41 protein-coding genes, 1 tRNA gene and 2 pseudogenes (1 of these 44 only partly in view) are annotated in these 57,671 nt (G+C 36.2%); 14 read left to right on the top strand and 30 right to left on the bottom strand.

The features are described from left to right. Window positions 1–419 precede the first annotated feature (419 nt). From FACI_RS08425 to FACI_RS08405, 6 genes are all read right to left on the bottom strand, one after another. Complete coding sequence (locus tag FACI_RS08425) at window positions 420–1,022, bottom strand: recombinase family protein (RefSeq protein ID WP_009887732.1); 603 nt, start codon at window positions 1,020–1,022, stop codon at window positions 420–422. A 4-nt stretch (window positions 1,023–1,026) separates the two neighbouring features. After that, a complete protein-coding gene (locus FACI_RS08420; RefSeq protein WP_009887731.1) occupies window positions 1,027–2,094 on the bottom strand; it encodes a helix-turn-helix domain-containing protein in 1,068 nt (355 codons plus the stop codon). 229 nt (window positions 2,095–2,323) lie between these two features. Then, window positions 2,324–2,488: a hypothetical protein gene (locus FACI_RS10330; protein ID WP_009887729.1), complete on the bottom strand. Its 165-nt coding sequence runs from the start codon at window positions 2,486–2,488 to the stop codon at window positions 2,324–2,326. A gap of 2 nt (window positions 2,489–2,490) precedes the next feature. Then, window positions 2,491–2,994, bottom strand: coding sequence for a tyrosine-type recombinase/integrase (locus FACI_RS08415; protein WP_256378733.1), 504 nt, complete (start codon window positions 2,992–2,994; stop codon window positions 2,491–2,493). A 53-nt stretch (window positions 2,995–3,047) separates the two neighbouring features. After that, window positions 3,048–4,442, bottom strand: coding sequence for an IS1634-like element ISFac6 family transposase (locus FACI_RS08410; protein WP_076611274.1), 1,395 nt, complete (start codon window positions 4,440–4,442; stop codon window positions 3,048–3,050). A gap of 171 nt (window positions 4,443–4,613) precedes the next feature. Beyond that, window positions 4,614–8,711, bottom strand: a complete 4,098-nt coding sequence (locus tag FACI_RS08405) for an ABC transporter substrate-binding protein (RefSeq protein WP_009887726.1) — start codon at window positions 8,709–8,711, stop codon at window positions 4,614–4,616. A 118-nt stretch (window positions 8,712–8,829) separates the two neighbouring features. On the opposite strand from FACI_RS08405, the gene FACI_RS08400 reads away from it, so the two are divergent. Together FACI_RS08400 and FACI_RS08395 are read left to right on the top strand one after the other, a co-directional pair. After that, window positions 8,830–9,693: an IS481 family transposase gene (locus tag FACI_RS08400; protein ID WP_009887724.1), complete on the top strand. Its 864-nt coding sequence runs from the start codon at window positions 8,830–8,832 to the stop codon at window positions 9,691–9,693. Window positions 9,694–11,083: 1,390 nt separating this feature from the next. Further along, window positions 11,084–14,158 (top strand): S41 family peptidase, encoded by a 3,075-nt coding sequence (locus FACI_RS08395; RefSeq protein WP_019841748.1) that lies wholly within the window; start codon window positions 11,084–11,086, stop codon window positions 14,156–14,158. Between the two features lie 23 nt (window positions 14,159–14,181). Here the strand turns inward: FACI_RS08395 and FACI_RS10405 are convergent, their stop codons facing one another. The 5 genes and pseudogenes from FACI_RS10405 to FACI_RS10515 form a co-directional block, all read right to left on the bottom strand. Then, window positions 14,182–14,403 carry a hypothetical protein gene (locus FACI_RS10405; protein ID WP_238553351.1) on the bottom strand — a complete coding sequence of 74 codons (222 nt, stop codon included), beginning with the start codon at window positions 14,401–14,403 and terminating at the stop codon, window positions 14,182–14,184. A 103-nt stretch (window positions 14,404–14,506) separates the two neighbouring features. Beyond that, on the bottom strand, window positions 14,507–16,627 hold the full coding sequence (locus FACI_RS08385; RefSeq protein ID WP_009887720.1) for an ABC transporter ATP-binding protein: 2,121 nt from the start codon (window positions 16,625–16,627) through the stop codon (window positions 14,507–14,509). After that, window positions 16,624–18,747: an ABC transporter permease gene (locus FACI_RS08380; protein ID WP_009887718.1), complete on the bottom strand. Its 2,124-nt coding sequence runs from the start codon at window positions 18,745–18,747 to the stop codon at window positions 16,624–16,626. Before FACI_RS08380 ends, FACI_RS08385 begins: the two co-directional genes overlap by 4 nt. 3 nt (window positions 18,748–18,750) lie before the next feature. After that, entirely contained in the window at window positions 18,751–19,638 is an 888-nt protein-coding gene (locus FACI_RS08375) for an ABC transporter permease (protein ID WP_009887717.1), read from the bottom strand. Between the two features lie 179 nt (window positions 19,639–19,817). After that, window positions 19,818–20,057, bottom strand: a pseudogene (locus tag FACI_RS10515) (IS481 family transposase); the annotation flags it as partial. Window positions 20,058–20,128: 71 nt separating this feature from the next. Here FACI_RS10515 and FACI_RS08370 point away from each other — a divergent pair. Continuing rightward, the gene (locus tag FACI_RS08370; protein WP_009887716.1) at window positions 20,129–21,040 is read left to right on the top strand and encodes a transposase; all 912 of its coding nucleotides are present in this window, start codon (window positions 20,129–20,131) and stop codon (window positions 21,038–21,040) included. 16 nt (window positions 21,041–21,056) lie between these two features. On the opposite strand, the pseudogene FACI_RS08365 reads toward FACI_RS08370, so the two are convergent. Next, a pseudogene (locus FACI_RS08365) lies at window positions 21,057–21,713 on the bottom strand (IS481 family transposase); the annotation flags it as partial. A 139-nt stretch (window positions 21,714–21,852) separates the two neighbouring features. Next, complete coding sequence (locus tag FACI_RS08360; RefSeq protein ID WP_009886504.1) at window positions 21,853–23,013, bottom strand: IS110 family RNA-guided transposase; 1,161 nt, start codon at window positions 23,011–23,013, stop codon at window positions 21,853–21,855. A gap of 1,140 nt (window positions 23,014–24,153) precedes the next feature. Between FACI_RS08360 and FACI_RS08355 the strand changes: the two genes are divergently transcribed. Then, complete coding sequence (locus FACI_RS08355; protein ID WP_009887714.1) at window positions 24,154–24,432, top strand: hypothetical protein; 279 nt, start codon at window positions 24,154–24,156, stop codon at window positions 24,430–24,432. A gap of 529 nt (window positions 24,433–24,961) precedes the next feature. Here FACI_RS08355 and FACI_RS08350 read toward each other — a convergent pair. The 9 genes from FACI_RS08350 to FACI_RS08310 form a co-directional block, all read right to left on the bottom strand. Further along, window positions 24,962–30,058 (bottom strand): ATP-dependent helicase, encoded by a 5,097-nt coding sequence (locus FACI_RS08350; RefSeq protein WP_009887713.1) that lies wholly within the window; start codon window positions 30,056–30,058, stop codon window positions 24,962–24,964. A 131-nt stretch (window positions 30,059–30,189) separates the two neighbouring features. Next, window positions 30,190–32,196 (bottom strand): xanthine dehydrogenase family protein molybdopterin-binding subunit, encoded by a 2,007-nt coding sequence (locus FACI_RS08345; RefSeq protein ID WP_009887712.1) that lies wholly within the window; start codon window positions 32,194–32,196, stop codon window positions 30,190–30,192. After that, window positions 32,193–32,672 carry a (2Fe-2S)-binding protein gene (locus FACI_RS08340; RefSeq protein WP_009887711.1) on the bottom strand — a complete coding sequence of 160 codons (480 nt, stop codon included), beginning with the start codon at window positions 32,670–32,672 and terminating at the stop codon, window positions 32,193–32,195. Before FACI_RS08340 ends, FACI_RS08345 begins: the two co-directional genes overlap by 4 nt. Continuing rightward, complete coding sequence (locus tag FACI_RS08335; RefSeq protein WP_009887710.1) at window positions 32,669–33,523, bottom strand: FAD binding domain-containing protein; 855 nt, start codon at window positions 33,521–33,523, stop codon at window positions 32,669–32,671. The genes FACI_RS08340 and FACI_RS08335 overlap by 4 nt, the downstream gene beginning before the upstream one ends. A 202-nt stretch (window positions 33,524–33,725) precedes the next feature. Continuing rightward, entirely contained in the window at window positions 33,726–34,061 is a 336-nt protein-coding gene (locus FACI_RS08330; protein WP_009887709.1) for a Rieske (2Fe-2S) protein, read from the bottom strand. A 173-nt stretch (window positions 34,062–34,234) separates the two neighbouring features. Beyond that, window positions 34,235–34,307 (bottom strand) — tRNA-Gly (locus tag FACI_RS08325). Window positions 34,308–34,360: 53 nt separating this feature from the next. Beyond that, the gene (locus tag FACI_RS08320) at window positions 34,361–35,305 is read right to left on the bottom strand and encodes a diacylglycerol/polyprenol kinase family protein (protein ID WP_009887708.1); all 945 of its coding nucleotides are present in this window, start codon (window positions 35,303–35,305) and stop codon (window positions 34,361–34,363) included. A gap of 68 nt (window positions 35,306–35,373) precedes the next feature. After that, entirely contained in the window at window positions 35,374–36,291 is a 918-nt protein-coding gene (locus FACI_RS08315) for a GNAT family N-acetyltransferase (RefSeq protein ID WP_009887707.1), read from the bottom strand. Beyond that, entirely contained in the window at window positions 36,281–37,327 is a 1,047-nt protein-coding gene (locus FACI_RS08310; RefSeq protein ID WP_009887706.1) for an L-threonylcarbamoyladenylate synthase, read from the bottom strand. Before FACI_RS08310 ends, FACI_RS08315 begins: the two co-directional genes overlap by 11 nt. Window positions 37,328–37,542: 215 nt before the next feature. On the opposite strand from FACI_RS08310, the gene FACI_RS08305 reads away from it, so the two are divergent. Continuing rightward, a complete protein-coding gene (locus FACI_RS08305) occupies window positions 37,543–39,930 on the top strand; it encodes a M1 family metallopeptidase (RefSeq protein ID WP_009887705.1) in 2,388 nt (795 codons plus the stop codon). Window positions 39,931–40,047: 117 nt separating this feature from the next. On the opposite strand, the gene FACI_RS08300 is transcribed toward FACI_RS08305, so the two are convergent. Both FACI_RS08300 and FACI_RS08295 read right to left on the bottom strand, forming a co-directional pair. Then, window positions 40,048–41,127 carry a CBS domain-containing protein gene (locus FACI_RS08300; RefSeq protein ID WP_009887704.1) on the bottom strand — a complete coding sequence of 360 codons (1,080 nt, stop codon included), beginning with the start codon at window positions 41,125–41,127 and terminating at the stop codon, window positions 40,048–40,050. 4 nt (window positions 41,128–41,131) lie between these two features. Continuing rightward, window positions 41,132–42,289, bottom strand: a complete 1,158-nt coding sequence (locus tag FACI_RS08295; protein WP_048074225.1) for a DegT/DnrJ/EryC1/StrS family aminotransferase — start codon at window positions 42,287–42,289, stop codon at window positions 41,132–41,134. A 253-nt stretch (window positions 42,290–42,542) separates the two neighbouring features. On the opposite strand from FACI_RS08295, the gene FACI_RS08290 reads away from it, so the two are divergent. Further along, window positions 42,543–43,499, top strand: coding sequence for a phospholipase D-like domain-containing protein (locus tag FACI_RS08290; RefSeq protein WP_009887702.1), 957 nt, complete (start codon window positions 42,543–42,545; stop codon window positions 43,497–43,499). Window positions 43,500–43,502: 3 nt separating this feature from the next. On the opposite strand, the gene FACI_RS08285 is transcribed toward FACI_RS08290, so the two are convergent. Continuing rightward, a complete protein-coding gene (locus tag FACI_RS08285; protein WP_009887701.1) occupies window positions 43,503–43,883 on the bottom strand; it encodes a hypothetical protein in 381 nt (126 codons plus the stop codon). Between the two features lie 107 nt (window positions 43,884–43,990). On the opposite strand from FACI_RS08285, the gene FACI_RS08280 reads away from it, so the two are divergent. Next, the gene (locus FACI_RS08280; RefSeq protein ID WP_009887700.1) at window positions 43,991–44,191 is read left to right on the top strand and encodes a DUF167 domain-containing protein; all 201 of its coding nucleotides are present in this window, start codon (window positions 43,991–43,993) and stop codon (window positions 44,189–44,191) included. A gap of 100 nt (window positions 44,192–44,291) precedes the next feature. Here the strand turns inward: FACI_RS08280 and FACI_RS10325 are convergent, their stop codons facing one another. Further along, the gene (locus FACI_RS10325) at window positions 44,292–44,465 is read right to left on the bottom strand and encodes a hypothetical protein (protein ID WP_009887699.1); all 174 of its coding nucleotides are present in this window, start codon (window positions 44,463–44,465) and stop codon (window positions 44,292–44,294) included. A gap of 93 nt (window positions 44,466–44,558) precedes the next feature. Between FACI_RS10325 and FACI_RS08275 the strand changes: the two genes are divergently transcribed. From FACI_RS08275 to FACI_RS08260, 4 genes are all read left to right on the top strand, one after another. After that, the gene (locus FACI_RS08275; RefSeq protein WP_009886499.1) at window positions 44,559–45,737 is read left to right on the top strand and encodes a transposase; all 1,179 of its coding nucleotides are present in this window, start codon (window positions 44,559–44,561) and stop codon (window positions 45,735–45,737) included. 325 nt (window positions 45,738–46,062) lie between these two features. Beyond that, complete coding sequence (lysA, locus tag FACI_RS08270) at window positions 46,063–47,328, top strand: diaminopimelate decarboxylase (RefSeq protein ID WP_009887698.1); 1,266 nt, start codon at window positions 46,063–46,065, stop codon at window positions 47,326–47,328. 149 nt (window positions 47,329–47,477) lie between these two features. Further along, window positions 47,478–49,214 (top strand): APC family permease, encoded by a 1,737-nt coding sequence (locus tag FACI_RS08265; protein WP_009887697.1) that lies wholly within the window; start codon window positions 47,478–47,480, stop codon window positions 49,212–49,214. A 62-nt stretch (window positions 49,215–49,276) separates the two neighbouring features. Next, window positions 49,277–50,956 (top strand): acyl-CoA synthetase, encoded by a 1,680-nt coding sequence (locus FACI_RS08260; protein WP_009887696.1) that lies wholly within the window; start codon window positions 49,277–49,279, stop codon window positions 50,954–50,956. 147 nt (window positions 50,957–51,103) lie between these two features. Here the strand turns inward: FACI_RS08260 and FACI_RS08255 are convergent, their stop codons facing one another. Beyond that, entirely contained in the window at window positions 51,104–52,597 is a 1,494-nt protein-coding gene (locus FACI_RS08255) for an IS1634 family transposase (RefSeq protein WP_009887695.1), read from the bottom strand. A 226-nt stretch (window positions 52,598–52,823) separates the two neighbouring features. Between FACI_RS08255 and FACI_RS08250 the strand changes: the two genes are divergently transcribed. Continuing rightward, window positions 52,824–53,756 carry a hypothetical protein gene (locus FACI_RS08250; RefSeq protein WP_009887694.1) on the top strand — a complete coding sequence of 311 codons (933 nt, stop codon included), beginning with the start codon at window positions 52,824–52,826 and terminating at the stop codon, window positions 53,754–53,756. Between the two features lie 130 nt (window positions 53,757–53,886). Here FACI_RS08250 and FACI_RS08245 read toward each other — a convergent pair whose 3' ends face one another. Continuing rightward, window positions 53,887–55,005, bottom strand: a complete 1,119-nt coding sequence (locus FACI_RS08245; protein ID WP_009887693.1) for an aminotransferase class V-fold PLP-dependent enzyme — start codon at window positions 55,003–55,005, stop codon at window positions 53,887–53,889. After that, window positions 54,998–56,416: an APC family permease gene (locus FACI_RS08240; RefSeq protein ID WP_009887692.1), complete on the bottom strand. Its 1,419-nt coding sequence runs from the start codon at window positions 56,414–56,416 to the stop codon at window positions 54,998–55,000. Before FACI_RS08240 ends, FACI_RS08245 begins: the two co-directional genes overlap by 8 nt. A gap of 142 nt (window positions 56,417–56,558) precedes the next feature. On the opposite strand from FACI_RS08240, the gene FACI_RS08235 reads away from it, so the two are divergent. Together FACI_RS08235 and FACI_RS08230 are read left to right on the top strand one after the other, a co-directional pair. Continuing rightward, window positions 56,559–57,014, top strand: coding sequence for an Lrp/AsnC family transcriptional regulator (locus tag FACI_RS08235; protein ID WP_187288945.1), 456 nt, complete (start codon window positions 56,559–56,561; stop codon window positions 57,012–57,014). Window positions 57,015–57,289: 275 nt separating this feature from the next. Continuing rightward, entirely contained in the window at window positions 57,290–57,625 is a 336-nt protein-coding gene (locus tag FACI_RS08230; protein WP_019841741.1) for a TA0956 family protein, read from the top strand. Here the strand turns inward: FACI_RS08230 and FACI_RS08225 are convergent. Continuing rightward, on the bottom strand, window positions 57,622–57,671 hold the 3' portion of the coding sequence (locus FACI_RS08225; protein ID WP_009887689.1) for a hypothetical protein. It continues 196 nt past the right edge of the window; the window shows 50 of its 246 coding nt (coding positions 197–246); its start codon lies beyond the right edge, outside the window — the gene reads right to left on this strand; it ends in the stop codon at window positions 57,622–57,624. The two genes, FACI_RS08230 and FACI_RS08225, sit on opposite strands and share 4 nt — an antisense overlap.

The following is a 57,671-nucleotide window of genomic DNA, read 5'->3' as shown; positions in this document are numbered from 1 at the left end:
GTATATATTAATTTCTCGGAGTATGAGATGCACATGCATACAAGGATATCTGGAATCGAATGCAGTATTCATGCTGCCAAGATTGCCAACGAACCTTGAAGCAGAAATCCGGATTTAAAAAAAATTAATAGAAAACAAGGGGAGGATATAAAGCTTCAGCTAAAAGGCGAAAAAAATAGGTACGTAACTATTGTACGTGTTTCCCAAAATGAAGTTACTCTGAGCGAGCCTGAAGGAAATAATATATCGGTCCCTCTATCTAATGTTGCCGGCTTTACCACAGACACTAACTGGTATAGATATAGAAAATGTAAAGTTGTATGAATTAGAGTAGAAAACATTCTTAGATGTGTCCGTTAAAGATTTCTTTTCCGGACAGTAAAAAAAGTACCAGGGTATATATAAAGAAATCATTGATTTTAACGTATAGGTTTTTCGGACGATTTTATTATGTCATATACCGTTGACCTCTTTATCCCTACAATTTGGGATATTTCCCTTATTGATTTTCCGCTTTCCCTTAATTTAATAATCTTTGAAGCACTTATATTCTTTTTGTCTAAAATGCGTGGCCGTCCAATCTTTTTGTTTTCCTTCATGGCCCTTGCCATGCCATCTTTTACCCTTTCAGATATTAATTCCCTTTCAAATTCCGCAGCTGCACCTAAAATGGCAAGCATAAAATCATTCATTGGATCCTTTTTCTCCGAGATTTTCAATCCCTGGTCGATGGCTTCAAAGAACTTTCCTTGAGATCTAATAATATTGAAGCATTCAAGCAGGTTTTGCAAGGACCTTCCGAATCGATCCAATCTTAAAACCAGTATCCCATCAAGCTTGTCCAGATCATCCAGTATTTGCTTTAATCCTGGCCTGTCTTTCTTTGAACCGGATGCAAAATCGATATATTCTTTATAATTCCATTTCCTTGCATTGCAGTATTCCCTTAACCTGATCAGCTGGTTTTCAGGATTCTGCTCCTTATCCTTCGTGCTTACCCTTGCATATAAACCCACAATCATATTTTCACCTCATCATATAATTTTTTAATTCGTCCAGTGCATGGAAAAATTGGGTTGCTAAATTGTTCATTAAATTCAAGTGCTCATTTATCCTTTCGTCAAACTGGCTAAAAGCGTTCTTCTGGATTTCTTCCTGCTTTTCCTGGATCTGCATCGTTTTCTCCTGCACCTCTACTATCTCATTGATTCTGTCATAGAATTTTCCGGAATTCAAATCATCTAAAAATTGCTTATATATTTCCAGATTTTCAATTAATTTCTTTGGATGTACTGATTCAAACTCTGCCGGTCCTTTGCTGAAGTCAACTATTTCGGAAATTTTGCCATCATCCGGATCATAAATTCTTAGCTTTTCCCCTGTATCTTTCTGGATTTTGCCCACATTAATGGCCAGTTCATCGTTTTCAATTGCGATTTCGCCCCTGATTACTATGGCATCAAGAACATTGTTTGTCAGCCTTCTTAATTTTAATCCAGGAATATGTTTTGACAGAAGCGACTCTATATGCTCAACTTCTGGCTCAATTAGGGCCATAGCTTTTGTAAGCAGGATTTGAGGATCATCAACCTCTTTATAGGGCATCCTTACTTCAAGGTTTGTAAACTTTATTGCCCTTGTAGAAACAGTTACGTTAAAGTCCTTAAATTCTACTATTAAATCAGAATAGTTCCTTAGATTCCTTAAATGTGTTGGATGGTCCTTGAATGAAACTATATGTATATTCTCTGCCGGCAATGGTGTTTTTAGCCAGTATTTGATTTGAAGTGCGTGGAGCCTGTAGAATTTATCAGATTTTTCTGTAAGTGCTTCCACTTTGCCTGACTGTGTGGGGGAGTTATCTACACTTTTATTGCCCAGTATAGAATAGCCTTTCAATGTTATTGAATAAAACCGGTTATCAGGGCTTATATGGTTTATTAAATATCCATGGTTGATAAGCCTTTTAATTTTCTTGGATACTGTTCCTCCTGACTTATATCCCATAATTCTTCCAATTTCCCTTGCTGATTTGCCTGTTAATAGATAAGAAATGATTTGGGAATACTCTGGCCCTGGATTAAACGTTCTCATATATGCAACCTCACATGTGCTTCCACTTTGCTGCTTCCACATTTGTATGAGAAACTATCTATAAATTGCTGAAAATCCTTTATAAATAGGAACTTCTCTGTACTGCTTCCACTTTGGGCTAAAAAATTATGAACTAAAATTAACTTCGGAAAAATAATGTATTTACTTCCATTCTCATATGATGGTGCCCGAATGAATGAATTTTTATTTTTCACATCGATTCTAAAAATCATTTAACATCCCTTTTAAGAATAAAATATTCTAATGCTATATCCTGGTCTTCCGGGGGGTCTACATTGTAATAATACCAGTAATTCATAATAGTTCTGGCAATTCCATGGCCAAATCTTTTTCTTAAATTATAATAACACCTCGAATTTATATAAGATGCCATGTTTAAACCCCCGGAAAAGTGTATAACTCCATTTCAATCCCCTTGAGTCCATTAGCAATGTCACAGGGTTTGGAAGATTTGAACATGGAAGACTCATTGTAAAATTTTATAGATTTGCTTTTAATCCTTTCTAATGCTTCCTCTGTGTTCATCCTCGAATATATTCCAGTGGTAGCCAAATCCTCGTGGCCCAGCATTTGCCGGAGGCTTTCTAAATCTATGTCATTTTTAATCATATTATGTGCATATGTATGCCTGCATTTATGCCAGCTAAACTCTATTACTCCTGTTTTTTTCTTAATATCCTGGGCTATATTCCCCATATATTCTGAAGTTACCTTTCCTTTCTTGGTGGTGAATAAGTATGGAATATCATTATTATTTCTAACAAATGAATAATCCATAATTACTGTCCTTGTATTATCATCCAAAAACACATCCCTGCTCTTTTCACCTTTTCCGTAATTTACAGTTAAAAAATTATTGTGTATATCTCCTCCGGAAATTAGTATATTTAATACCTTTACATGGAAAATACAGCTAAATAATATTATAAACCTTAACTCCCCAATTTTTTAGGGAATATATTTGTACCTAATTGTTCATCTATCCTTTCGGATGATGCAGGAACCTCTGAAATAATTTCTTTACTGTTGTGTATAATCCTGTAAACCCTTGAATATTTTAATAATGCATCCTTTACAGATAATTTATCAGTCAATCCTGCGGCCCTTATGAGAACAAATATTGAGTAATATATGTATAATGATACAAATGAAATAAAGAAATAACCCCTTATGGAATCATCATTGCTTAAGTATGATTTGTCATTTTCCAATTCATTCTTCATAGCATCAAATGACTGTTCTATCTCTTCCCTCTGCTTATACATTAGGTATATATTTTCAGGTTTGTCATCAATATTTGAGAGTATTGCAATCTTGCCGAATACTTTAGATGCACTATTATAATCATCCTGGCTCTTCTTATTGTCTGCTATCAGTGATATGAATGTATTTGCCTCCTCTGACATTAACAGCTGGTCCTGGAATATGTATATAGTATATTTTCCATATTTATATGATGTACACAGTATTCCCCTGTCCCTGTACATGAAGCTTGATTTGAATTCAATGCTATAATCAATAATATTATTATTTCTCCTCAATGGCATTATGAATTTATTATTTATTTCATCCGCTAAGGAATATGATGCAAACCCTCTGTCCATTACTAATACTCCATTAAAATTAATCTCTTCCAGTACCTTCCTTAAAGATTTTATATCCCTTACAGAACCGTCCAATGATTTAAGAAAAACAGGCTTATAGTAATCTAAGTCAAATACCATTGCAATATTGATCTGCGGTATATACTCGTGCTCATGGTTATGCCCCTTCTCTGCCATATTTATATTCTCTGACCTTGAGAATATTGATGATAGGTCAAATGCAAGCTTCATGGAATCGTGCATTAGATCATTGAATAGATCATACTGGCTGCTGATATCTGAACCTGTTTCAATAAGAAGGTCTGTCAATGTATTGGGCGATACATGCGCATTGATATATCTGGACATGTACAGTTTATCCCATCTTTCCTTAATGCTTTTCATCGGTGTATAGCTTATTAGCCTTACCACAGACATTGCGTATATGGATTCCCATGTATCAGGGAAGTGTTTCTTCAATAATTTAATTATATCCTTTGATACAGAGTATATTAATTCTGAATTTCCATATTCATACACAGACCGGGATTTGTCATTGCTTACTATGCCATTTTCTGTAATTCTTCCAATGTAATCAGATACTTTCCTTGCACCATGCTTTTCCTTATCATATCTTGTTGTTGAATGGTATAAATAATAATTTCCGTTCAGCCTCTTCACCTCAAGTGGAATCTTCCTTTTCCTTTTTTCTTCTTGCAGTACATCCTTTACCCATTCTTCCATATACCCTATATAGGGAATATATAATATTAATGTTTGCATTGCTATTATAACTGTAAAGACATGGGAATTAAAAATAATAATGGATGTATTCCCTATAAATTTGTGGAGTTAAGGTTATAAAATAAAAAAATTCTTAATATTGTAATAATAAAACATTATAAAATAAAAAAGTTATTTTTTAGCAGCCTTTAGCTTCCTCATGCTGATTGCATACATTGCAATGAATATTGCTGCTATGACAGCAACCACTCCGATTATTGCATAGTACAGTGTATAGGACGGTGCTTTGTGTGGAAGCACATAGAATGTATATGCCTCTTTTTGTCCTGACCCAGCTAGTGTCAGAGTTACTGTAATCTTTGTGATTGTGGTTACGGGCTTGGATGTGTATGTCAGTTTATATGATCCTGATGAACCTGTTGAGCCCTTACTGACAGATATGTGCCCGTAGTTTGTTGATGCTGTGAATGATAGATCCTTGTATGAGGGGCCTGCTGCTGTGTTATAGGTAGAGTTGATGTACATTGTGTATTTGTGGTCGCTCAGTATGAAGTACGACCCATTGCTGTATGATGCGCCCAGGAGGTACACTGTTGCTGTCGGGAATATGTATGGATTTGTTGTGTTGTTGAATTCAAATGGTGTTGATACTATGCTTGTTGCAGCAGAGTATTCGGCACCGGTTGCATTCATTCCCATTATCCCTAACTGGAATTCATCGTATGGTACAAGGTGCGTTGATGAGAATGGAACCAGCTTGTAGGCATATGTTGAGTTGTATGTGTACTCGCTCGCGGTGAAATTAACATATGCTACACCTGCGCTGTTTGTTGTCACCGTATATTCAGGCATGCTTGTTGACCCGAAGGCTGAATTTGGATCAGTAGCAGATGTTGTCCCTAATGTAGATGTGCCATATACTAATCCTCTATTGGCTCCCAGAGCATTCTGTGCTGTCACCGTTATGTTGTAGTTGCTTAATGGTTTCCCATCCTGCGTTGCTGTTAAGGTCATCATTTCCGTGCCATTGTTGGTTATGGTACCCTTGTATGATACTGATATATGCACTCCGTGCATTGATGATTCATTTACCATTACAGGTATTTCAAATGGCTGTATGACACCAAATCCGGATGGGTTCATGGAGGATGTGACCTGGCCTAAATCCATGTATGGAGCTAATCCTGCCATTGGAGCTGATCCCGAATAATCACCCATGAATATATACGTATGTGCAAACCCGTCTGCTACATTGCTTGTATTCCAGTCAAATGATGAATTGTATTCCATCATTATGTTTATGTCTCCAGTTGAGTTTGTTGTCCCTGTTATTTTGGTCATATTGTAATCCGCAATAGGCACCGTTTTTGTTCCATTTAGCCCTGTTGTATCCACAAACATGTATGTGTTTGTTGTGTTTGTCAACACCTGGTTAGTAGTATTCACAAGCTGTACCAATCCGGATAGGGATTCTACTGTGTACTGATACCCTGATATGGGGGTTCCTGTAAGAGGATTATATACCTTAAGCTCCATCATTGTAGTTTTCGAGGTCGTATTATTTGCTGTGGATATATAGTCAGGATATTTCACGATTTTATATGCAACTGCATATGGCTCAACATCCACATTGAACGATCCTTTTCCACTTACGTAGCTGGAGTTTGGAGCTATAGCTGTTACTGTAAACTGTACATCTCCTGCGTAGTCACTTGTATAGATAGCCTCATTTTTAGGAGTTACCAGGAATTCAAAGTGGTATATGCCATTTGAATTGGTTTTCCCGGATACAGATGTAATGTTTACTATTCCACCATCGGAAGCTATGTATCCAATAGAGACTGGTATATTTGGCATTGCCTGGCCATACTGATTCCTTACCTGTATAGTAAGATTCCCGTATTGTCCACTGTAGTATATCTTGGAATTGCTTATTACACCAACCTCCAGCTGGTATGGTAATGTAACTGGTTTGGTTACAATTACAGGCTTTTTAAGGTGTATGTCCATAAAGTTCCAGTACCAGAACCCTGTTAATGCTAAACTGTCATGGTCAATTCCCGTAAATGTTGAGTTGACTATTGCCATCGGATCCACAGTATATCCAAGGTTTTGCAATGTTGCCTGGTCAGCCAGAACATACTGTAATACATCAAGTATCACATGCTCTGCAGATGCGTTTGTCTCCACGTATGATTCATTCACAAGCTTGTTCAGGAAGTTTGTAACGTATGCGCCACTGTAAGTTTTATCATGCACTAATGACATATTTGGGCTGAATGCTGCTGGATTCTCACTTATGACTGTGCTAGATGTACTTATGTTCCCAGTTGTCAGGTTTACTGCAAAGCTTGGGCCTGATGTGTAATTAAACGTTGTGAACGGACCGAGGTAGAAGCCTGTGCCTGCACCAAGATATGAGTTTTCAAATGCTGATAAATCATCTGCAGGATTGAGCACTATATCTGATAACGCTAGATCAATTTCTTGGAATGCTGTAGGGTTTGTCGGTGATTGGGCCCCTAAATTAGCCACTAATGTCGAGAAAGACTCTTCTTTAACTGTTGTAGAGATTCCAAGGTCTGTCCAGTAAGTGGCTATCTTGTTTGCACCCTCGACTCCCAGTGGATCTTCAGAGGCAGAGGTTATCTGTATTGTCTGTGTAACCGGTTTTCCTCCATAGTACAATGTTGTTCCTGAAAGTACTCCAGGAGTTGTTCTTGAATAGCTCAATACATTAGCCGACGGCATCCCTTTAGTTGCATTTATTGCATCGTCTATATACGATTTTGCCTTTGCAAGGTCAAAGTGGTAATATGGAACACCGGATGCCTGCCACAGTATATCTGAATCCGGTACAGGAGTGTCTGGCCCGGGTATTGAGTAGCCTTCAGCAACGACTGATGCAAGATACGTCTTCGGTATTGCGTATTCCAATGCCACCCTCAAATCTGTAATATTGAAAGGCGCATTTGCTGCATATGAGCTTACCTGCTGGTACCCGTATCCCGTTCCGGCCTTATCATATATGTACGAACTGGGTATACCCTTTACTGTCGGTATAAACGTAGCTGGAAGGGCATTCAACATTGCGTATGTCTGCCCATCAGATAATGAGGCTACTGCTGCAGAATCTGAAGTATATATTGCAGCGTATATGCTGTATACTTTCGGTGTAAATTGTGAAAGGCTTGGAACATACTGCACAAAGTAATCCGGGTTTACATATAATTGCCAGTAATCGCTGGATATCCATGCACCCTTTGGCATTCCGAACCCTGCATACATCATGTATGGTCCAGATCCTACTAATCCAGGTGCGTATCCTGTTGAAGGGTTATATCCCAGATTCCAGGTGTTGTATGCCCCGGATGATGGTAGTGTTGCTGAATAGTTCCACAGACCGCTAATTGAGGAATATGCATGGGAATCCCATACGTTGTAAGGCATTATCGGCGTGTCCAGTGCCGTTTCCTTGAATAAGGATATAGGCACAGGTGTACTTAAGTAGTACTCTACAGTTAAATTGTTTACAGGCACGATATTAACAATGCTGGGGTACTCGCCTTCGAAATCTTCAGATTCGAATAATATTTCCCATGAAAGTATGAAATCGGCAGACTGTACGTCATACGTTTGCATTGTAAGGTTTTTCGTTGCTACAGTTATATTATGTCCCACTGCTGTATCATATATTATAGTATTGTTTACATCCGCTGGCTTGCCATTTGTGCCCAAAAATGTCTGGGTTAGAGGATATGAATATGTATCGCCAGCATTTGCAGATGTCCAGTCCTGCCATTTGACACCGGATCTTATATGTAATGTGTATATGTAATTAACATTCATTTTTGTTCCATTTAATGGGTCAACTGTGGTTATGTTATGTCCGGCAACAGAATAGCCTGTTACCCCTGTAGCTAGCCATGGGCCTACTGTCTCGTTCGGGAAGAAGTTATAGGGCGTATCATATATTTCGTCTAGAAGTTCAAAATCACAGACACTGGTAGCAGAGAACAAGCTTAGATGGTTAATATTCCCAACTTCGGCTACCTTATATGTGCCGTTCGTATATGTCGGTGTTGAAAAAACGTTGCCCTGCGCATCCGGCTGGGTATTTGATTGTGTGCTGGGGGTTGTTCCAAGTGTGTTTATAGCACCCTGGAAAGCTTCGCCAACAAACATAGCAGAAACAAAAATCACTGCTATCACAACCAATACCTTTATTAACTTTTTATTTTTTTCGGTATTATTAAACTTTTTCTTCATTAAATAAGAAATATACAGTAGTATATAAATATTTTTATTATCTACTTTATTTATATTGCCCCGTAAATATTTCCTATATATACCCTCTAAAAATATAATAAAAGAATATAAGCCCAGAATGAAGTTAAATGAGAAAAAAATAAAATACATAATAAGGGAGAAAAATAAAAGGAGATCATCTACAGAAATAGCTAAGGAAATGAAAATTACAGCAAGGTATGTAAATTATATTTACAAAAAATACAGGGATAATGGGGAATATACAATAGGTAAAAGAAAACATAGGGAATTAAACAGCAAAGATGTAGAAATAGTTAAAGAAATAAGATATGAATACCCTATGTCAGGGCCTGAAAGAATAAGGAAATACCTTAAAAGAAAAGGAATAACAATAGCTAAAAACAATATATACAGAATACTGTTATTATTAAATATGGTGGATAACAGCACTAACAAGAAGAAACAGAGGAAATATATAAAATACGAGAGGGAACATTCCAATTCACTATGGCATATGGACTGGACTAAATATAGTGACAGTGAGAAGTTAATAATAATAGAAGATGATGCTTCAAGGTTCATAGTAGGAATGGGAATATACAATGAGGAAACAATAGATAATACAATAGAAGCTTTAGAAATAGCAATAAACACTTACGGTAAGCCTGAGGAGATATTAACAGACCATGGAACACAGTTCTTTTCAAATGGAAAGAATGGAATACCTGGAGACCACAATAAGTTCCAGGAATACTTGGATAACAACAATATAAAACATATATTAGGAAGGGTAAGGCACCCGGAAACAAATGGAAAGCTGGAGAGGTTAAACTATACCATAAAACGTTTAAGTCCATATTTCAGTACCTGGGAAGAAGTAGTGTACCATTACAACTATGAAAGGATGCACGATTCCCTATCTGATGGTGATAATATAGTTACACCTGCAATGGCATATAAAAATAAAATGGTGGTAAAATGAAAAAATATAAATTCATACGGTATATAAAGGAAATAATAATGGGACAGTACAATTATCTACTTTATTTTTGACATGGTTAATTGGTAAAATATAAGAACCCTTTGGTGATCGATAGAATAATCAGATAAAATTGAATATTAACCATACAAAAATAAAATACATTATTAAACATAACGAAAGGATAATACTATAAAATAAATCTGCACATATATTTTATGGGTAGATTCACCACATGTGCCTTAATCAAGCACGGAATTCTCTTATATTCTAAAATTCTCGGCGCTTACCGTATATCATTATAACAAAAATTCATCATTCGTTCATTTTTGGCGATTTAATTCTACTCGTTTTGCTCTTATTAATCCTATACCAGTAATTCTCTATAACGGGCTGTGCCCGTAATTTATGTAAATGATAAGTCTTTCTTTGCAATAAATTTAATCATCAAATATAAGTGAACGCTCCCGTTATATTCGTACCTAATAAAATTTAAAAATACAAGCATAAAACATACCATACTAAATCTCAGAGTTACAGAAACGTTAAGTATGCCAATAGTAGTGTCTCACATACTCCCACAGCTAAAGTGGGGTTCCTACTTTTCCTTATGATTCGTATTTATCCCCCATAGCCCGGATGGTTTTGCAGGAACCTGTTACTGAGTTTTAAGGTCAATGCCGGTTATAACATTGCCTCTTTAGGAGTATCAGTGTTCCCAACCTGTTACACAAGTCCTAACGGATCAATGATATACTCAGGATTTGCTGGCATAACTTGCTTAAAAGTAGTATAATGCCTGAAGATTGACATCTTATAAGTATATAGAATTTACGCATTCATCCCGCAGCTAAAACACATGGGCTTTCTGCTTATGGATCGTAAAACAACAATACTACCACTGGTATTCTCAAATTTTTGATGTAATGAAGTTATACTGAAATAATTACACCTAAAGTCTAACCAATCAACGAATATGGCAAGCACAAATTATTATTGCATTCTATGTGGCACCGTTCTCTTCCAAGGATCAGAATGCAATGTATAATAATCACAACAAATTTCTGATATCCATTAATCTCAATAATATAAAGCATATGCGGCGATGGATAATACACCCCGGAATTAAAGGAGGAAACCGAAAGATTAAACCATACTATAAAGCCTTGAAGGCCTTATGTTTAGACGAGAAATGAATCGCTTTTGTATTATAACGATGAAAGGGCACCCAGCTTATTGCTAATGGTGAGAATATAGTTGGAGCAGCAATTACGTATAAAAATAGAATAGTGGAAGAAATGAAGCCATACAAAGTTATAAAATATATAAAGGCGATGATATTCAGGCGGCACAGTAGACAAAATGTATAAATAAAGATTGACTATTAATGAATATGGAAAAATATTTAATATATCCGGACGTGAGGGATAATTTAATTGCATTTGTTAGTGACAATGATTTATGGACATATAATATTGATGATAAAAATGTTGAACGATTAACAAACAATTTAGGAATAATAACTAATCCAAGGATAAGCCCTGATAAAAAATATGTATATTTCAGGCTAATGACTGGTAAATCAGGCGACTCCTCGGATATATATTCAATAGACATTGAAAATGGTAATCTGAATAGGATCACCTACCTATGTGGCAAAAGCACAAGCAGAAGAATGTATACATCTATCGCAGGTTTTGATAAAAACAACAATCTAATAATTTCCACAGATGCATATTATCCATTTGGAACTCCTATGCTTTTTAGGATAATAAATAAAAATCTGGAACCTTTGAATTTAGGTCCTGCATTAACTATTATATACTATAAAAATAACATAATACTTGGGAGGAATACAATAGACATGCCCCATTGGAAAAAATATAAAGGTGGAACCAGGGGCAAAATATTATCCGCAAAAAATAATGACTTTAAAATAGTCGTTGACCTCGAATCAAATGTTAATTCTCCAATGATTTGCAATGATAATTTATATTTTATTTCAGACCACGAGGGCACTGCAAATATTTATTCCACAGACTTGAATGGAAATAATATTACCAAACATACAGACTTTACTGATTATTACGTAAGAAATGCAAATTCAGATAATAATAGGATAATTTTCCAGAAGGGAGGATCCTTGTTTATACTTGAAAATGATAAAGTTACAAAATTAGAGATAGATATAAACGTACCATCGGTAAATACAGAAAACAGAATATTAAAAGCAACCGATTACTTAACAGATTATAAAATAAATTATTCTGGAAATTTAATCGGATTAATAACAAGGGGGCAAGCTATATTCACAGGAATAAAAAATGGACCGGCAATGAATATAAATAAATTAAAAAACCAGATAATTGAATTTATGAATAACAATAATGTGGTGGTTTATAATTATAATGAAGACAACAATAATATACTAATATATAACATAGATAAAACATTGAGAAACAGCTTTGAATTTAGAAATGGAATTATTTTTTCACTGAAGGTATCACCGGATAATAATTATATTGCAATAGGAAACAACAGGTATGAATTATTTATTTTAAATATAAAAGATGGGGGCATAAATAAAATAGATGAAAGCAAATCAGGAGTAATTAATGATTTTTCATGGTCAAATGATTCTATGTTGCTTGCATATTCATATCCTGAAACAGAGTATTATGGTTACAATGGTAGCAGTTCAATAAAGCTATATGATCTGAAAAGTAACAAAAAATATGATGCAACAACATCCGGTTCTGTTGATTTTAATCCTGTTTTTAGCATAGATGGCAACTACTTATTTTATCTATCTAAAAGGTCTTTAGACCCGGTTTCTGACCAGCTGGCATTTAATTTTGCCTATCCAAAAATAACAAAACCCTATGCTATACCTTTAAAGGAAAATGTATTGCCTTTATTTTCAGATGTACCTGAAGAATTTAACGTAAACACTCTAGGAAACTATAATCTAAAAAATATTTTAAAGTTAAGCGAGGTATTTCCTGTAAGTGCGGAGGATTATGTTAATATTACTCCGGTGAATAATGGTGTTTTATTATTTTATTTTCCTGTAGAGGGGTCTATGAAATATTACTTATTTAACAATGGTGAGAAGGCCGGTAATGTAAATCTATTTGATTTTAAGAATAAAAAAAGCGAACTGTACGAAAATGATGTTGTTAATTATGCAGTATCAGGAAATAAACAGTTTTTATTAATCAGGAAATCAGGTAATAAATTTATCAAAAAAGAAATAGAAAGTAAAAAAGATGATACCGTAGATATAGATAGGTTAAGTATCACAGTAGAACCTTTAAATGAATGGAAAAACATGTTATACGATACTTTTAACTTAATAAAGGAAAACTTTTGGAGTAAAGAAAAACTGGAAAAACTCGGCGATGAGCCATACTTTAAATATAAAAGGCTATTGGATAAAATAAGCAGCAGGTTTGAGTTGTCTGATTTAATGAGAGAAATGCAGGGAGAGTATAGCACATCGCATTCTTATGAGATCGGAGGCGACCTGACAAATATCGATTCCGTAGGCATAGGCAAACTGGGAATCGATTATACTTTTGAAAACGGCAAATATGTAATTACTAAAATTTATAATGGTGATTTATCAGATGAAAATGAAAAATCCCCCTTATTATATACAGACATAAAGGAGAATGATGTTATAAAATCAATAAACGGTGTGACTCTTGATGAAGATAATAATCCCGATAGGGTATTGTTAAACCATGCAAAAGAAATAATAACATTGGAAGTTGAAAAAGGAAACGAATTGAAAAAATACTATGTCAAGACGATGATAGACGAAAAATATTTAAGGTATAGAAACTTCGTTGAAACAAATAGAAAATATGTACATGACAAAACAAATGATAAGATTGGGTACATACATATCCCTGATATGGGAATGAATGGCCTTAATGAGTTTTTCAGAATTTTTGACCGTGAAGCAAACCGTGATGGCTTAATAGTTGATTTAAGATTCAACGGTGGAGGTTTCGTTTCACAGTTGTTACTGGAAAAATTATCTAGGAAGAGATTGGGATATGACGTCCCGAGACGCGGTATAATACTGCCTTATCCTATTGACTCTGTTAACGGCCCTATGATAGCATTAACAAACGAATATGCCGGTTCTGATGGAGATATAGGCACACACGTTTTTAAATTAATGAAACTTGGAAAAGTTATAGGTACAAGGACGTGGGGCGGGGTAATAGGCATAAATCCTAAAATCAAACTCATAGATGATACAACAGTGACTCAACCACAGTTCGCAACATGGTTCAAAGACGTTAAATATGGGTTGGAAAACTATGGATCTGAACCTGATATATATGTTGAAAATATGCCACAGAATTTTCTGAAATCCCAGGATCTGCAATTAGACACAGCAATTGAAATGATTTTAAACGATGCAAAAAACTATAAAAAACTGGAGTTAAGTTAAATATACTTATATCCAGAATTTGGTTATATTACAAAAATGACATACCCAACAATCATGTACAATATTCCAATGCCAATAAATATCAGTGTCATAATTAATTGTTGCTTATATATATCGTTAAAATCAGAATCTTCAATGTGCTGCCTTGATTGAAACAAAGATGTAACATACTTTTTTGCGCCAAAATCGTACCACGCACCTACAAAAATCACAAAAAATCCTGCAATAAAAAATAGGACTGGCATATAATAAATGTAATTAAATCTAAAAAAGAAGTGAAAAGGCAACGGTATAAATATCATAGCAATTAGTATTATAATTGGTATTAAAGAAAATTTTAGTTTAGGCTTATCGCTTAAACTCATTTTTGTTCCTCAATAATTCTTCTTCGGTGAAATGACATACATAGGAATGCCCATTTACTTCTTTCAATGGAGGCGGAGTATCCTTGCATATTTTCTGATGGTATATACAACGGCCATAGAATCTGCAACCTTTTTCTACATTTATAGCATTTCCTATTTCTCCGATTATTTCTATATCTCCTGGATCCCAATCAGGAGTTGGTAGAGGTATTGCCCTGATTAAAGCTTTTGTATATGGATGTAAAGGATTATTGATTATATCATCTGCATTGCCATATTCAACCAGAACACCCAGGTACATAACTGCAATTCTATCGGATAAATAATATACAGAGGCTATATCATGTGAGATGTATATTACCGATAGCTCATCAGTTTTCCTTATATTATTCAACATGTTCATAAATCCGGCCCTTAAAGAAACGTCGAGCATTGACGTGGGCTCATCGGCAATAATAAACTTTGTTTTTAAAATAAGTGCCCTGGCGGTTGCAACACGCTGTTTTTCGCCACCTGATAGCTCATAGGGAAACCTGTAAAGATAATTGCTGGGTGGATTTAAATTAACCTGCTTTAAAGCTGCTGCTACCATATTTTGCATTTCTTCTGGATTATTGGTATATCTATGGGCAATTACAGGCTCTGATACTATATCGAAAACGGTCATCTTCGGGTCCAACGAATCATAGGGATCCTGAAAAATCATCTGTATATTTCTTTTAAATTCCTTATATTCTTCCTCTGATCTATTCTTCTTAGTTAATTTTGTAATATCTATAGTTTTGTTGTTTAAATGGTAATATATATTACCGCCGGTAGCTTCGTATAATTTTATGAGAGTTCTCCCAAGTGTTGTTTTGCCTGATCCAGATTCACCAACAATTCCAAGTATTTCACCTCTCCTTAAGTAGATATTTACATCATCCACAGCCCGTACAAAACTGTGTGATCTTGCAAAAAGTGAACCTGCACCTCCTTTTAAATCAAAATATTTTTTTAAATTCTTTGTTTCAATTATATTGTCATTACTTACCACATAATTTTCATTGTATTCCTCAGAATTTAATTTATTTGGTTTAAGTGTGTCTGCGAAGAAACATGCACTATAGTGCTCATCTCCCACTTTCTTTAGTTCAGGGTCACTCTCTTTACATACATCGTTTGCAAAATAACATCTTTCATAAAAACGGCATCCTCTTATAAGTTTAATTGGATCTGGTAATGTACCGGGAATACCATTAACATGTTTCTTTCCATTACTAATACTCGGATAACTCTTTAGAAGTTCTATAGAATATGGATTTTTTGAATTAATATAAATATCCCTCGACGTGCCATATTCCATCATTTTTCCTGCATACAGGACAACTATGTGATCTGCTAGCTGGGATATAACGCCTATATCGTGGGAAATAATTATTAACGATTTTATTTTATTCTCCTGTTTTAACTTTTTTAGTTGAGAAATTATTTCAGCCTGTGTTATCACATCGAGACCTGTTGTTGGTTCATCGGCTATAACTATATCCGGACCCAAGGCTAGTGCCATTGCTATTACCGCCCTCTGTTTCATACCTCCAGACAATTCATGGGGATATGCATCAAGGACCGAGGGATTTAATCCAGCTAATTTCACGGTCTCCAGGAGCTTTTTATCTATTTCTTCATCAGTATAATCAGTATGTATTTTGAATGCCTCTGCAATCTGTTTCCTTATAGTATAAACAGGATTAAATGAGTTCATAGCACCCTGGAAAACCATTGATATATTCTTCCACCTCATATTTCGGAGATTTTCATATAATGTTTTTTTACTCTTCCTGCTTATTTTTGTGGCACTGCCTGAAACATATGTGTTATCCTTGAATGTTATGCTTCCATCAACTATTGCATTTGGCGCAAGCAGGGACATTATAGACATAGCTATTGTACTCTTTCCTGAACCGGACTCGCCTAAAATGCCCAAAGTTTCTCCCTCATGCAAAGTCAAGTTTATGTTAGTCAGAGCATGAACCATGCCACCGAAGGTTTTAAATGTAACAGACAGGTTCTCTATTTTTAAGGGTATTTTGTTTATTTCATTTGATTCTTCTTCATTAATCATCTACGACCACCTATTCTTGGATTTACAACGTTATCCATTCCTCTGGATAGGAATATGAAAGCTAATATGAATAGTGTAATTGCAATTATTGGGGGCATAAACCACCATGGTGCCAGAGCCAATGCAAAAGCATCAGAGTAGAACCCATCAAGCATTCCTCCCCATGTCGGCACTGTTAGTGGAGCTATCCCAAGAACCTGTAATGTTGATACTGCTGCCACTGCCCCTCCAATATTAATTGCCGTTAAATAAACTAATATAGGTGTGACATTTTTTAACATATGATTCTTTAATATCTGGAAAGTGCCTGCTCCTGATACTTTTGCTGAATCAACAAATGCCCTATTTTTGAGGCTTCTGACTATACCTATGAGGGTAAACGCTGCAAATGGCCAACTTAGAAGTGTTAATACCAGTATTATCCCGGTAAGTGATGGCCCGACTATTGCCGCTACAACAATAAGTAAAGGAAGGCTGGGTATCAGGTATATTGCAAGAGACAGTGTTTCAAAACCCGCACTTACTATACCAGCAAAATAACCTATTAGCATGCCTATGGCTAAAGATATTAAGAGTATACCTATACCAACTGTAATTCCTATTTCTATGTCTGTTAAGAAACTACCTATAAATTGCGACCATGCATCATTGCCATGTGCAGTTGTTCCCAGCGGGAGTATACTATTTCCACCTACCGGAGTCAATGTTGGAGGTAGTGGATTCAGATCCTTGCCTGCAGTTGAGTATATAGAAATATTATCGCCGTGTGAAATAGCAAATGATTCTCTTCCACCGCTTAACGGGTTCGCAAAGAATAAGGGGGACGAACCATTTTTAAAGCTCAGGCTCCACACATAAGACCCGGTTGCCATATGATCCGCCGGTAAAAATATATAAGCTCCAGTATCATTGTCTAAAAGGAAATTATCTGAAAAGACATCAATTCTATTAATATTAATAGGCAATGACATCGTTCTTAAGACACTGTTTGGCTTATCCAATATATACATTGTTTTATTTGATACTCCTACAAGCACATACGATGGGTAACCTGTAGAACCTCCAGTGCTGGATACTGTAGTTATTCTATTTGCTGTATTGAATATCATAGATTCAGAATCATTAAAAGTGTTAATACTGTAAATGGACGTATTGCCTTGAACAAATACTCTATTATATGAATTGTTAGACGTTTTATATGCACTTGGTATGTATATCATATTTATATTTTGTTTTAAAGTGATATTCGTTTCAAGCTTGCCTGTAGTTGTATATCCAAGAAGGTGATTCCCCTGGGAAACAAAAACTTCTGCACTGCTACTAAAGCCTGCTGCATCAAACTCATAATTCGTAGGTTTTACGTTATATGGCAATTTAATAGAATGTTCTGCACCATTTGTGCCGTGTAACAGATTATACATATAATACTGGTTTAAATAATAACCTGTAGTATTATGTGAAATTATATAAATATACACAGGATAATCGGGATAGGCATAGTATGCTGAATCGTATTCAATGGTGTACGATGCCATCAGTGAATGATCTGTAAAACCACTTGTAAATAGTCCTGTTACATTATTCATAGGTATTTTTGTAACCTGCATGGTAGGTGTTCCATGCCCTTCAATCCCTGAAGACCATGTTGTCTCTCCTATCAGGATGTTGCCTGAAGTATTTGCTATAACGTATGTATGCACACCACTTATTAGACTTTCTGCAGTAATTGCAGTTATATTATTTACGGGTGTGCGACTCTGATCTAAATGATAAAAAGTCCCATTACAAACATCTACACCATATATTCCTGAAGCGGATGCTGTATATACCAGATATACTCCATCTGCAGAGCTGGATGATGCACTTATTCCACTAACTATTACAGGCAATTTTGAAGATAGCTGTCTGTCTGCCACTGTAAACTCCCCTTCAGGAGCCGTATATATTAAAGAATCACTGTGCTGGATTATCAATGGCGAAATTAAAGCTAATACAACAAAAATGAGAACTATATAAAATCCTACTTTACCATATTTTGAATTATAAAATAATCTCCAATTTTTCTTGAAATTGTATAACCGAAATTGTAATTTTTCTTTTCTATAACTTTTATTACTCATAATTCACACCTTTATCCTCGGGTCTATCCATGCGTGTATAAAATCTACTATAGAATACGTAAGTATTACTATCAGAGAAATTATAAACAATGCACCTTCTGCGAATGGGTAATCTTCCTTGAGTGTCGATTCATATAGTGCTGTTCCCATACCGGGAATGCCAAAAATAACCTCCACTATTACAGCGCCACTCATTAAAAATGCAAATTCAAGTGCCATTCTTGTGGACATTGGAACCATTGCATTTCTAGCTGCATGATGCAACATTATATTTTTCCTTTTTACTCCCTTAGCCTCCGCAGTCGTTATAAAATCTTCTCCCAACACAGATACCATTGCCGCTCTCATAGTTAAAAGATGGCCCATCGATTCTATAGCTGTGAGAGTTAATATGGGCATTGCATAATCATAAGCCACTACTTTGAGCGTTCCAAGCGAAGGATGTGTAATATATCTAAGAGGGAAGACTGCAGTTATTGGAAATATTTTAAGATAGGCAGCCAAGTAAACCCAAACTACAATGGCCAGTACAAAAAATGGTATTGAATTTAGGATGGTAGCTGTAGATATCACACCACCTTCTGATTTTTTGCCCTTTAAAAAAGATGTGTATATACCCAGCGGTAAACCTATTACAAATGACAATACCGCTGCAACTCCGAACAATAATAATGTATAGGGTAAAGCCTGGCTTATCATAAATATAACACTCTCACCGGTATAATAATCATCTCCGAAATGAAACGTAATCATGTCCTTTAAATATATAATGAATCCGCTAAGGGAGAATTTACCACCAGCCAAACCTAGTTCTTTCTCAATTCTAAGTTTGTCCGCTGCTGTTGGATGCTTCAAACCATGCAAAAATAGGTCGACCGGGCTACCGGGCATTAGTCTAAATACTATATACAGTATTATGAGAATGAATATAACTAATACCACGTCCTGTATAACTTTTCTAACAACTAGATATGGGTTCAATGAGATCAAATGACTAATAATATTGCTATATTTAATATTTTTGGATAATACGTACGGTGTGATATCTGGTAATTAGTTCCTTTATATATTTATTGTTCTTTAACATTTAACTTACCTCCTTTTTCTTCATATGCCATAGATGGTGTTACAACAGGCCTGTCATCTATGGATAATGACATATGCCTTCTCTTATAATTATAGTAATATAAAACTTCATCCCAGGTACTGAAATAAGGCCTTAAACGTTTTATTGTATAGTTCAGCCTTTCCAGTTTACCATTTGTCTGTGGATGATCTATCCTCCCCAGTATATGTTTTATATTATTGTTTAGGGTGTCTCACATTTCATAAAATATCAGACAAATGTCGAACATTATTAACAAAAAAACAATAATGGGATATGCCCTCACAGCAAATCCCATTGATTATGGAAATCATAGATAATATTGTTTCGCCTGATGACAGGAAAAGAAAGTACACAGATAGACAGATATTGAAGGTACTGATAGTTTTACAGATTTTCAATATATCTTATAGATCAGCCAGAATATTCCTCACAAACCATGAGGAATATATCAGAATGGCTGGTATCACAGAAATACCAAGCTTCCAGACCCTTTCAAGGAGGGCAAGGATGATAGACCTCCATGCAGTAAACAACGAAATTACCTATCTTTATTCAGTTGAATCAATAGCTGCAATAGATTCATTTATAATCCATACATGCAAGCATTCAACTGCAATGAGGAGAAAAGTATGGAGTAATTATAAAGACCCTGTATCTGGATGGTCAAAGACCACAAAGGGATGGTCTTATGGTAGAAAATGCCATATGTCAATAGATATAGATTCTCTCATTATAATGGAATGGCTTATTACAAAGGGAAATATGCATGATTCCCATGTGTCGCATAATATGGTGGATTCTGTGAGAGGCTTCTCATATATTCTTGCAGATTCAGCTTACGATGCATCAGATATTTATGATTATATATTTGAAAATACACATGCTCTACCTGTAATTGATACCAATAAAAGAAGGGGAATTATTCCTAATAAGTTACCCGTAAACAGGAAAATAGGCATTGACCTGAGAAAAGAATATGCTTCAATGTATCCTCTTAGATGGGAAATAGAACGTACTTTCAGCATACTTGAAGAGATACTGAAGTGCGAGAATATCTGGTACACTGTGAACAGGGATTATGATACTGCAATTGGATTAAAGGCCATTGCGTACAATCTCATGGTAATATCAAACAGGGAACTGGGAGAAAAACCGAGGAAGATAATGAAAATCGTCAATTGTTAAAATGTGAGACACCCTAATTATTGTTGTCTAAATATTCCTGGAACTTATTGTGGTCTCCAGGTATTCCATTCTTTCCATTTGAGAAGAACTGTGTTCCATGGTCTGTTAATATCTCCTCAGGCTTTCCACATAACTGTATAGCTATCTCCAGTGCTTCTATTGTATTATCTATTGTTTCCTCATTGTATATTCCCATTCCTACTATGAACCTTGAAGCATCATCCTCTATTATTATCAATTTCTCACTATCACTGTACTTGGTCCAGTCCATATGCCATAGTGAATTAGAATGTTCCCTCTCATACTTCAGGTATTTTCTCTGGTTCTTCTTATTAATATCCTCATTTACCATATTGTATTTTAACAGTATTCTGTATATAATATTATGCGATATTTGTATACCCTTATCCTTAAGGTATTTCTCTATCGGCAATGGCCCTGATAAAGGATAATTATCCCTTATGTTAATTATTAATTCCTCTGTATTGCTGTCTATATTCTTTTTCTTTCTTCCTGTTTTATATAATTCTTCTTTTCCATATTCTAAATAATTGAAATAGATCTTATTTATGTACCTTACAGTTACTCCATAAATAATTGCTAATTTCTTAGATGATTCTCCTTTTTCTTTCTGTTTGATTATGTATTTTATTTTTTTATTGTTTAACTTCACCTTTTCTTTAACTCTTTTTTCTATATTATAATGTTTATATAGTATACTATATTAATTTTACTTTTTACATATAAATATTCATAACTTCTATAGCTTACGCTATTGATATTCAAAAATACGTATTTTCTTTAATTATTTTTTAATTTATATTATTCAGAGGATCTTCAAAATCCTTATTATTCTTCAATACGGAGTATATGATATTCAGTAATTTGTTGGAACACGCAATTAATAGCTTATTTCCTTTCATGCCATCATTCTTCTTCCTTGTGTAATATCTTTTAATTACTGGATTAAATCTAATAGCAGATACAGTTGATAAATACAGTGCATACCTTATTAACGGGTTTCCCCTTTTTGATATTTTTGATGTAATATTATAATCCCCAGATTGTTTAACCACTGGATCCATACCTGAATAGGCCCTTAGCTTTATAATAGAATCAAACCTGTTTATGTCTCCTATAGATGACAATATTATAGAACCTGTTATAGTCCCTATTCCTGGAATTGTCTTTATTTTGGAATCCATACTATTATACTCATCTTCTATGATATTTTTTGTTTTCATTAACTGCTTGTTCAATAATTCCAGTGTTTCAATGTTTATATCTATGTCGTATTTGACTGCATTATTAGTATTGCTGTTTATTAAGATATTTCTTATTTCACTGTGTTTACTGTCACTGATATATTTTATTTTATAATTATTTTCAATGATTTGATCTATGTTGCTTATTATTTCCATGAAATATTTGGAATTAACATTGGCCACCGCGGTTAATCCGGGGTATAATAGATCCATATCTACTATTAACTGGTTCTTTGCCATTGTTATTTTCCTGTTTATTCTTATGTATGTGTATACGTATTCCTTAAGATTTGTGTAAGTATTCTCAGTATTTTTATCCATGGTAATTATATTGTTTTTACGTATGATAATATATTTTGCTATTGCTTCTGCATCTATTTTATCTGTCTTATTCTTCCTTATCCTTGAACTCTTCAATAATTTTGTCTCCAGAGAGTTTAATATTATTGCACTGCGACTGTTTTCTATTAAATAATTGTATAAATTCACATGGTATATACTTGTTGATTCCATTCCTATTTTTATATTTCTATAATTCTTTATTATCTTTAGAAATTCACTGAAGCCATAGTTATTGTTTATCAGTATTCCCCTTTTTATTAAATTCATTTCACTGTTTATAATGCAATAATCAAACTTCTTTTTAGCTATATCTATTCCAACATATATCATATAACCTCCAGACCAGTTCACACTCTCCCTTTCCATATTCCAACAGCCTTGCTTATTATCGGTGCATTTGCACAATATACATTATTTTTATACTTGAATATGAAAAGGGATATACATACTATATACGGTGGATTGACCCACAAAGAACTCACAGTATTCCCTGATCATTGCCATAATGGAGTTATGGATAAAATCATTATACAAGGAACTCAATTCGTGATATCATAGATAATACGTACGGCGTCAATTATTTCTGGCTGATTCCTGGCCACTATTAAATTTCTAAGTCATTCTAGAAATTATAGAAATATTTATATGCTAAACCATTACATTCTGTATTGTGATGGAGACAATTCTAAATATGATAAATAAATGGTATGCCAAATGTTGTGTTTTGCATTAAAGATGGGTAAATGCAAAACATTAAGGAAGTACATAGAATATGATAATAAGGACATAAAGCAAATAACGAGGTAAAAGTTTTAGAAAACAAATTCATTGTTGTGTGGAAGTGTGACATATTTGCTATAAAATTACAAAGTTTATCGACAATTCAGATTTAATAGGTAACAAAAATACAAGATAGAATAAGAATGATGAAATATGTAATGAATACTTTATTCAGTGACAGGAAAAGCAGCTGTTTGAATGATCTCTTAACGATGTGGTGGAGGAGAAAACTCAATAACAATGTAGGAACATTAGAAGGCGATTAAGGTACTTTTTCGGAGATCTGCAATTAATAAACAGAAATATATGGAAATCGTTCTTCGGTAATCGTAAAACGAGGTGTTGAATAGTGCTGGATCTGTACTAGCCAAAGATCATAGAAGCATCAAATATATTAAGCAACAGATATGGCATTTATTGAATGAATTAAAATATAAAATTATCAAAACAGTGCGAAATTATTAGAAACATAGTGTACAAAAGAGGTAAAAAATTGGAAAATTGATATGCAAATGTGTCTATATGAATATATTTTAATACATTTAAATGAGGAGACCTATACTGATATCAGGTAGAGAGAATGTAGAAACACCAAATGAAATAATAAAAATTGCTATTTTTAAAAAATGAAATATATCTCAGGGTAGGTTTATAAAATTACGAAAATAGGATTTCTGCTCGCCCTGATGTAAATATTTTTATATCTAATGATATTAAAGTAAAAATATGAAGATTGATAAAGTTGTTAGAATAGTCGGTATCATTGGCATATTCATTGGCATAATAATTATTATTTACGGGTATTATTTACATGCCGATGCAGTTTATCTTAACATTTTTTATAAAAATCATGCTTTTTTAACTAAATCAGAGATAGATTCAATAAAGCCTGGCCTTTACTATGGAAAAATATATATGGGTATTGGATTTGCACTAATGATTGTTTGTGCAATAATAATATCTATAAGCTATAAGTTTAAACATCTTGATAGACAGATAGTATAATAAGATTTTTAAAACTTTAATTCTGGAGTTTTTTAGGTAAGATCTTTGGATTCATTGTTCATTCATCCATTCGGATATGGCAGAATTTCTATAATAATTCTCATAATGTTATATATAATCAACCATTGGATATTTGAGTAATGCCCCACTTGCAGATCATTTATTAATGATTGCTGTAAATATTACAAATCCTAATATTGGCAGTGTAAATAATTGTCTCTAACTTACAGCTCTTGTAGAAATTCACCGGTAAGGGAATTTAGTACTCAAGGAACTGGAACTATGGCACTGCAATAGGCTTAACGGCTATTACATACAATCTCATGGCTATATCAAACCTGAAGTGTCCGAAAAGGCAGTGAAAATAGTTATTTTATAAAATACGATGCTCACTACAAAATAAAGTAAAATGATAAATTAACAATATTCATGATTTTTAATCATATTGGCATAAGATATGAGAATTAATGCTAATTATAGGTAACTTGAAAAATTAATAGGGCATATTAAATAGATTATTTTGTACATATCAATTTGATAATATATAGCCGGTATTGTTGAATTCAATCCTTGCCGTATCCCTGTAGCTGGCATCTCCAACAATATTCTTAATACCAAGGTACCTGCCGCTTTTTTTAACAGAGAAAGAAAGTTTAATTGAGTCCTCCATAAAGAACAGGTAGCTATTCACCGTATGGAATTTTAGCTTAATGAACTCAGGGAATATTAACGCTATAATGTCCTTCGGAGGAATTATCCTTGAGATTTTATGCTTAATGGCCTTTCCTGGCAAATCTATGCCTATATAGATGAGCCGGTTTTCTCCGGGTACCAATACCTCCTTTATTGTGTGTTCATGCAAAAGTTTCGAAACAACCAGCTTATATTCTACATCAGTGTAAATTCCTACCATGTTCCTGTAAATTTTTATATCAAAGAAACCAATTCTCTTTACCAGTTCCCTTAACAGGATTTCTATTGCTTCGATCCTTGTGTATTCATCAGTTATGGTTATATATTTCTTTGACTTGTCCTTTGCAATTGCATTCATGCTGTACAGTGATTTTACAGTTTCTTTAACCTTAAAAGAGTTCATTTTTAATGATTTAACCAATTCATTTTCCGTGGCATTCCTTGATATCAGGTATTTATACACAGTTTCTTCTTCCTCTGTGAGCTCACGTTTCCTGATAGCTTTATAAAGGGCTATTACATTTTTTGTACCATATGCCTGCACATTGAATGGCCCGTCAAATGTATACACGAGCATGGAACTATAGTAATTTTCCAGTTCCACATTCCTGATGCCGGAATAATATGCTTCCATATCTGTCCTGAAGCCAAAGAACATCTTTGTCAGTTCGTTATAATTCATTGTTCCTTTTCTTGATCCATAAAGATTTACTGCCATAGATAATAGCCCATCCATGTCCATATCTACAACTTCAAAATCCCCTTTATAGATATAATTGCCTGAAACCCTGTAACCATAGCCACTTGCAGTATCCAGAAGGCCCTGATCTGCACTGTCAATTATTATAGAATCCATTCCTGTACGTTCTGCGGCTTTTTGAATTGTCTCAAGAAATCCGATGTTCTTCCCACTTTCGAAATCAAGGTTCTCAATCCATAATCCGGGTTCTTTCTCTTCCATGTAAAACATTGTTTCTTCAGAACCATGGTAAATAAACCGTGCGTTATAATCGTCATTCCTTACATATTTCCCGAGATACAGGCTGAGGGGGTCATTTTTTCTTACAATTATTGATGTATTTTCCGGTGCGTCAGGAATCTCTCCGTAATAAATTTCATTTCTGAAGTAAATGGGGGCAAACCTGGAATAATCGAGTTTTCCAGGATTAACCCAGAAAAATCTTGCAAGTTCCCTTCCTGTAATGGGGCCGAACTTTTCTATTATGCTGTTTACATCTATCCCTGCTTCAGGGCTGTAAATCTGGATGTCCCCACCAGGCCCGTTTACCACCTGTATTTTAAACTGCAAATTCTTAATTACTGCCTTTACTATCTTTATATCGAATCCTGTTATTTCAGAAAGTTTTTCCTCTGTATCTACGCCTTTTTCAATATAATCAAGTATTTTAGCCTCTTCAGGGCCATTCTTTTCTGCTCTTAAAGTATAGAGTATATCCATGAGCCATTTAGCAATGTAAACATATTTATTTTTTATAGCCCTGGTATAGAATACCGTTCCATTCTTTATAGCTTTCTCCAGTAATTCCAGGCGAAAATGTGATGTCCTTACCTTTATATCATATACATCGAAAGCAAAACCGTATTTTTCAAAATAATCTTCAATGCTGGCAACATCTGTGGAGAAATTTGATATCCTCTTTCTTGAAACGTCGTATGATGTACTGTTTACAATAGCATCGAAATCCTGCTTCATCATATACTGTTTCATGAAAATCGGGGTAATGTAATCGAAAATTAAAGAACCGCTTCTCTCCATTTCCCTGAGCGTTGTTTCCAGTTCTCCATTATCAACAGGGAGCCTGATCAATAATTCATCAAAAGAGAGTGGACCGTAGGATGAAAGAATGAGGGATACTGCCTGTTTCATTCCATTAACCGGTTTTTCAGGCGTTTCCCCGTTCTTTATGTAATACTGGTTCCCGTTTTTTATAATTTTTCTGATACGGTAGCCAGATTCAAGTTTTATCAGGCTATCCTTCAGATCCTGATCCAGCATTCCTGTTTTTTTCAATTCGTTAAAACTTGAATTATCTATATGATTGTAAACTTCTGTATCTTTGCTATTCGGTTCAATTTCCCTCCTGAAGAGAGCATACACCACCGGGTAATATTCCCTGGATACCCACTGATCCGATCGTATAAAACAGTACACAAGTTCCCCTGAATTTATAAGCTGTTCGGTCATTTCATCCAGATCAATCGTAGCATATTCCAGCGGCGAGTCAAATTTTTTCCTGAAGGGGTCAACATAAAGGAAATGCTCCAGAAATTCCCTATAACTCTCAATATCCTGAATTGCCGGTATCTTATTTTTAAAATAGTTCTCAACCAGCTTTGAGTCCTTTATAAGAAATTCTATGCCCTCGGTTCCATATATTTTATCCAGAAGCTTGCTCCTGAGTTCTTTTAATAGTTTTGACCTGTCCTCCATTAGAACTATATCAGAAACACCGGAGAGGATAAGATTGTACGAAAATGGGCTTGTTTCTGTAGAATAATCCTTTATTTTATAATGTTTCTTTGATATTACATCGTTCACAAACCACGCTGCACGCTCAACATCCATTACATCATATTTTACCTCGTTGAATGCTTCTTTTATAACAGGAAAATTATCCATAGATTCCAGTATTCTGAGTAATCTGTCACTGCGAAGTTGCTGTCTAGCAACAGATATATCCGTTTGTTTATACTTCCTTAAAACCATCAATGATCTTGTGGCGCAGTACCTGAAACGCTGCTTGAATAATTCAGTATTGATTATGGATCTGTCAACAAGGTCCCGGAAATTTGATGGTGTTAAAAGCCCTACTACGTCCTTTATTGGTACTTTTCTGTTAAGTGTTAATGTAAATCCATTGTCATTGACGCTTATCCTGGTGTTGGCACCGTATTTATTTGAAACAGCCAACCCATAAGCCCTTGATAATGCATCGTTTACTCTCCTGCCAAGTGGTATATGGAATATAATGCTATAGAGGTCATTGTCTATATACCCTTCAATATAGAGCAAATCTTCAGTGGGGATGGTGAAATTCCCCTGGGTTTTTACATATGATATTAAGCTACGGGCACCGAATGAATCGACACGGTAATTTTCCATAAGCCACTTCTCTGTTTCCTCGCCGTTCTTTATTCTTTCATAGAGGGTTTTCCTGAATTCTCCTATCAGTATGCCAAGATCGTAGCTCCTTGGCAATAATTCGCCGGTCCATGATGGGACGGTAGGTTTCATTCCCGTTGCCACTTTAACCGTTATATTATTTTTTGTTGCCTTCAGGAACATATAGGTTTTAGCGCCCAGGACAAATATATCACCGTTCTTGAGCCTTTCAACAAATTTATCGCTTAATTGCCCTATCATCCTTCCCTTTTCATTAACAACGTTGTAATTGGCTTCTTCCGGTATAGTTCCAACGTTCATGAAATAAATCATTCTGGTACTGGCTTTCTTTCCGAATACCTTTTCATCCTCATCGTACCAGATTTTGGAAAATAATGTATTCCCTTCTATTTTCCCGGAAAGGTATTGCAGCGTGGATATATAATCGCCGTATTCCAGGGTGTGGAATGAAAATGAGTTCCGGATAACATTATATGCCACATCAACGTCCCAGTTCTTTTCCAGTGACATGCTTATTATGCCCTGTGATAGCACATCAAGGGGATTTTCAGGCACCGTAACCTTGTCAATTTCATGGTCATAGGCAGCCTTAGTCATCACAGCACATTCCATGAGGTCATCCAGGTCAAATACTATAAACCGCCCCAGTGAGAGATCCTTCACGCCGTGGCCTGATCTGCCAATACGCTGCAATGCCCTTGATACAGATTTAGGGCTTCCTATCTGTATAACCATATCTATGTATCCGATATCTATTCCAAGTTCAAGGGATGTGGATGTTATGACGCATTTTAATTCCCCATTCTTTAACCTGTTTTCAACCTCAATTCTGGTCTGTTTCCCCAGTGAAGAATGATGTGCTTCTATATTCTCTATTCCACGGGCTTTGAGTCGCATCGCCACATGTTCTGTGGAACTCCTTGTATTTGTAAATATAAGAGTCGTTTTATGGCTGTTAACCAGATCAACTAATATATCGTACATTTTTTCATTGGCAACCTCATAGCTTACCATTGTTAAATCCTTAACCGGAGTAATTATGCTCAGATCAAGATATTTATTTGTATTTACTTCAATTATCTCAAAATCCCTTTTGTGTTCACCATTATAGCCACAGAGGTAAGAACCTATGAGGTCCAGAGGAGCCTGTGTTGCGGATAATCCTATGCGCACAAATCCTGGTGAAAGGTTTTCAAGCCTTTCAAGGTTAAATGATAGCAATGACCCTCTTTTCGTGGATGAAACCTCATGTATCTCATCCAGTATTACATATTCAACGCTGGAGAATTTTTCCTTGAACTTTGTTGCAGTTATTGCAAGCGAGAAGGATTCTGGAGTTGTTATTATAATGTGTGGCGGTTTCCGCAGCATTTTATTTCGCTCACTCTGCGCGGTATCTCCAGACCTTACTGCCACTTTGATCTCTGGTATATCCAGCCCTTTTTCCTTAGCCAGGGCATATATCTCTGAAAGAGGTTCATTAAGATTTTTATTTATATCATTTGCAAGGGCTTTCAGTGGTGAAATGTAAACACAGTATATTTTATCTTCAAGTTCGTTATTCCTCGCCTTTTTAAAAAGTTCATTAATTATTGAAAGGAAACCTGTGAGTGTTTTGCCTGTTCCCGTGGGTGATGATACCAGTACGTTCTTTTTCTGGTGGATTAAGGGTATTGCCTTTTTCTGCGGTTCGCTTAATTCGCTATATTTTGTGTTAAACCATTGCGCTACAATGTCATCTAGAAAAGGCAATGTCTCTTCTACCTTAAATTGATTATTGTATATCATTTGCGATAATCTGTAAGGTAATTCATAATTCTATATAGCCTTTATCTATAGAAAATATATGAACAGGTAGATTCCGGATATATGCTGTTATAAAAAATAAAATCAGGATAAATTAAAAAATTTATAATTGCCTAAAGGTTCCTGGCTAGAAATTCCCTGGTAATTGGCATAACATTTATTCTTGTATGCAGCTGTGTCTCAAGAGACCGTGCAAGGCCTTCAGGTATTCCTATCATAGGCGATTCTCCAAGCCCCTTGGCGCCATCTTTCAGTACCGAGGGATTTTCCACTATTTTTATATCGAATTCAGGCGTATGTTCAGCAGTAAGAACACCGGCATCTGTTATGCTTGTGGTCATTAGCTGGCCTTCCTCTGAATATCTAAGTGTCTCAGAGAGTACCTCGCCGATAGCCTGCAATGCCCCTCCTTCTGTCTGCCCCATAACATTTGTCATGTTCAGGACTTTGCCGAGGTCGTAATAGCAGCCTACTTTCAGGGATTCTATATCGCCGGCTTCGTTGATCTTTGATGTAACCAGATTAAAATTAACCTGGTTATCGTTATAATCGAACTTATAGAAAGAGGTCTGGTCGAAGTCATGCTTCAGGAGTATTTCCGGTGAATATTTGCCATATTTTTCTTTTACCTGCTCTTTAAGTTCCTCTGCAGCCTGCATTAATACAGAACCATGTGTCATTGCAGATTTTGAACCCCATGTGCCAACTCCGGTTGAAAGGGTCTCTGTATCCTGCAACTCCAGGGATATTGAATCCTGCTCTATAGAAAGTTCATCGCTGAGTATGCTTTTGACAAACATCTCATGGCCCTGCCCGGATACGTTTCCTCCCATGTAAGTATGCACCTTGCCATCTTTAACTATGATTCTTGCACTCTCTCCAGGTGCAGTGTCTTCATCCAGTATGAACAAGGATATGCCCACATGTTCTTTCTTTGATAATTCACGGTAATTGAAATATTTCAATGCATCCTCCAGGAAAGGCTTTGTAGGGTAATTTACATCAAGCCCCAGTGGGGATTTGAATGGCTTTTCAAGTGCATTTTTAAGCCTTACATCGGCAATATCCATATTCAGTTTATCTGCCAGCAGGTCCATCATCCTTTCCATTAATATGGATGCTTCAGGTTTGCCTGCACCACGGTAATAACCATTGGGAGCCTTGTTTGTAAGCATGTATTTCCCTACTATGTGGGCTTTTTCTATGAAATATGGCCCGGTAATCTCATGAATAACATTTCCCAGGTCAACTGAAGCAGCATCCACGAAATAGGGGCCGTTGTCCAGAAGGACTTCACCGTCAAGGCCGGTAATTGTACCATCCTTTTTTGCATAGAGTGTTAGAGTGCCTTCTACTCCCCTGCCTGCGTGGCATGCCTGTAGATGCTCTGTTCTGGTTTCCTGCCATTTCACAGGCTTTCCAAACTTCATTGAAGCATAGCATGCTATGATATATTCAGGATAGAATAGGGCTTTTACACCGAATGCTCCTCCATTGTCTATAAGGAATACCCTCACTTTCTCAGGTGGAAGTCCAAGTGAATTCACTATTCCGGACTTTGACCTTACAATAGATTGTGAAGGCAGGTATACATTGAGTATGCCATCACGGTAATCTGCAACTATGCCCCTTGTTTCCATTGGATTTGCAGAAACCCTGTCAAGGAGTATTGTATCTGTTACCTTTACATCGTACTGTATATCCTTTTCATTGAATTTGACACCTATATCTTCCTGTGAAAGCACGTTGCCTGCTGTATCTTTATACATAGGTGGCTTGCTTTTGGCATCATGGATGCTGTGTATGGCATCCATAGGTTCGTATTCAACGTTTACTGTGGAAAGCAGATCTTCGCTCTCATACCTGTTTTTCCCGAATACTGCAGCTACAGCCTGGCCCTGGTAGTTTACCTCATCTATGGCCAGAACGGGCTCCTTATGGTCACCTTCTGCAAGTGCATAGTAAGCCTTAAGGTCCTTTGAGGTTAATCCGCCTTCAACTTTCTTTACCTTTGCCCTTGCGTAGGGGCTTCTTACCAGGGACATGTAAAGCATTCCGTCAAGGTCTATATCATCAAGGTATCTCCCTTTCCCGTTTACAAATCTATCCTGATAGGTCATGGAACCCTCACCTTTTCAGTATTTATTTTTTCACTGGCTTTCTTTATTGAATTTATTATTGAAACATAGCCAGTGCACCTGCACAGATTTCCAGCCAGGTTGCTCTTTATATAGTCATCATCGGGTTTTTTATTGTTCCTCAGCATGTAAAGCGAGGTCATTATCATTCCCGGTGTGCAGAATCCACACTGTAATCCATTTTCCTCAACAAAGCTTTCCTTAATTTTCTTAAGGTCTGCGTCTTTCTCATTTTCTATGGTCTCGATCTCATGCCCGTCTGCCTGTGCAGCCAGTACAGTACATGATTTCACTGCCCTGCCGTCCATAAGCACCGTGCATGCTCCGCAATTTGTTGTATCGCATCCTATGTGTGTGCCTGTGAGTTTAAGGTCATCCCTTATAAATGTGGCAAGCAAGGTTCTGGGTTCAACATCCTTTTTGTATTCTTCTCCATTTACTTTTATATTAACCATCATTTCGGTACACCTCCTATTCCTTTAACAGCCTTTGTAAAAAGGTATTTAAGCAATTTTTCCTTGAATTTTACACTTCCATTGTCATCATCCATGAAGTCAGCAGCTTTCAGGAGCAAATCCCCGGCTTTTGCAATATTGTCGTCTGTAACTTCCTTCCCTACCAGGAATTTTTCTGCCTCCGTAGCTTTTAATGCTGTTGCTCCGCAGTTCGTCAACCCTATTCCTGCTTCCTTTATTTTGCCTGAATCTATTGACAGGTCTACAGCTATGCCAAGGATGGAAAAATCTCCAGCGTATTTTTTGTATTTCATATATCTGCCTGATGAATTCCTGTCCTCTATCGTTATTCCTGTAAGTATTTCTCCAGGGTTCAGTGCGGTGGTAAAGGTATCCGTAAAGAAATCCTGTGCCTTTATTGTTCTTTTTCCCTTCGCAGATGTTACTTCAAAGTTGGCGTTAAGGGCCAGCATAACAGCAGGGAAATCATTTGAAGGGTCGCCGTGGCATATATCGCCCCCGATAGTGCCCATGTTTCTCACAAGCGGGTCGGCTATAAGCCCTGCAGCTTCACTGAGTATGGGAAATTTCTTCCTTATCTGGGGATCCTCTGCAATTGAGTGTGTTCTGGCCATGGGGCCTATTCTCAGGGTATTTCCCTGGAATGAGATGCTATCCATGCCTTTTAGCCTGCCAATATCCACCAGCTGTGGAATTGATGTAAACCTCAGTTTCAACAGCGGTATAAGGCTCTGGCCGCCTGCAAGTACCTTGGCATCTTCGTGTCCATTCAAAAATTTCGTGGCTTCCTCTATGCTTTCTGGGGCATAGTATTCAAATTTCTCGGGAAACATAGTTATACAATAGAGAATTGTATAAAAATGTTGCTAATATTTCCAAATTTTGCATGTCCTTCAGTATTCATAATTATTTTTTAATATAATAATGTATAAATTTGTGAATTTATAGAAGTATTATGGTTATTTTTGACATTATCAGTACAATTCTGGTTAAATACACCATATATGCAGCTCTATATCTGCTGGCATAAAGAAATTAGAGCTCCACAGAGAGTTCTCCATCGTTTTCCTTTACTTCGTATGATTTAAGGTCAGTTGCTTCCTTCCTGGTCATAGCCTTGAAAAAGCCATTTATGTTTTTATCCACTTTTCCTGTCTGAACATTGAACCTTGCATGGTGTTTTGGGCATATTACATCGTGGCCTTCAGATTTTCCTTTGCCCAGATCGCCTCCCATGTGAGAGCACAAAGCATCTATGGCATAAAATTTTCCGCCAACATTTGAAACCAGAATCTTTTTGTTTCCAACTTCAAACTCCCTGCTTTTTCCTTCTTCTATCTCTGTAGTTTTGCATAAAGGTTTTGATTCCATATTTATCCCTTAATTATATAAATTCGAGTATATAAACAATTCTACCACCTGCTATTCAGAAACAAATTTTTGCCAGGTACTCTGGCATTGTATTTTCATTTAAAAACTGGCAATGTGCTAAACATTATAATTGAATTCAAAAATCTAATAAATATGCTAAGAGTTCAGTAGAGTGCGAGTGCCGGGATTTGGACCCGGGGCACGAGCTTGGCAAGCTCGCGTGTTGCCAGGCTACACCACACTCGCATTATTTCCACAACGCAACACGGTATATATATTTTGACATAGTCCACTATAATCTATACCATTGATATTATAAAGTGTATAATAACTATAGATACAGGTATCGTAATATTGTCATCTGCAATTTTGTTTGATATGGATTCTGCAAATGTCCCGCCGATTGCGTAAAATGCTGAAATAAAGTAAACAAAGAAGAATAAGCCAAACAGAAATGATGGGATAAGCATGCCCAGGAATCCTGCCATGGACTTTCTTCTATTATAGAAGAGCTTCCTGCTCCTTATTTTCATTCCAATTATAGTTGCCAGGGAATCTCCAATCATTATCAAAAATGCTGAGATGTATATGAGCTGAAGTGATCGGGTAAATGAAAGCACAAAAAGGAATCCGGCTGCAAGATACATGGATCCAAGCCCCAACTTCGTGTCCTTCCTTTCCATCATGTAAACCAGGTCTGCCAGCCTGTTCCTGTTATTTAAATAAAGTATATTGCCACCAAGATAAATTAAAAGTATTGCAAGCAGTATGAGAATCCTGCCTTTTATTCCATCCAAAGCAAATATTGCAATTGTAATGACACCTGTAGAAATCTGGAAATAATCACGGGATGTTTCCCGTTGTATATCCTTGCCCTTATTTTCGTTATTTGTTACATCATATTTTCTCATATTCTTATCCAGGAACATTGAAAGGAGTATGGAAATTGATATGGAGGCAAAAACAAACCTGACAGGAACGAAATTGCCAAAGATTGATAGGATGATAAGAACGAAATCTACGGCAAATGGGAAGTAAAAGAATACAGTGTATAGATACGTGCTGACTATCATAGAAAAAAGGTATACTGGAAGAACAAAGAATGAACCGGAAAAATATACAAGCCCGGCCATTATCGGAATTGAGACAAGTATTTTTATAAGAAATGTTTCCCTATTTTTTATGAGTATATATGAAACAGCGATTAAGAATATCGCTAAATATGCAAAATTGAATAACTCCATGTACCTCTGATTTAACCGTTAGACTTAAATTTTTGTTAGGGTTTGTATATATCCATGGCAATTAAAAATTATTTTCCGTTTGGAAGGTAATATATAACCTCATCAGGGTAATCGTCATATTTGAAGCCGTAGTGCAAATAGAAATCCTTCGCGAAATTTTCTGCATTGACCCAGAGAAAAACATAATGGTATGACAGTGCCTTAAGCCTGTTCAATGCAGTAAAGAGCAAATATTTTCCCATGCCCGTTTTCCTGTACGCACGCTTGACAAAAATTGATACTATGAAGGCCCTGTCAAATCCGAGCCGTGATGACACCACTGCGCCACTTATCCTGCCCTTGTTTTTTATAATAACTGTAACCTCCTTAATTATCTCACCGTATTCACCTTTGAAAAGGTTAACTACAGTCTGCAGCCGGTCTTCCCTTTTATTGCTGAAAAGAAATTTATCAGAAGTATACTTGAATGCCTCATACTCAGCATCGGAATATAAGTCCATGTTAATATCGTCTATTCCTGAAATGTCGTATTTTTCGTCCAGTTTATTATATTTATAGTCGTTGAGGTCCATCACCATTCTCTTTCTTACAATAGTTTTAAATCCTGAGTCCATAAGGTACTTTTCACTTGTCTCATTTCCATTAATAATCGGATTTAACATTAATTTTTTCTTTTCCTTTGAAGCGATTCCTGTAAGCCATTCAAAAATTTCCTTTAACCGGTCTTCGGTTATTTTTTTAGGGGATGTAAAGCCAATATCGGCATAAAGCCTATCTGATTTATCTGTAGAGTCCATAATATAGGCATACCCTACCAGCTCGTTCTTATGCATGATAATTCTGTATCTGATTTTATTTTCGTTTAATAATTCAATTACACTGGAATAGCTGCCCTTTATATCCAAGTCAGGGTATTTTTTTGATAGGAAATCTATCTCCTTTTTCAGGATAACCTCCCAGTTTAACCTGTAATTGTCAAGCTTCATTTATTACCCTATATATTTTATCTATATTTTCTTTATCCTTTACTATCATAAAACTTGCTTTCCTTATCCGGTTCATAACTGCGAGCCCGATGCCGCTTTCCGGAAATCCCTGGATAACACCATATAGTTTCCCTGAATTATCCAGGTATCTGAAATCGTAGAATAAATTATGTGCAATTTCATATATATCGCTACCCAGTACAATTGATTTTCCGGAAGCGTATTTTTCGTTTTCTTTAGAGCACAGAACCAGAAAATCTTTTGAAATTTCTGATGATATGAATTTTTTGAATTCTTCTTCGTTCTCAATAAGAAATAATTTCTTTGATGGGGCATAATGCCGGTATTTTAATCCAGGGGTAAGTGCAACATCTGACTGGTTATAGCCCTTTGCCAGTGGGTCTACATATATTTTTCCTATAATTGACTCTATATCTTCAACGCTAAATGCCCCGGCCCTCAGCAGCCTGTATGGCTCTGCTGTGCAGTCAAGGATTGTGGACTCCACGCCGTACCTTACCCTTCCTGCGTCTATTATTGCGTCAACCCTTCCATCCAGTTCTTCCACTGCAGTTTCAGAATCAACTATGCTTGGCCTTGTTGAAATGTTGGCACTGGGTGCAGCTATAGGCCCGGAAGCTTCTATAAGCTCCAGCGCTATCTTATTGTCCGGGAAACGGACACATACAGTATCTAAGCCAGCACTGACAATATCCGGTACAGACTCTTTCTTTTTCAAGAGCAGTGTAAGCGGGGATGGCCATATATTCTCCATTTTTTTCCTTAGCCCATCATCAATGTATGCCACCTGGTCTAGCATCTTCATGTTTGATATATGTACTATCAGCGGGTTGTCTGCAGGCCTGTTTTTTGCAATGAATATTTTTGAGCATGCCCCGGGATTGAATGCATCCGCCCCGAGGCCATAAACAGTTTCTGTGGGAAATACAACGGTTCCGCCACTTTTAATAATTCCCGCACATACCTTAATGGCGTAATTTTCGTTTTGATTGTTTATATGTATTATTCTGGTCATGTTTATGGAAATTCCCAATGATTATATAACCATTTTACTCCCGTTGCATGTTTTATGACATATTTCCTGAAACATGCGGATAATATGATCAATATATATAACCGGGAAAACTTGATCATGTAATATCTTAAAATAGTGCCCAGGATTCTAATTTACAATGTATTGATTAATTTTTTTATTGGCAAAAATTATAAGCAACAATCTGATATAGCCATATGCAGATTTATAATTATATTTTGGATCTTGACATAAACAGCAAAAATTATACGTATACGTGCCATGAAACCATAAAGTTCAATGGAAATGAGGAAAAATTAATTCTGAGCTCTGTAAATCTGAAAATTAAAAGGATTAAGGTAAATAATAGCATTAAAAATTTTAAAGAATTTATAAAAAACCAGGAGATAGTTGTTGACGGTATAATCACAAAAGATTCAATTGCCGAAATCGATTTTTCCGGAGAAATACCTGAGGAGCTCCAGGGATTCTACAGGGCACACACAGAGGAAGGCGATATGTTCACCACCCAGTTCGAATCAACAGGCGCAAGGCGTTTCTTCCCGTGCATAGACAACCCATCATACAAAGCTGCCTTTGATATTACAGTAAGGGTAGATGAGGGTCTGGAAGCCATTTCAAATATGCCTGTGGAGACAAAGGAAAATGTGGATGGAAAGACTGTTATAAAATTTATGCAGACTCCGGTGATGTCAACATATCTTCTTTATCTGGGCATTGGAAAATTTGATGAGCGTTCTCTGGAATTTAACGGAAACAAAAAATTAATTCTTGCTGCACAGAAAGGCCATTTAACAGAATCTAATTACCCTCTGGAAATTGGAAAGAAAGCTATAGAATTCTACCAGGATTATTTTGGGATAGATTATCCGTTGCCAAAGGAACACCTCATATCAGTACCGGAATTTGCCGCAGGTGCGATGGAAAACTGGGGTGCCATAACATTCAGGGAAATATACCTTAATATTTCTTCATCCACAGGATCTTCTGTCAAAAAAGCTGTGGGAGAAGTAATAGCACATGAACTTGCACACCAGTGGTTCGGCGACCTTGTTACTATGAACTGGTGGGATGATCTCTGGCTAAATGAAAGTTTTGCTACCTTTATGTCATATAAAGCAATGAATAAGCTTGAAGTGGATTATGACATGTTTGCTGATTTCCTTGTGAGCGAAACTGCAGGAGCCCTGGAAGGGGATTCACTGGTTAATTCCCATCCTATTGAGGTTGAGGTAAAACATCCGGACGATATTTCACAGATTTTTGATGAGATCAGCTATGGCAAAGGCGGTAGCATATTAAGAATGATAAATGCCTTTGTTACCGACGATGTGTTTAAAAAGGGGCTTCATCTTTATCTTGAAAATTTTAAGTATAAAAATGCATCAGGGTCAGACCTGTGGGAATTTATAGCCAAGGTTTCTGACCGCCCTGTCAGGAAGGTAATGGAATCTTTCATACAGAATGTGGGATATCCTATCATTGAGGCAAAGGAAGAGGGTGGAAAGATAAAGCTTACACAATACAGGTTCCTGTTAAATGGCAAAAAGCAAAATGTCCAGTGGAAGATACCGCTAACGGCCAAATATGCAGGAGAGGTAAAGAGCATACTTTTCGATTCGGAGTCTATGGAAATTGATTTGCAGGGATTCATAAAACTCAATGACAGTGAAACTGGGTTCTACCGTGTCCTTTATTCTGATTCACTGTATGAAAATATAATCAAAAATATAGCCATACTGGATAATAAAGACATATTCGGGCTGTTAAATGATTCGCATGCATTCCTGATGGCGGGAAAATTGACTTTACAGGAGTACCTTTCCAGAATAAATAAGTTTATGGAATTGAATGATTCATTAATAATCAGGGAGATATCCAATGAGCTGTTCTCATTATATCTTATTGACCCCAAAAATTCAGAAATACTCGGGACAAATATGGAATATCTTGCTGATAAACTTAAAATTCTTGGAGATAAGCAAAAATCAGAAAATATCAACATTTCCCTTGCAAGGGGCATAGTTGCAAACAGATTTGCTACAATAAACAGGGGATATGCGGAAGAGCTCTCAAAATTTGCCGGATCACTGGAACAGGTAGATCCGGATATGCGCCTTGCTGTTCTCACATCATATGCCATAGTGCACAACGATTCAGAAAAAATGCTTGATATGCTTTCAAAGTTTAAACAGGATGAAGATAAGGTTAAAACAATACAGGCAATGGCTATGCTTACCGGAGACAATAATTTCAATGCCGTGGAGAAGGCTATATCTGAGAGGAAAATAAAGGCACAGGACTCGTTGAGGTATTATATGCTGGCAGCTGCAAATCCCGGTGCAAAGGAATATATTTACAATAACCTGGAAAATATCATGGAGAAAATCCAGGCAATATTTGCCGGTTCCGGTTACTCTTCAAGGGTTATAGAAATGGTAGTTCCATTTATCGGATTAAACCACATGGAAGAGATAGAGGGAAAACTAGCAAAAATAAATATACAGGAAATAAGCAGGGGCATAAAGAAGGGGATGGAATACCTTAACATAAACCATGACCTGGTTGAAAGATTGAAAAATTAATGGAGATTTTCTGATATATTTTTATTTCATAAATATTTAGTTTAATAAATTTTAATGTAAATTACATAACACCGGGAAAAATTAATATTTCCGGTGCGGCCAAATATGGCTATATGGTTATTTATTTTTTAACCTGGTTTCATAATTGTTTAGAACATCTCTTATGCACTTGCCATAGTTATATCCTGAACCATCGTCTTCCATGCTAAATTTAGGGGTAATAAGTTTTGTCCTGATAGAATATTTCCCCTTTCCCTCTGTTTTATATTTCCTTATATTGAAAAGCAACTTTCCATTGTTCCCGATAATCCTTGATATATTGGTTATAAATTTATCTGCCATAAAGTAGGTGATATCATAAAGGTCCCTGTCCTGTTCCTCTAGTCCGGAAATCTCAATGTAAAATCCTTCTTCGGTGCCGGTTTCCAGCGAGTTCAGTATATCTGTGATACCTACTACACCGGTTAATTTTGAATCTTTCCCGGTTATAGGAATTATGTGAAGATGATTTTTCACCATCAGGGTGGCCGTGTCTACAATAGTGTTATCCTCTGTGCTGTTGATAGGATTGTCCATAAGTGAGGAGGCAACTATCTCTACCTTTGATTTGCCAGAAGTATACTGCCCGTAGCTTATTTTTTGCTTATCCATTAATATGTTGTTAATTATATCCTTCAGTCTTAAAATGCCTGCAAGTTTTCCATTGTTGGTAACAGGGATTTCGAATTCGTCCAGTGTCCTGATCTTCTGTGAGGAAGCTTCGATTTCATCGTTTGCATCTACAGTTACAACATCTGCTGTCATTATTTCATAATTTTTGGTTCTTGCTGCATCTGGATAAATATCTGAAAGATTCCTGATTATGTCCAGTCTGGTAACTATGCCCACGAGTTTCTCTTTCTGGAATACAGGTATTGAATTTAGCCCACTTTCCACTAATAATTTAACTGCTTCCATTACATTTGAGTTTTCGTTGATTCTGGGTGCAATTATAGAGAAATTATAAGCTTTTGAGTTTGTCCTTACACTTCCCCTTCTTAAAATATTTTTATAGGTAAGCATGCCTATGTATTTTTCCTCTGAAAGAACCGGAAGCTGCTGTATATCGTTCTCCCTCATTTTAGATATTGCTTCTGAAATTTTTGCATTGCTGTCAATAGTAATAGGATCCTTTTTCATGATTTCTCCAACATTCATTATATCACCAGAATTTAAGCGCTTTTGCGCCTATCATATCATTAATCTCTACAGCCCTATTTAATTTATTGCATATACCTGTAATTATATCCGAAAGCGATTCCATATCTGATATTCCCCACCTTGTAATTTCCTGGGTTCCTATCCTTCCGAACCGGTCAATTATAATCCTGTTTTTCTCAAGTTGCGTTGAAAACGAGTGATAGTCGAAACCCTTGCCTTTTAAATATTCAGGGTCAATTAAAATCTGGTGTGTTTCACTGTTCTCCGAACCTGGCAAAAGCCCGAATCCATTTTCAATGAGGCTATGGGAGAGATTTGCAGTATTTTTTACAACACTTCCGGCGTATACTTTTCCAAACTTAAGCATTTCTTCCACTGCTATAGATAACGATGCGATTCTGGACAGGTTAATATTGTCCATTGTATTGAATATTGCATTGTCTTCGATTTGATTATAGATGTCTTCTTCATCTGTAAGTATTATTCCTCCCTGTGGCCCGAAAAATGTTTTATGTGTAGATCCGTAAACTATATTTGAATATTTCAATGCATCTGGCTGGAATGCTTTTCCAGCAAGCAGTCCCATAACGTGTGATGCATCATACAGGATTTTTGTTCCATGTTTTTCACATATTTCACTGATTCTTTTCATGTCGTATGGCTTTATAAACATGGATTGGCCAAGTATTATAGTTCCTATATTGTTTGCCTTTATTTTTTCTTCCACAAGGTCATACTCCAGTTCAAAGTTGGAATATGGAGCTTCATAGAATTTATAGCCAAGAACACGGTCAAGATGTCCCCCGGAGTATCCCGGGTATCCACCATCTTCTTCTGAAATTGCCATAACATTTTTATTCTTTCCAAGTACAGACAATAACGACATTTCTGCTGCCACGTGCCCGCTCAAGGGCCTTGGATCACAGTATTTGCTGTCGAACAGCCTGCAGGTATTATCTTTAAGTAGGTCAAGTATGCGGTCGAAGTATACCGTTCCACCATAGGCGTTGTAGTCTCCAATACTGAGTGAATATCTGGAAGCCATGTCGGAGGACAAAGCCTTTCTGGCATCAGGGCTCAGGACATTTTCAGATGCCTGCAAATTCAATGTGCTATTACGGTATTTATCATACTCGTCAATAATTCTAGCTGTTTCCATTATCATACATATACTTATGTTATTATAGACTTATTGCAGGAAAAAGAAACATTAGAGGCGAACCGGGTTATTGTAATAAATATCTTAGGCACAAATAAGTGGCTTATATTGCACACTATCTTTCATAATGTATATGCACAAATAAAAACCATGTAAAATATTCTATACATAACATGGAAAAAACATTGCATTATCCATATCTTTACACTGTTTTAAGGCAAATATTAATAAAGGGGATTTTCAATGATGACATATGTCATACAAGGTATATGTTGAACCAGACGATGGTGTAAAGCCACTTGTAAATTTAATAAAAAAAGCCAGGCGGTTCGTTTATATTAATTCATACCTGCTTGATGAGCCTGAAATCCTTAAAGCAATTTCTGATGCTGTAAAAAGGAAGGTTGATACACGTTTAATGGTTGATGGCAGACCGTATGGTATTAACGGAAGCGATGGCACACACGCAGAGATAGATAACCTGAGAAAAACCGGTGCTAAAGTAAAAGTTGCCCCTGAAAGATTTGAAAAGCCTAATGTTTTTGACCATGCAAAATATATGGTATCCGAAAGGCAGGCTGAAGTGGGAACACCTAATTTTACTGAAGCAGCATTCTCATCCAACAGGGAATATTTTACAATTACCTCTGATAAAAAAATTATAAAATCCCTTAAAACAATTTTTCTTGCTGATTTCGAGAATAAAGCCGCAGGCGAGATGCCCAGAAAATACCTGATTGTTTCACCCGGGTCAGAGAAAGCCCTGGGCGATTTTATTTCAAGGGAAAGAAAGTTATTGATAGAAACGGAAGAAATGGGTGATGACAAAGAAATTCTAAAAGTTTTAATGGATAAGGGGAGGAAAGTAAAACTCATCGTTCCCAGTTCCATATCTTCCACAGATATAGACGATATAAAGCAGCTTAAAAAACACGGAGTTAAGGTTAAATATATGCCTGCAAATAAATTATATATGCATGCGAAAATGATCGCGGGCAAAAAGATTTTCATAGGGTCTGAAAATTTTACAAGGTCAAGCCTTAACAGGAACAGGGAAACCGGGATTATTCTATCGGGATTGCTAAAAACCTCAAGATTGAAAAATACATTTGCCTCTGACTGGAGAAAAGCCAGAAAAAGCCTGAAACTGGCGAGGGCAACCACATCATCAAAAAATAAGAGGTATGGAGTTAAGAAGGCCGCCAAATAAGATTTATTCTATATTTACAAAATCCTGGTAGTACACTATTATATTTTTCCCATTGGAGTCAATCACCATTCTGTTTGAAAAGGCAGTTTCAATTTCTCCTGCGAATTCTCCATCATTTTTTGTTTTTATTTTTATGTATCCGCTGATAGGTACTTCCTTTATTTCAAGAACTTCGTCCCTTCCAATTATTACGGGAGTATACATTACGTTGTCCCCGGCGTAAAACTTGAGCGGGATATCCATTATTATTGAATCGCTGTCCACTGCCCTGATTATGCCGGTATATGACATGACGGTTGCGACTACCAGATAAACGCCATCGAGATTCCCGCCACGGAAACTATCAATTAAATCACTGTAACCTAAAGATATTGCACTACACATACAGGGGAAATTGGTATTTATATTAATCTTTGGCTATTATGTTGAATATATTCAGGCAAAGTTAATGTTATAAATAATTAAATGATTTCTATTGATTGATAATTCACGTGATAGTTGTAAACGGAAAACATAGAATAGAGTCTGAAGGCGACAGATTAAAAATATATACATCTGCCCCGAGGGAGAATAATAAGGCCAACTATGATATCATGAAACAGCTGGCAACATATTATAATGTTGAATTTTATAAAATAAAACTAATTTCAGGGCAAAAATCAAGAAAAAAAATTTTTTCAATAGATATTTAATTTAAAAAGTAATTGGCGTATATCCATTTTTAACGTAATCTGCTATTACTGAGGATATTGGTTTAATTTCCAGTTTCATTTCTTTCAGGATACCATCTATTTAATTATTTTCTGCATAACCACTGCATGCAATGGGTATAACTCCCTTTTCCTGAAGTTTTTTGATCAATCCAGTAACGTCAGCATCCCCTGATGCAGCAAGCTTTTCGCTCTCTCCGAATAGTATTACCCTTGTCTCATCATTAAGGTGATTTGCCAGGTTAAGGCCTATCATTGCCTTCGTCTTGTCTTTCTCGCCAGATATGATTATTATAACTCGAGTTTTGCGTTTTGGTAAATTTTATCTATATTTTCACTATTTAATATTATGATCGATATACCTGTTGTAGATTCACCTGATGTATTGAATAGACTCCTTTTAGAATTCAGGCCATTATTTGGCAGGAGGCAGTTCAGGCAATTCTGCAGGTACATAGTCTCTGGAATAGCATCTTCAACAAGGTCATCAGCACATTTAAATGGAATATTTGTAGAACATACAAACCAGTCAAACCTTAACAGGTTTTTAAGGAATATACCTGCTGATGGCATATTCAATATATCATGTTCCTTAATCAACAGGAATTGTTCTGGTCCTGTTCTCTCCCTGGATGACACAATACTCCAGAGGAATGGAAAGCATATAGATGGAGCACAGTGGATCTACGACCATTCACAGGGAAAAACTGTATATGGTATGCAATACACTACCTCTGTAATATCAGGCAATGAAGGGATATTCCCATTATCCATGGAACTTAAAACAGATGATTCGAAGATAGACCTGCAGATAAATACAATAAAAAAAGCTATGGGTGCAGGATTGAGGTTTAGTACAGTTGTATTTGATTCCTGGTACTTTTCATCAAAACTGGTAAAATTCCTTGAAAGTATGGGAAAAGATTACGTAAGTGAAGCAAAGTCAAACAGGACAGTATGCATTGATGGGAAATGGATCAGGCTGAGGGATTATGCAAATACACTTGATCTGAAATCTATGAAATCATACACAGTAAATGGAAAAACATATTTCATGAAGGCAATAACCACCAGAATGAAAAATGCAGGTATTGTAAAAGTAATAGTATCAAGGAGAATAAACTCTTTAAAGTTCTTTGTTACGAACAGGACAGACTGGAAAGTTAAAACAATAATAGGGAAATACCTGAGAAGATGGGACATAGAAGTATTCCATGAGGAATTAAAGCAGGACGGGCTAAAGCATCTCTATCAGAGGAAACATGCCACTTTGCTTGGTACGGCGAAGATGAGCCTTCTGGGTGAGCTGCTTCTCGAAATCTCTGCAATCAATTCCATGGGGAACCATTTAAAAATCAGGAAAGGAACACCTGAACCCAGGCATAAGCAAGTGGCTATAAGCATTTTAACAGATCTGTTCAAAGCAATAGAGAATAAAGGGAGATCATTCCTGGATGCTATACTGAAGTCAATTGAAGAGCCATACAGGTCAACAAGAAATATTTATGGAGGTGCAATTAATAGTTAAATCGCAAAACTCGAGTTATTATAAGCATCTTTTCTGCCATAGAGAGTGATTATTCACACCTATATAATTCTCTACTAAACGTTTAAGAAACAAAAAATACATATTCAAACGTATAAATCGCACAGGAAATTATGGAAGTGTATTTATGGCTTATCAGAAAAAAATTTACCTGAATAGTTATTTATCGTGGCTATAATAGTAATGCTGATGGCCGGTTGAATGGGCCCACTATGAGTTAACCGGGAAATAAGCAGTTCCAGCTTTCCAGTTGGCGTGCATATGCCTGATAAAATAACCTTAAAAACCTGTATGCATTTCATAAATAATGGTTAATATAAAAAAATTATATCCTGGATTGTCTCCAGATGTATCAGAATTTGCTGGAAAAAGCATAAAGAATATATCTGATGCCTACGGGACACCTGTTATTGTCTACAATATGGCAAGGGTAAGGGAAAATATACGCAGGATCAGGGATGCTTTCAATGGTATTAACATAAAAGTTCATTTTGCAGTAAAATCCAATTATAATCCATACATAGTTTCACAGATAATCAAAGAAGGCACTGGCATAGATGCGGCAAATTATAATGAAGTGAAGCTGGCAATAATGTGTGGACTGGGAAGCCGTGATATTATTGCGACACCTAACAACCTTTCAGGCACGGAACTGAGAACGATAAAGGAGGAAGGAGTAGCAATAAATTTTGACCATGAAGGGCAGATGGGTCTGTTAAAGGGAAGTCTTCCTGAAACCGTATCATTCAGGATTAATCCAGGAATAGGAAAGGGTGAATTCCCTGGAATTACAACAGGTGGCAAAAACGTTAAATTCGGTATATCCGTAGATGATGCAATATCAGCTTATTCTGCGGCAATAAAGGCAGGAGTGAAACACTTTGGTATTCATATGATGACAGGCTCCAATGTACTTGAACCGGAATTTTTCAATGAATCTAGTGGATTATTCTTTAAAATCGCGGAAACAATTTCAGACAGGACAGGGATCGACTTTGATTTCATTGACATAGGAGGGGGTTTCGGGGTTCCATATACATCAGATGAGCATGCACTGGATATTGGTAAAACGGCAGGTTACATATCAGATAATTTTAGGGCCTCAAATAACCGGGGGTATTTTAAAGATTCGCGTTTGATAATTGAACCGGGGAGGTATATAGTTGCTGATTCGGCAATATTGCTTTCTAAAGTGACATCCATAAAACATTCAGATAGGGAATTAATCGGAATAGACGCAAGCATGAATACACTTATCAGGATTCCACTTTATGGGGCACGCCATGGCATATTATTATCCGGGCATGGGGAGAACACATCCTCTTCCAGATTTGATATAGTGGGGCAGGTATGTGAAAACACCGATTATATTGCAAAGGATATAAGTATCCCTGAACCAGCTGTTGGAGATATCGTGGTCATTGCAGATGCAGGAGCCTATGTGGCTTCCATGGCATCTAACTACAATCTCCTATCACGCCCTGCAGAACTGGTTCTTGAAGGAGATAGAGAAATTTTGACAAAGGGGCATGACGGTTTAGAATCCATGCTTGCTGGTTATAAAATGAGTTGATAAATGCCGGTTTCATTGATAAATATGTACAAAATGTCCATGAAGGGAAGCAACATATTTATATATCCATGATTTAATATCCGAAAAGGTGTGATAAAATAACGAATAACGGAAATAGTTCAGTAAAATTAAAGAAATCCCTATCCTCTGTGGACATATTTCTTATCAGTTTCAGTGGAATGGTCGGATCCGGATGGCTGCTTGGAGTTCTTGCTGGCCCTGCATATGCCGGCCCGGCATCAATACTAACATGGGTTGTAGCCGGAGTATTCTTTATAATTCTGGCACTTGTATTCAGTGAGCTGGGGACTTTATTCCCTTACAGCGGTTCACTGGTAAGGTTCAACGAATTCTCCCATGGCCCTGTGAGCAATTTCTACCTTGGCTGGGCATATATGATCGGTGCCATAGCTACTCCACCGGTTGAAGCAGCTGCGCTTACAGGATTTATCAGCAGTTATGTTCCGGGAATTTATAACTCATCTGTTGCCCTGCTAACTCCACTCGGCGTAATAGTTGCCCTGGCACTTCTGGGATTATTTATTATAGTTCAGTATGCTGGTGTCAACGTCTTTGGGAAATCTAATGCTGTAATGACATGGTTTAAAATGGCTGCTATTATTCTGACAATAATATTTGTATTTGCATTCATATTCCATGCAAGGAACTTTTTTGCACTGTCCCATGGCTTTCTTCCATATGGCCCATCCTCAGTATTCGCTGCCATGGTTCCAGCCGGAGTTATATTCTCCTATGAAGGTTTCAGGCAGGGGCTTGACTATGCAGGGGAGACCAAAAATCCAAAAAGGTCTGTTCCACTTGGCATGATAAGTGCCATGCTGGCTGCTATGGCGACATATATTATGCTGCAGATTGTATTTATCGGTGCAGTAAACTGGAAAGCAGCAGGCGTTCCTGTAGGCGATTGGAGCGGCTTATTGTCATCAACATGGTCTGCAAACCCGTTCTTCTATGCTTTCCATTCTACCGATGAGACCCTTCTTATAGGATTTTCCATATTCCTTATTATAGTAGCTGTTGTATCATCGGCTTCCACTCTTGGAGTATATGTTGGATCTTCAGCCAGGTCATTATATGGAATGGCAAAAATGAATTATATCCCGGCATTTTTCGGGAAGATCCATCCAAGATTCAGGACTCCATGGATTTCGCTGGTTGTAACTTTCATAATAGGGGCCATGTTTTTACTTCCTTTCCCAAGCTGGTACGCCCTTGTGGGAATTAATTCGTCATTTACAGTTTTTGCCTATCTGGCTGCCGGAATTACCAACACCTCGTTAAGAAAAACGGCACCGGAAATGGAAAGGCCATTTAAAACTCCCTTCCTTACAGTTATGGCACCTCTGGCATTCGTAATAGCCTCAATGCTTGTCTATTTTTCAGGATGGAGCACGGTGGCACTTCTTTTATTAATAGTCGATGGCGGGCTGCCAATATTCCTGCTTAGCCGTTATGGGAGGGAGACTTTCCATATTAACATGAGATCAGCATCCCTATTTTCTGCTATATACTGGGTAATTTTCATATTTATAGGGATTATTTATGCCCTCTCATTATTGCCATTTGAAGAGTATTTTGCGCTCTTTTCAGCTACCATTTTAGTGACTCCCTATCTGCTTTACAGGATGTCTGGAAGAACCGCATCCATACACATAAGGGCTTCAATCTGGATTGTAGTTTACAGTATTATACTGGGAATAATGTCATATTATGGTTCCCTTGGCATCAATGCAATACCATTCCCCTATGACTATATAATAATGGCCATAATGAGCCTTACAATCTATTTTATAGCCATAAATACAGGGTACCATACGGACAAATTAAAAGAATACCAGTCAACAGGCGGGGTGACAGACGAATAAGCAAATATTGATATTATTCACAACAATAATAAAATTTATATTTTTTTGCATGTTACATATTTATGGAGTTTATTGATTTTTATAAGAAATTTATTTTTTCCAATTCAAAAGGGAGGAATACAATGCTGGGAGAATTAAAATCCCTGAAAATTAACGAACCATTTAACTGGGTATCGGAAATTTTTGAAAAATTATTTGCCGGAAATGATAAAGATGCAATAATATATATTAATGAGGGCACAGGCGAGGAGAGAAGAATATCATACAGAAAACTATATGAAAGCTATAACCAGTTTATTAATTTTCTCAGGGCAGAGGGCATAAATAAGGGTTCAAGTGTATACATTATGGCAGGCTCTATCCCTGAACAGTGGGTTGTAATGATGGGGGCACTGAAAGCCGGCTTCATTGTTATCCCGACGGCAGCGAATTTAACCGAGTATGAGCTGAATTACAGGTTTTCCCAGGATAGCCCGGATGTAATAATATCAGATGAGGCAAGCGCTGAAAAATTGGAACATGTACTTAACACAGAAGCTTTAAAACTGGTAATAGGAAATAGGGAGGGCTGGATAAGCTTTGATGAAATATACAAAATGGAGATAAATGCTGAACCCGCGGAACTTGGAAAGGATGATTTATTCATTAAGTATTTTACCTCAGGTACTACAGGCATGCCAAAGGCAGTAAGGCATAGCTCGATTTTATACCCCATAGGCCAGTTAAGCACCGTTACTGCAATAGGAATAAGGCCAGAGTATATTCACAACAATCTCAGTTCTCCCGGATGGGCAAAATTCGCATGGAGTTCTTTTTTTGCGCCACTGTGTGCAGGTGCCACTGTACTTTCCATAGATTACAGGGGCAGGTTGAATTCTTCCAGGTATCTGGAATTGATAGACAGATATAAGGTTAACACATTCTGTGCACCGCCTACTGCATGGAGGCAGTTCATCTCATTAAAAAATTTAAATATTGAACTGAAGCATTTAAAGGAAACCGTGAGTGCGGGTGAGCCACTCAATGGCGAAGTAATAAACAAGTGGAAAGAACGCTATGGAACTGTAATAAGGGATTTTTACGGGCAGAGTGAATCAACAGCTATGGTTGCCAACCTGGCAGGAGAAGAACCGGTACCGGGTTCAATGGGAAAACCTTTAAAATCTTACAACCTAGTGCTTGTGGATGATGATATGAATTTGATAACCCACCCGTTAAACATAGGAAATATAGCTGTGGGCGATTACTCGGGAACATATGGCCTTTTCCTTGGATATTCGGACAGGGAAAAGGATGCATCGGTTTTCGTGAATGGCTATTATTTAACAGGTGACAAGGCATATTTTGACGATAATGGATATTTCTACTTTATTAGCAGGACAGATGATGTGATCAAAACGTCCGATTACAGGGTAGGCCCATTTGAAGTGGAAAGTGCAATAATAAAAAATGAGGCTGTTCTAGAGTCTGCTGTAATCGGTATTCCAGATTCTATGAAATACGAAAAGATCAAAGCCTTTGTAATATTAAAAGATGGATATGTAAAAAGTGAAGAAACAGCGAAATCTATACATAGTACAGTAAAAACTCTTCTTCCAGCCTACAAGTGCCCGAGAGTAATAGAATTCACAGATGAATTGCCTAAAACTATCAGTGGCAAAATAAAGCGGAAGGAATTAAAACAATTGGAACTGGAAAGGGCAAATAACGGAGTTAAAGATAATTATACATATGATTTCTAAAACTACTAAAATTAATAATTTCATAATTGTATTGATATAATTATGTGATGTATTATATAATTTCATCTTGACTTTACATCCATATAATTTTTATTTGCCATAGACTAAGCTTTTTCAATATTCTCTAAATAATCTTCTGTGGGTGCACTAATACTTTGCCAGTTTTTCAAATTCCATAGTATCCTTTATCAGCACTGCAATATCCGATTTGCATTCTATTTTAGTTGTTACTATCTTCCCCTTAATGGCATAATTGATATTGATATCTTTTAGGTAATCAATAGTAGATATTAATGAAGCTGTTTTGCTATTCCTATGTATTTCATTATAAATTAATGCTAAAAACAAGTATGCCATCAATGAGAAGAACATATGCACCTTTATCTTCTGTGGTGTCCAGTGGTTTAGTGGAAATGCAATGCCCTTTGCATTTATTGTCCTGAAGCAGTGCTCTACCCTTGCCCTCTTTTTATACAATTCTACTATGCTTTCTGCATCCTTATCTATAATATTTGTGAATATTGCATTCTTTCCCATCATTGATATACGGTATTCCATCCTTTCACCGTCAATCTCCAGTGATGGCAATAGTATTGTTTCATTCAGGTGCTCTGATTCCAGGTATATTCTTGCTTTCTCCATGGAATCTGAATCACCTGAATCAATAATCTTCTTTGCTTTCACCATTACCTTTGCCAGATGCTTCATAAACTTGTTTTTCTTTCTTGTTTCCAGTGATTTTGAATGGTACAGTATAATTCTATGGTCTTTCCCGTAAACATTCCTTATTAATTCAATATACGAATCTTCCTTTACATTGATCTCCATTATGCTATGGTTGTCTGATTGTTTCAATGCACCTATGTACCTTCTGTTAGAAATCATATCAATATTATCCTTTGAATTGTAGCCCCTGTCAAATATAAGCGTTGAATCTTCAGGTATATTCTTTACAATATTTTCAAATGTTCTGGAATCATGAATATTGCCAGGGTAGGCTTCTCCATACAGTGGTATGTAGTCGTATGTTGAAGCTATATAGTATGATACCTGATTTAAATCATACCTGTGCTTCTTATTATGCCCCTTCTTGGCTATGCTGTTCTCCTCCATGAATGTGTACATATTGGATGCATCAAAGAATATATCTCCTGTATTATACCCCATTTCCATAATTCTATCCCTTACCCTATCCATTATATTCTTTATATTCTTATCAGCAAACCTGTCCATTATATTCCAGAAATCCTGTGAGGATGCTTCAGGGAATATTATGGATGCATAATTCCTTTTCATCCATTTCCCTATACTATTCTTGGAGCATGGTTCTGATAGCCTGTTCATAATAAATAACAGCAAATAATCTCCAGGGGACATTCCATTTCCCTTATGGCCCATTGCATTGTTAACAATATCCCTTAAGCCCAGTGCCTTATCCATATAAAGTGAAGCAAGTGCAGAACCTGCACTGTAGCTTTTCAGCATAATATTTTCCATGCTGTCCTCAAGCATCTTTGCAAGGTTCTCAGCTGTGCCAACGCTGATCTCCTTAACTATTGTAGGCACGCCATTTATCCTTTTCTTCCACCTCAGCACCAGATACCTGTTCTTCCCCGATCGTTTGAATGTGTAATATACCATCAATAATATAGTGTACCCACATTAATAAATATTTGCATTGTAATAATCATTAGAAATACCTGAAATATAGAATAAAATAGAAATAAAATATATGAATTATTAGTGTACCCACATAATAATATTGTTACAACACTGTAATTTCAATTATTTTCAGGAAAAATATTTTAAATAGTTGTAAAGTCAAGTTCATATGAAATATTTTTATAGAATTATATAATACTTTATTATGTTGATTTCAGAAACCACCGGTATAAATGATATGGAATGCCACATTAAGCTAAATATTGACTCGTTTATGACACAGAACCTTAAGCTCCTTGGCAAGGATTATACACTGTTCTTCAGGAAAGAAGGAGATGATGTATACATAAAAACATTTGTAGATAAATCCTTTGAACACATGCTTGTTCCTAATCCGGATGCTTTCCAGCAAATAGATAATTATTTCTCAATAACGGAAAAATTGAAATTCCCCATAATTTTTGAATTCATTTCCAGTTTAAATTCAATCCCTACTGTTATGATGCACCGTCCATACTTATCCGACGGCATGTTGAATATAGTTTTTTCCTATATGCACAGGTATTCAAAAAATGTTACCGATGCCTTTATTCCGGTAACTTCTGGAAGTAAACTGGTAGCTGATGTATCGATTCACCCTTCCAGCGGTGCCCTGGCAACTTTACTTAATTTCTCTAAAATACGCCCTTTAAGTGTAATTAGATTCAGAATACACAGGGATGCGCATGATGATAGAAAATTAATGGATAATCTGGAATCATCAGGATCAATAGGCAGGCTCGTAACAGATTATATTGATAAAAAGCAATTCAGGATGGCAGTTATATCTGAGAAACCCTTAGAATTGCTTCCTGGCATAGAGAAAATTCCCGGGGATGGGAATTTTTACTGGATTACAATAAATAATCCTATTCTGGGAAAGGTAATGGAAAAGGCCGGGTCACGTGGAATATACATTGATACCACTTATTTTCAGATAGAGAAAAAACATCTTGTCATTACACAATTTATCCCGAAAATTCGAACAATTGAATACATGCAGATACTTTTTAACACGTCTATAGCTGAAATAAATAGAAACGATGTTGCCATTGATATAGCCACTCCCCTGTCTGAACATATAATCAATTTCTTGTAAAACAGATTCTGGCTGTTAAAATTTTTTATGCATAATTTTAGTTGTTTTTAAGATCCAATTCGCTTTCATGGGCTGGCATGCAACTTGTCTGTATAACTATATTAAAAACTAATTGCATATAAAAATGCAATCATTTAAAAAACTGGAATTTTATTTTTTCTATGGCTTCACTTATCTCTTCCTCTGTGTTATAAAAGTGAGGTGCGATCCTGAGCGAATCCCCCCTTGCAGATGTTATAATTTTGTATTTTTTCTTTAACATTGCTTCTGCATCGCCGGGATTTTTCATCGGTATGGCTATTATATTTGCAGCTTCATCCGGTGTTATAGTTGGTATTCCATTCCTCTCCAGCGAATCAATTGCATGCTGAAACAACTTCCTGTCTTCTTTTTCTATGTAATCATAATAATCAAGTATTGCTTTCATCCCTTCAATTGATGCATATATGGAAGGAATTGCCCATGTTCCATTTTCAAATCTCCTCGCTCCTTCAGCATAATTCAAGGATTCAGCACCAAACTCAAATGGATTTTTCTGGGAAAACCATCCAATGTTTGCAGGTTTCAACGTTTCAACTATCTCCGGATTGACATAGAGAAATGCAACACCGGATACACCGAGAAGCCATTTGAGGTTCCCGGATGCAAGAAAATCTATCTTTGATTTTTTGACATCTATATTTACACCACCAAGAGATTGATAATCGTCCACATAGATATATGAGCCATTCTCATGTGCAATGCTGGCTATTTTTCCTACATCCTGCCTGAACCCGTTAAGGGATGATACGTGTATGGCCGTTGTCATCAATGTATTTTTATTAATAGCGCCATTATAATTATCTATGTCAATTGTATTGCCACTGCTCTTTATGGTTTTTATTTTAGCGCCGAATTTCGAATATCCATACAACGCAAAATTCGTTGTTGGGAATTCCATGTCTGAAGTTACAATTTCATTGCGGTTTGAGAATTCCATGGAACTCATAATTGAATTCAACGCCGATGATACGGAATACAGTGCAGCGATGTCTTTTTTATCTGCGTGGATGAGCTGTGCAAAGAGTTCGCGGGCTTTCTCCACTTTTTCAGTCCATAAATTCCACGGGTTCCCCAACTCTATTACATCTTTCATATAATTTTCCATGCTGGACTTAACAGTCTTAAGCATAGGTGATTTAGAGCAGGCTGCAAGATGGTTGACATTATCCAGATTATAAAATAATTCCCTTATTTTTTCCTTATTCATATAAATCCTCCTTTATGTGTATTTTTAAAATATCCTTTTTCTTTATAAATATGTAGGCAAGTGCTATTATGCCGTATGTCAGAATTATTATTGGTCCATAGGCAATTGGGAAAGTCAGTGAAACCACAGAATAATATATGGCCAGTACTATTATTATGGTTGATATTGTTGGTAGAAGTACATGTGTTGATACTTTCACTGCGCTGTATTCCCTTTCTTTCCTGAATTTAGAGTAAAGTGAAAAATTGACCATTACATGTATTACAAGCGTGGTGATTGTACTTACTGCAGCGAAGAACAGGAAATCGTCAAAAAACCCGTTGAAGAATCCTTTCTCGGCATAGAAAAATATAATGGACGAAACCAGTGAAAGCCCAGTGAATATTACAAGAATGTATCCCAGGGCTACATGTGGAGACCGGTTAGTATTATGTATTGCAGAAAGCCCATGTGGAAGCATGTTATCTTTTGCCATAGCGTAGAGATTTCTTGATAGTGCAGTTCCCATGGTAACAAAGAGCGGGTATACAACGAAAAAATTGAGAATAAAAAATATATCAGTAGGGAGATGCCCGAATTTGCCCACTATAATAAATCCAGGATAAATACTGTTGCTGAATGAAGCCATAGCATTAATTCCCCAGCCTGCTACCATTGCGTAAGAACCTAACAGGTAAATAGCACCCATAATGAGAATTATATACAGAACTGCCTTGCCTATGGATTTTCTTCCGGCTCTCGCTTCCTCACCAAGCGGGACTATTGACCCGAACCCTGCAAATGAAAGGTAGCTCCCGGTTATGAAACCTAAAAACACACCCTTGATACCTACATGATACGCTGTAAATGGCAATAAGCCTATTTTAGGTGAAAAGACGATTATAGCGATGGATATTGTAATCACGAAAATAATCTGTATCATATTTGCAACTATCTGAGATTTATAAGAAAGTTTTATTCCCCTGTAAACCACGTAAAAAGCTGGTATTGAGATCAGTATTATATATAGATAGCTGTAATAGTCCGGAATGGATAAACCACTTACAAATCCCAATGTAGGGGAAAAGGTGAGAACATAATAGCTAAGTATAAAAAGCAGATTCGCAAATTCATATAATATGTAGAGAAATGCTGCAAGTGATCCTGCGCTCATGCCAAGACCATCCCCTATATAACCATAATAACCACGTGCACTTGCCATTTTCTTTGAATACTGATATATGGAATTCCCCGCAAGAAGTGATGCAAGGAGACCGATTATAAAAGAAAGGGGCGTGGCTCCCAGAGCAAATGCGGCGGCTCCTAATATTGACCCACCAAAGATGCCTATTGGCGATAGTTGTCCCATAGCTTGAAAAACTAGCCCGCCTGTTCCGACTGAATTTTTGTTAAGGCTACTCGAATTATCCATAAAAAATTAATGTCAGGAGGTATTTAATATAATCGAAAATTTATACGATAATAATTTAATTTTTTATTGAAATTCATAAGCTTAATGTTTATATTATGAAAATTATTAGCAAATTATTTAAACTAAAATGAATTTATATTACATGGAGTATGAGATTTCAAAACTGGATAAAACCATCATTAAAATGTTGATTAAAAATACAAGAATTACAGTACGAGAGATAGCAGCTCAAACTGGTATTTCTGAACCCACTGTAAAGAAAAAAATTACAGGTATGCTTGAACGTGGTATTATTAAACAGTTTACATGCAATATAGACATGGCAAAATTTGGATATAATATTTCATTTATAACCATGGTTAGAATATTTAACGCAACAAACTCTGAAACAATTGCAAGAAAATTGATGAAAATTAATGAAGTCTATTCTGTTGATATGATCACAGGTGAATATGATCTGATTCTCAGAGGTTATTCAAAAAACCAGGAAGACTTATACAATGTATTAACAAAAATTCAATTTGTAGCAGGGATTGAACACCTGTTTACCAACATAATAATACAATCAATGGGAACAAAAACTGTGGTTCCGGCATAATACGCTGTTGCAAATATATAAACCCATAAAATTTGTGGCGTTACTCTCGTTTATATTTAGAACTACGATACCGTGATTTCATCACATTTTTATTATATTTACAGTTGCACGTAAGAATATTTTGTGGGCCAATGTGCAATAATATTCCTTTGCATTGAATACCTATTCCAACCGGATGGGTACAATGCATCTAATGTGACCACGAACCTCGAGAAATTTTGCAATTAAGAAAACGAAATAAAAATATAAAGTAATACAATTACATACCGATAATTATGGTAACCTGCGTGATGTATAACCTGAAAATGAGTGAAACACACCCTTCGACGATTTGCGTTCTTGCTTCGAAATTTGAAGATTCCTTCGAGGACTTGATAGAGGTTCTTACCTCACCATTGCCTGATGAGAGCCTTGAAGAATTTATTGAAAGCTATGCAAGGACTGATGAGATTATGCCGGAAGACAAAACTATAGGCTTTGTCATAATAAATAAGGAAAAGAAAGTAGCATCCCTTAACTTTAGCGAGAAATATTTTGATCAAAAAAAGCTGGATGAAATTCTGGAGAAATACAAAAACATGGGATACAAAACTGAGGTAGAATACAGTTAATACATTGTTAAATTATATGTTTTATCTGCCACCTCATAGCTTTCCC

Source organism: Ferroplasma acidarmanus Fer1, from assembly GCF_000152265.2.
Taxonomy (GTDB): Archaea; Thermoplasmatota; Thermoplasmata; order Thermoplasmatales; family Thermoplasmataceae; genus Ferroplasma; species Ferroplasma acidiphilum.
This window is presented reverse-complemented; position numbering and strand designations above follow the sequence as displayed.

Coding starts and splice junctions, on each gene's coding strand:
- FACI_RS08255 (WP_009887695.1), bottom strand. CDS start 52,597: ATGGTATATTACACATTCAAACGATCGGGGAAGAACAGGTATCTGGTG.
- FACI_RS08285 (WP_009887701.1), bottom strand. CDS start 43,883: ATGTGTAGTGCAATATCTTTAGGTTACAGTGATTTAATTGATAGTTTC.
- FACI_RS08230 (WP_019841741.1), top strand. CDS start 57,290: ATGGTAACCTGCGTGATGTATAACCTGAAAATGAGTGAAACACACCCT.
- FACI_RS08330 (WP_009887709.1), bottom strand. CDS start 34,061: ATGGAATCAAAACCTTTATGCAAAACTACAGAGATAGAAGAAGGAAAA.
- FACI_RS08425 (WP_009887732.1), bottom strand. CDS start 1,022: ATGATTGTGGGTTTATATGCAAGGGTAAGCACGAAGGATAAGGAGCAG.
- FACI_RS08335 (WP_009887710.1), bottom strand. CDS start 33,523: ATGTTTCCCGAGAAATTTGAATACTATGCCCCAGAAAGCATAGAGGAA.
- FACI_RS08380 (WP_009887718.1), bottom strand. CDS start 18,747: ATGAGTAATAAAAGTTATAGAAAAGAAAAATTACAATTTCGGTTATAC.
- FACI_RS08400 (WP_009887724.1), top strand. CDS start 8,830: ATGAAGTTAAATGAGAAAAAAATAAAATACATAATAAGGGAGAAAAAT.
- FACI_RS10405 (WP_238553351.1), bottom strand. CDS start 14,403: ATGCCAGTCCTATTTTTTATTGCAGGATTTTTTGTGATTTTTGTAGGT.
- FACI_RS08350 (WP_009887713.1), bottom strand. CDS start 30,058: ATGATATACAATAATCAATTTAAGGTAGAAGAGACATTGCCTTTTCTA.
- FACI_RS08345 (WP_009887712.1), bottom strand. CDS start 32,196: ATGACCTATCAGGATAGATTTGTAAACGGGAAAGGGAGATACCTTGAT.
- FACI_RS08320 (WP_009887708.1), bottom strand. CDS start 35,305: ATGGAGTTATTCAATTTTGCATATTTAGCGATATTCTTAATCGCTGTT.
- FACI_RS08395 (WP_019841748.1), top strand. CDS start 11,084: ATGGAAAAATATTTAATATATCCGGACGTGAGGGATAATTTAATTGCA.
- FACI_RS08360 (WP_009886504.1), bottom strand. CDS start 23,013: ATGGAAAGGGAGAGTGTGAACTGGTCTGGAGGTTATATGATATATGTT.
- FACI_RS08385 (WP_009887720.1), bottom strand. CDS start 16,627: ATGATTAATGAAGAAGAATCAAATGAAATAAACAAAATACCCTTAAAA.
- FACI_RS08290 (WP_009887702.1), top strand. CDS start 42,543: ATGTCATACAAGGTATATGTTGAACCAGACGATGGTGTAAAGCCACTT.
- FACI_RS08375 (WP_009887717.1), bottom strand. CDS start 19,638: ATGCCCGGTAGCCCGGTCGACCTATTTTTGCATGGTTTGAAGCATCCA.
- FACI_RS10325 (WP_009887699.1), bottom strand. CDS start 44,465: ATGATAGGCCTTAACCTGGCAAATCACCTTAATGATGAGACAAGGGTA.
- FACI_RS08420 (WP_009887731.1), bottom strand. CDS start 2,094: ATGAGAACGTTTAATCCAGGGCCAGAGTATTCCCAAATCATTTCTTAT.
- FACI_RS08305 (WP_009887705.1), top strand. CDS start 37,543: ATGCAGATTTATAATTATATTTTGGATCTTGACATAAACAGCAAAAAT.
- FACI_RS08260 (WP_009887696.1), top strand. CDS start 49,277: ATGGAGTTTATTGATTTTTATAAGAAATTTATTTTTTCCAATTCAAAA.
- FACI_RS08235 (WP_187288945.1), top strand. CDS start 56,559: ATGGAGTATGAGATTTCAAAACTGGATAAAACCATCATTAAAATGTTG.
- FACI_RS08295 (WP_048074225.1), bottom strand. CDS start 42,289: ATGGAAACAGCTAGAATTATTGACGAGTATGATAAATACCGTAATAGC.
- lysA (WP_009887698.1), top strand. CDS start 46,063: ATGGTTAATATAAAAAAATTATATCCTGGATTGTCTCCAGATGTATCA.
- FACI_RS08355 (WP_009887714.1), top strand. CDS start 24,154: ATGAAGATTGATAAAGTTGTTAGAATAGTCGGTATCATTGGCATATTC.
- FACI_RS10330 (WP_009887729.1), bottom strand. CDS start 2,488: ATGGCATCTTATATAAATTCGAGGTGTTATTATAATTTAAGAAAAAGA.
- FACI_RS08315 (WP_009887707.1), bottom strand. CDS start 36,291: ATGAAGCTTGACAATTACAGGTTAAACTGGGAGGTTATCCTGAAAAAG.
- FACI_RS08310 (WP_009887706.1), bottom strand. CDS start 37,327: ATGACCAGAATAATACATATAAACAATCAAAACGAAAATTACGCCATT.
- FACI_RS08300 (WP_009887704.1), bottom strand. CDS start 41,127: ATGAATGTTGGAGAAATCATGAAAAAGGATCCTATTACTATTGACAGC.
- FACI_RS08245 (WP_009887693.1), bottom strand. CDS start 55,005: ATGAATAAGGAAAAAATAAGGGAATTATTTTATAATCTGGATAATGTC.
- FACI_RS08370 (WP_009887716.1), top strand. CDS start 20,129: ATGCCCTCACAGCAAATCCCATTGATTATGGAAATCATAGATAATATT.
- FACI_RS08250 (WP_009887694.1), top strand. CDS start 52,824: ATGTTGATTTCAGAAACCACCGGTATAAATGATATGGAATGCCACATT.
- FACI_RS08405 (WP_009887726.1), bottom strand. CDS start 8,711: ATGAAGAAAAAGTTTAATAATACCGAAAAAAATAAAAAGTTAATAAAG.
- FACI_RS08275 (WP_009886499.1), top strand. CDS start 44,559: ATGATCGATATACCTGTTGTAGATTCACCTGATGTATTGAATAGACTC.
- FACI_RS08340 (WP_009887711.1), bottom strand. CDS start 32,672: ATGATGGTTAATATAAAAGTAAATGGAGAAGAATACAAAAAGGATGTT.
- FACI_RS08240 (WP_009887692.1), bottom strand. CDS start 56,416: ATGGATAATTCGAGTAGCCTTAACAAAAATTCAGTCGGAACAGGCGGG.
- FACI_RS08410 (WP_076611274.1), bottom strand. CDS start 4,442: ATGGAAGAATGGGTAAAGGATGTACTGCAAGAAGAAAAAAGGAAAAGG.